Source organism: Rhizobacter sp. P2_H2, assembly GCF_056403375.1.
Window position 1 is genome coordinate 1 of record NZ_JBFUFP010000004.1, and the last position, 48,959, is coordinate 48,959.

Here is a 48,959-nt window from a genome sequence, read left to right on the forward strand (position 1 = left end):
ACCGGAACTTCTCGAACTCGGCCCTGGAGATCCGCTCCCACGTGCGCGCACTGGTGCCCGCGACCACGACCGAGTGGTAGCCGGAGCCCAGGCGCAACGTCGTTGCGCCATCGCCCCGGATGTCCACCACCAGGGCGCGATCCTCCGTCGACGTGATCGACGCGGAGAAGCAATTGCCGTAGGTGATCACMCGGCCCGGGTCGACCGAGGCGTCCCCGACCTGCCGGGCCGGGGCCCACGACACCGAAAAGTCCTGGGTCAGCGGGTAGGCCGGCGGGCCATGCTGCACGGTGCCGACGATGCCCGTCTCGGCGCGGTCGGGCGGCGTCTTCGGGCAGCCGCGCTCGTCGTTGCATGACGTGTCGGCACGCGAGAAGTGCGCCTTGCCTTCGGCATCGACGATCACGATCTCCTCGGGCAGCCGCACCTGGTAGCGCTGGAATCCGAACAGCTTGTCGACGAGGCCGTTCTCGATCTGCCAGTTCCAGCTGCCCCAGTAGCGCACCTGCGGCTGGAAGCCGTTGTAGTCGGCCTGCAGCGCGCGCAGGTCGGCGTAGATGCCGGGGTAGGCGTGGCGGATCGCCGCGTCGACGATCTCCCGCTCGGGCACATAGGCCAGGCGCTTCCATGAGAAGCCGGTGAGGTTGCCCGCCTCGAACAGCGCGAGGCAGACGGCGAGCATGAGAAGCAGCGGGTGGCGCATGGGTCGTGTCGAGGGCCGGTCAGCTGCGAATCATGGCTTCGATGCGATCGGTGCGGTCCTTGGTCAGTCCCTCCATGCACGACAGCTCGTACAACCCCAGCGCCGTGCCGCCGCCGGCACCCATCTCGCCCTCGTTGGCGCAGACCGCATCGCGGTAGGCCACCCAGGCCCGCTGCGCCTTGACGAGCGAGGCCTCGTAGCCCATTTCGCGGGCCTTGCCCAGGGCTCGTTTGTAGACGGCGTTCAGGCGCGCGTCCTGCACCCGCCAGCGGTAGCTGGCGCAGATCTTCATGCTCAGCGTGATGCCGCTGTCGCAGGCATCGTGATCGCGCCGGATGTCTTCGGCAGGGATGTGGGTCTGGTGGGCCATCTCGCGGACGACGGCCTCGTCCGGGGCCGCGGAGGCACGGGCCGTGGTGGTGAGCAGCAACGCGACGGCGAGCGCCTTGAGCCGGGACGATGAAGGTTTCATGGTGCGATGAAGCGGAAGTCAGGCATTCTCATGGCCGCCGCGAACATGCGAGTAGCGGTGGATATCCGTGCGCCGGTGCCATCCCTGGCTTTCCCACCAGGCCTGCCCCGTGTCGTTGGTGCGAAACACGTCGATGTGCGATTTCAGGATGCCGAGCTGTTCCAGCGCCGCCAGGCAGCGCTCGACCAGCGCGCTCGCAATCCCTTGCCGGCGGTGCTCGGGGAGAACGGCCAGGTGCTGCAGGTAGCCGCGCCGACCGTCGTGCCCGCACATGACGCAGCCCACCAATCGGTCGTTCTTCTCGGCGACGAAGCTCAGGCCGGGATTGCGCTCGAGGTAGCGCGCCGTGGCGTCGCGCGAATCGGCCTCGCGGAACGAGACGCCTGGCGTGGCCTTCATCAGCTCGATCACCGCGTCGTAGTCGTCCATCGTCATGGGCCGCAGCGAGGCCTGCTCAGGTGCGGTCATTTCGACGCGTCCGGCATGTACGACTGCATGAACCGCTTCGTCGTGTTGAGCAGCAAGCCGTCCAGGATCCTCATCACCGGTTGGGCGATGGCCGGCGGAACCCCGCCGTAGAAGGCCTCGGCGATGCCGCCGGTGATGCAGGCGATGGTGTCGCTGTCGCCGCCGATCGAGATCGCATTGCGGATCGCATCCTCGAAGTCGGTCGACTCCAGGAAGGCGATGATCGCCTCGGGCACCGTGCCCTGGCACGAGCTGTCGTAGCGGTAGACGAGGCGGATGTCGTCGAGCCGGCGCGACAGGTCGTAGCCGAAGGTGGTCTCGACGTAGCGCTTGATGTCGTCGCGGCTGCTGCCGGTGCGGGCCAGGAAGATGCTGGCCGCGACGGCCTGCGCGCCCTTGATGCCTTCCGGGTGGTCGTGCGTGACGCGGGTGTAGTGGTCGGCCTTGGCCAGCACTTCATCAAGCGAGCCGAACGCGAAGCCGACCGGGCTGATGCGCATCGCGGCGCCGTTGCCCCAGCTGTAGTACGCCGTGGGGTCGTCGGAACGCACCCATTGCTTGAACCGGCTGCCGTAGCCGGCCCGCGGGTAGCGGTTGGCGTAGGCCTTCAGTACGGGCACGTAGTCGCTGTCATCGAGGATGGCCTCGGCCAGCGCGACGGTCAGCACGGTGTCGTCGGTGAAGGTGCAGCGGGGTCCGATCAGATCGAACGCCTTGGTCTTGATGTTGTTCCACTCGTAGATCGATCCGATCACGTCGCCGGCGATGGCTCCAAGCATGGCGTGCCCTCCTTGGGGGCTACTCTACCGGTTGGCGTCAATGCATGGCGGAGGTGTCGCTCAACAGATTCTCCGCGGGATGTCGGGTGATGCGATGCCGGCTGCGCCTGGGTGCGATCTCCACACGGGTCGTGATCACGCCGTCAGCAAAGAAGCAACCCACACCCGACTCGAAATCGGTGCGCGGGTAGATCACGCGATTTCCGCGACGCACTTCGGCCCAGGCCGAGATCCAGGCGCCGCAGCGGCCCACGGTGTTCCTGTTTCCGGGCACCGGGCCAAGCTCGACGGCATAGACGCCGTCGCTCAGGACGCAACTGCCTTGCACCGTCGTCGTCGACTGGATGATGGCCTCGTCGTCCATGTGGATGAGATCCCATGGATCCCATTGCTGAGCCGTCTTCGATTCCAGCATCAGCTGACCCGCACCGTTGGCGGCCGCGTCGTAGGTCAGGATCAGCCGATCTGCCTTCGTGTTGCATTGGTAGCCGACGAGCTTGAAGAAGGCATCGGCATGGGCAGATCCGAAGCAGAGGCTCAACAGCAGAGCGAATGCATGGCGAGCGAGGCGTTTCATGAGGTGAGAGACGTCACTTCCGACGTGTCCCAGTCGCGGGCCGGATCTGGTCAAACAGGTCGAAGACCGTCATCCCCAACGCATTGGCAATGACCTCGATGGCGTTGAGCGTCGGGTTCGCATGGCCGTTCTCGATCCGGCTCAGGTAGGTCTGATAGAACCCGCAGCGCTCGCCGAACTCGACCTGGCTCAGGCCGGCCTCGGTTCGCAGGGTTCGTACACACTCGCCGAATTGCTGGGACAAACTGGGTTTCACGCCCGGAACTGTCGATGCTATGCTCTCATTCGCATAAACACTAATTCGCATACGGCGCTTTGCCTGACCGCACGGCGCGATGGAAGGCCGACGCCATGCCCCTCCGCTCAAGGCAGCCGATGACGGCCCGGCGAATGAGACGCCTGCTCGCCCAGGTGATCGACGTCACCGATGGCACACGGCACCTGCTCGAACTCGCGGAGCAGGACGTCTGGGCGCTGGCGGACGATCAGGAGCCGCTGCTCGACCGCAGGCAGCATGACGCGCTGCGACGCATGGCGATCACCGCATTGCTGCTCGTTTCAGAAGAGGCTGAGCGCCTGGGCGAGCGGTTCGACGGAGCACCGTGAGGGCGCTGCATGGCCTGATGACGTCGGCGCGCTTCGGCACCAACCCTTCGACACGGGCCCTCGGCAGGCTCGGCCCCTGCTCAGGGCGAACGGGGTTGCTGCGATGGGACGAAGGCGGCGCGACGGGCTGGCATGTCACGCATCCGCATACGCCCGCAGCACCATCTCCTCATCCCCCACATCGCTGATCTCGATCAGCACCGTGTGCTGCAGCGCCACCACCGGATGGTTCGCGCAGTTCTTGCAGAACCACAGCACCTCGCCCAGCGACTCGACCTCGTGCGACACCGTGACGACCTGCGCCTCCTTCGGGATCGGCCCGAAGCCGCACTGCTCCAGGTTGGCCATCGCGACCGAGTGATCCCACAGGCTCGCGTCCTTGCCCCAGGGCATCACGTGCAGGCAGCCGCTGTCGACCAGCCAGTCGCTGACCTCGATCTGCCAGGTCAGCGTCAGCTTGGCATCGATCATCACGACCGCGCGGAACGGCGCGAGCGCCGACAGGTCGGGCAGCGCACCGCCGGGCTTCAGGTGCAGGTAGCGCGCCGGCGGCCCCGGGATCGTCGGCCCGCCCGACAGCACGCGCAGCGATTCGCGGATCGCCGCCAGCACGTCGAAGAAGCTGCCGTAGACATCCTCGTCGGCGTCGTAGCGCGCCTGGTTCTCGGCGAGGTACTCGACGGCCGGCAACAGCTCCGGCATCAACGGCTCGATGACCTGCGGCTCGTCCTCGAGCCGCCGCATGATCAGGTTCAGGAACGCATCGGCCGCCGTCGATGCGTAGAGGCCCTGGTTGAGCTCGAAGATGCGCGGCGAGACGACGAAGTCGCGGAACACCGGCATGTAGTAGCGGAACGGCCCGGCCGGCATCGCGCCCAGGTCTTCGGCGCGCGACAGCACGTCGCTCTGCTCGAACAGCAGCAAGGCCTCGTCGCGCGATTTGCCTGCGAACTGGCGGTACGCGTAGGCGATGTCCAGGTCGGCCGCGAAGTCGCCCCATTCGGCAGCGTCCGGCGGGGTCGCGGCGTTCGACCCGCTCACGCTAGCGCCGCCGCCCTTCGTCATTGCGCGGACCGCGGCCCCGCGGGCCTTGCGGCGGGCCGTCGCGGCGCGGTCCCGGCGGCCGGCCCGGCGTKCGCGCATCGGGCGACGGGCGCCGTGGCTGCTGCTGGGCCTGCTGCGCCGCTTCGGCGCGGGCGATCTCGAGCAGGCCATCGAGTTCTTCCTCGGCCACCTGCTTCAGCACGCAGAAGTTCGCGCGCGTCAGTGTCGTGCGTTCGTAGTCGAACAGCAGCCCGGCCCGGTTGCGGCGCTGCTGGTCTTCGAGCTCGCGGCGCGACTGCAGGCTGACACCGCGCCGCGTCAGCTCGTCGACCGCGATCTGGCGGTGCTCGTCGCTGATCTCGCCGCCGGGTTTGCCGTCCAGGTCGAAGCGCTGGCGGCCGCGGGCCACCGACAGCAGGTACGAGGTGCTGCCGGTGTAGCGGCGGAAGAACGCCGTCAGCACCTGCTTGCTGAACACGCCCGGCGCGCGCGCCTCGATGTCGACGTGGGTGCGCAGCTTCAGCGGCTTCGGCGGGCCGTCGAACAGCGCCGGGAAGCGCTGGCGCAGCTCCTGCGCGCAGGCCGCGGGGCTCATGCCCGGCGCCTTGGCAGGCGCCTTCGAGGAGGCGTCGGCGGCCCCATCGGCCGCAGCCTCGGTCGTCGCTGCAGGGGCCGACTCGACCGGCGTCTCGTCGACAGGCAGTTCGGTGGCGGGCGTGGCCGGTGAAGGAGGCGTTGAACTCATGGGGAAGCGACAAGCAGGAAAGGAGGGGATTGTGCCGCTGCGCGGCAAAGTCGGTGTGTCAGGGTGCGAACGCTCAGCGCCGCGTGCGGTGGCGCACCTGCGCGAGCGGCCGCTTGCCCTTCAGCTGGCGCTCGATGCCGTCGTTCAGCTGGCTGCGCAGCGCGGTCACCTCGTCGACCTTGCCGTAGACACCGGGGAAGCGCAGGTCCAGCCACAGCCACAGCGTGCACGAGCGCAGCGCCTGCTCCATGCGGTCGAGCCGGCTGTGGCCGTCCACGTCCTGCAGGAACCACGGCGAGCCGGCGCGGCCGGTCAGCGCATGGCTGCTGCTCCAGTCGAGGAACTCCTGTACCTGCGAGACGGTGCGCGTGTCCACCGGCGCCTGCGCATAGATGAAGCGCTCCTTCAGCGTGAGCTTGGCGGCACTGCGGTCGAGCTGCTCGGCCAGCTCCAGCATCTGCTCCAGCTCGGCCACCGCGAAGTGCGCGTCGTCGAGCTTCAGCTGGTCCATGAAGACGCCCAGCACCTCGCGCAGCTGCGTCTTGCGCAGGCGCGAGGCGATGGTGTCGACATGCCAGCCGTTCGGCGCCACCGGTGCCTTGAAGTCGCGCGGCGCGCGCGGCGTGCGCGGCAGGCGCTCCTTCAGCATGCGCAAGGCCTGCGGCTCGGCCTCTTTCAGCACGCCGACGAAGCCCTCTTCATGCATGCCGAAACGGCCGGCGCGGCCGCCGATCTGGTGCACCTCGGATTCGTCGAGCGGCCGGTCTCCCTGGCCGTCGAACTTGCTCATCGTGCTGAACAGCACGCGCCGGATCGGCAGGTTCAGCCCCATGCCGATCGCGTCGGTGGCGACCAGCACATGCGATTCGCCCAGCGCGAAGCGCTCGGCCTCGCGCCGGCGCACCTCGGGCGGCAGCGCGCCGTAGATCACCGACACCGGGTGGCCGCCGGCGGCGATCTGGTCGCGCAGCGTCAGCACGTCGCGCCGGCTGAACGCCACCACCGCGTCACCCTTCGTCAGCGCGCCGATCGGCACCGGTGCCTCGAGCAGCTGCACATGCTGCTTGCGCTCGAAATGCCGCACGCTGCAGCGCTCGCCGCACAGGCCCAGCAGGTTCTCGATCGCCGGCACCGCGTAGGCCGAGCAGATGATGATCACCTCGCTGGCCGGTACCGCGACGATCGCCTGCGTCCACGCCCAGCCGCGGTACGGGTCGAAGATCATCTGGGCTTCGTCGATCACCGCGACGTCGACCACCTTGTTGGTGTTGACCATCTCGATGGTGCTCGACACCAGCCCGGAGCCCTCGGCCGGCACGTTCTCTTCACCGGTGAGCAGCGAGCAGGCCACGCCGCGGCCGACCAGCCGGTCGCGGCCTTCGAGCGCCAGCAGGCGCAGCGGGGCCAGGTACGCGCCGTCCGTCGCCTGCGCCAGCTGCTCGAACGCGGCGTAGGTCTTGCCGCTGTTGGGCGGGCCGACGTAGAGCGTCACGTTGCGCTGCAGGCGGCGCGCCTTCACGAAGGTGTCGGGGTAGCCCTGGAACGCCAGCTCGCTGTTCAGCCCGGCCAGCGTGTCGAGTTCGGACACCTGGTGCTCCCAGCGCTCCTGCGCCCGCACGCAGGCGGCGCGCAGGTCGGCCACCGGCTGCGGGGTGGCGCATTCGGCGAGCAGGCGCGGCAGCAGCATGTCGAGGTGGCGCGGGTTGTGGGCGCGGCTGCGCTGCACCAGCGCCTCGAGCGCGGCCTGCACCTCGCCGGCGTGTGGCCAGGCTTCGATCGGCCCGAGCGCGGCCAGCAGCGCCGCCTTGTCGCCCTCGCGGAAGAACGCCCACACCGGCTCGGAAGCGATCGGGATGCGGAACATCACCGGCACGCGCCAGTTCACGCCGGCCAGCTGCAGCGGCTGGCTGATCAGGCGCGTCCAGCGGCCAGCCTCGCGCACGATGCCCAGCGCATCGAGCGCGGCCGTGCGGTCCAGCATCACGGTGCGCACCTCGGGGCCGTTGCCGACCGCATCGAGGTGCTGCAGCGCCGAGTCCATCACGTCGGGCGCGATCCAGCGGCTCGGCCGGGCGCCGGCCACTGCCTTCTGCAGCAGCACGAGGCCGAGCTTGTCGAGGCGCTCGTCGAGCCCCGAGGCGTGCTCGTCGAAATAGTCGGCAGGCTTGACCACCTGCGGCAGCGCATAGGCGGCCTGGCGGATGCGAGCGAGCTGCTCGGGCGAGACGTGCGCAGGCACGCGCGCCGCATGGCGCGGGTTGGGGAGATTCACGGTGGGGGAGGCACTCACGGACAGGAAATACAGCAGGGATACAGCAGGGACAGCCCTGGGACTCTAACCGGTTCGTGCCGGCATGCCCTTGCGCCGGACGGGGCCGATGCCGCTGTTCAACAATCCGGCGATGAATCACAGACTCTCGGTCCCGAAGGACAAGCTCAAGTTCGTGCTGCTCGAAGGCATCCATGCCTCGGCGGTGGACGTGCTGCGGCGCGACGGCTACTCGCAGGTCGCCACGCACGCGAAGGCGCTCGCGGGCGCCGCGTTGCACGATGCGATCGCCGATGCGCACTTCCTCGGCATCCGCTCGCGCACCCAGCTGACGGCCGAGGTGCTGAAGGCCGCACCCAAGCTCGCCGCGGTCGGCTGCTTCTGCATCGGCACCAACCAGGTCGACCTGCGCGCCGCGATGGACCTGGGCGTGCCGGTCTTCAACGCGCCGTTCTCGAACACCCGCAGCGTGGCCGAGCTGGTGCTGGCCGAGGTCATCATGCTGATGCGCGGCATCCCGGCGAAGAACGCGATCCTGCACCGCAACGGCTGGACCAAGAGCGCCGAGAACTCGTTCGAGGTGCGCGGCAAGACGCTGGGCATCGTCGGCTACGGCCACATCGGCACGCAGATCGGCGTGCTGGCCGAGCAGCTCGGCATGGCCGTCGTGTTCCACGACATCGAGGCCAAGCTGCCGCTCGGCAATGCACGTGCGATGGACAGCCTCGACGAGGTGCTCGCCGCCTCCGACGTGGTCACGCTGCACCTGCCGGAGCTGCCGTCGACCAAGGGCCTGATCGGGCGCGCGCAGATCCGCGCGATGAAGCGCGGGGCGCACCTGATCAATGCCTCGCGCGGCACGGTGGTCGACATCGATGCGCTGGCCGAGGCGCTGAAGGACGGCCACCTGCTCGGCGCGGCGATCGATGTGTTCCCCGAGGAGCCGCAGGGCAACGATGCACGCTTCGAATCGCCGCTGGTCGGCATGGACAATGTGATCCTGACGCCGCACATCGGCGGCTCGACGCTGGAGGCGCAGGCCAACATCGGCAAGGAAGTGGCCGCGAAGCTGGTGCGCTACAGCAACAACGGGTCGACGACCTCGGCGGTCAATTTCCCCGAGGTGGCGCTTCCCGAGCACACCGGGCGCAGCCGGTTGCTGCACATCCACCGCAACGTGCCGGGCGTGATCGCGCGCGTGAACGAGCGGCTGTCGAAGGCCGGCATCAACGTCGCGGCGCAGTACCTGAGCACGCGCGACGAGGTGGGCTATGTCGTGATCGACGTCGACACCGCGGCGCCGGAGGCGGCGCTGGCCGACCTGGCGTCGCTGCCGGACACGATCCGGTGCCGGTTGCTGTATTGAGCTGAGCCCGGGCTCACGCCGGGCTCGCGAGCTTCAGCCCGACGATGCCGGCCACGATCAGCGCGAGGCTCGCCAGCCGCGCGGTGGACGCCGGCTCGCCGAACAGCACGATGCCGAGGATCGCGGTGCCGACCGCGCCGACGCCGACCCACACCGCGTAGGCCGTGCCGACCGGCAGCGACTTCATCGCGTAGCCGAGCAGGCACACGCTGATGACCATCGCCGCCACGGTGCCGACGCTCGGCCACAGGCGTGTGAAGCCATCGGTGTACTTCAGGCCGATCGCCCAGCCGATCTCGAACAGGCCGGCGGCCACCAGGATCACCCAGTTCATCGCGAAGTCCTCGTCAGTGGGGAAGTCCCCGGTTGTATCAGCCCGGAGGTGGTAAAACCTCGGCTCTTTCAACCCATTGGAGATTGGCATGAGCGCCGACAAGGACCGCGGAATCCGCCGTGTGAAGCAAAAGCGTGCGAAGGACGCGAAGAAACAGGCGCGGCTGGCGCGTGAGGCCGTCGTGCAAGCGGCAGCCACCGCGAAGCCGGCCGGCAAGAAGGCAGCCGCCTGATCGCGTTCTGAACGGCGTGGGGGCGACGACGGCCGTGCCAACAGACCCTAGGCGGCTTCGTCCACGTCGCCCTTCACCACGCGGCGGATCACCTCGGCCGAGAAACCCCGGCTTGCGAGAAACCGCTGCTGCTTCGCGCGGCCGGCCGGATCGATGGCCGCGGCTCCGAACTTGCGCACCCACACCTCGTGGGCACGTGYCAGCTCGGTTTCTTTCAGGCGCTGCGCCTGGTCGGCGTCCAGCGTGACGCCGTGCTGCGCCAGCTCCTGGCGGATGCGCAGGTTGCCGTAGCGCGATTCGCGCACATGCACCCGGCTCTCGACGAAGCGCTGCTCGCTGAAGTAGCCCTTGTCCTGCAGCCAGGCCAGCACGTCATCGACCTGCTGGTCGGCATCGTCCGGCAGCGGCGCATCGTCGGCACGCAGGTGCTGCAGCAGCTTGCGCCGCAGTTCCTGCCGGCTGTGCTCGCGCTGCGACAGCAACTGCACGCCGCGCCCGCGCAGCGAGAGCCGCTGCCGCATCGCCAACCCGCCTGCCGAACTTGTTCGCCGACTTACTCGCTGCGGGCTTCCTTCGGCTCCTTGGGCGCCTTCTTGGCCGGCTTGGCTTCATCGGCGGCAGCCGCCTGCGTGGCACCCCCAGCGGTCGGCAGCAGCGGAATGCCCATCGCCTCGCGCACCTTGTTCTCGATCGCGACCGAGAGGTCGGGGTTCTCGCGCAGGAACTCGCGGGCGTTGTCCTTGCCCTGGCCGATCTTCTCGCCGTTGTAGGCGTACCAGGCACCGGACTTCTCGAGCACCTTGGCCTCGACGCCCATGTCGATCACCTCGCCTTCGCGGCTGATGCCCTGGCCGTAGAGGATGTCGAACTCGGCGGTCTTGAACGGCGGCGACACCTTGTTCTTGACGACCTTGACCTTGGTCTCGTTGCCGATGACCTCTTCGCCCTTCTTGATGCTGCCGATGCGGCGGATGTCGAGCCGCACCGAGGCGTAGAACTTCAGCGCATTGCCGCCGGTGGTGGTTTCGGGGCTGCCGAACATCACGCCGATCTTCATGCGGATCTGGTTGATGAAGATGACCATCGTGTTGGTCTTCTTGATGGTGCCGGTGAGCTTGCGCAGCGCCTGGCTCATCAGGCGGGCCTGCAGGCCGGGCAGCGAATCGCCCATCTCGCCTTCGATTTCGGCCTTCGGCGTGAGCGCCGCGACCGAGTCGATCACCACCAGGTCGACCGAGCCGGAGCGCACCAGCGCGTCGACGATCTCGAGCGCCTGCTCGCCGGTGTCGGGCTGGCTGATCAGCAGCTCCTGCAGGTTGACGCCCAGCTTCTGCGCGTAGGCGGTGTCGAGCGCGTGCTCGGCGTCGATGAAGGCGCAGGTGCCGCCGAGCTTCTGCATTTCAGAAATGACCTGCAGCGTCAGCGTGGTCTTGCCCGACGATTCCGGGCCGTAGATCTCGACCACCCGGCCGCGCGGCAGGCCGCCGACGCCCAGCGCGGCATCGAGGCCGAGCGAACCGGTGGAGACGACCTCGATGTCTTCGATCACCTCGCCTTCGCCGAGCCGCATGATCGAGCCCTTGCCGAACTGCTTTTCGATCTGCGCCAGCGCAGCTTGCAGGGCCTTGGCCTTTTCGGTGTTGAGGGTGGCGGCTTTGACGGGGGCATCCATGGGGCGATCTCCTAGAGTTGCGCGGATTATGGCAAAGGCTGGATGTTTGTACAGTCTTTTCTGACGCCGATCTCCGATCCCTGCCGGGCCACTCCCTACAATCCCGCAGCGGCCGGGTCTCGAGCCGCACAGGAGGCAGCCATGCGCGTGTTGATCGCCGAAGACGACCAGGTGTTGGCCGACGGGCTGCTGCGCTCGCTGCGCAACGGCGGCTATGCGGTCGACCATGTCGCGAGCGGCACCGAGGCCGATGCGGCCTTGTCGGCCCATGAATTCGACCTGCTGATCCTCGACCTCGGCCTGCCGAAGCTGCACGGCCTGGAGGTGCTGCGCAAGCTGCGCGCCCGCGGCTCGGCGGTGCCGGTGCTGATCCTGACCGCGGCCGACAGCGTCGAGCAGCGCGTGCAGGGGCTCGACCTCGGGGCCGACGACTACATGGCCAAGCCGTTCTCGCTGCAGGAACTCGAGGCCCGCGTGCGCGCGCTGACGCGGCGCGGCCTGGGCACCGCGTCGAGCGTGATCCGCCACGGCCCGCTGACCTTCGACGCGACCRGCCGCGTCGCCTACCTGAACGACCAGATGGTCGAGCTGTCGGCGCGCGAGCTGAGCCTGCTCGAGGTGCTGCTGCAGCGCGCCGGCCGGCTGGTCAGCAAGGACCAGCTGGTCGAGCGGCTGTGCGAATGGGGCGAGGAGGTCAGCAACAACGCGATCGAGGTCTACATCCACCGGCTGCGCAAGAAGATCGAGCAGGGCCCGGTGCGCATCGCCACCGTGCGCGGTCTCGGCTACTGCCTGGAGAAGATCGCGGCTTGAAAGAGCAACGGTCCCTGTTCGGCGAGATCCTCGACTGGATGCTCGCGCCGCTGCTGCTGCTGTGGCCGATGAGCGTCGTGCTGACCTGGCTGGTCGCGCAGGGCATCGCCAACAAGCCGTTCGACCGCCAGCTCGGCGAGATGGCCCGCGTGCTGTCGCAGCAGGTCACGGTGCAGGATGCCGGCGGCGGCACGCTGCCGTCGGCCAGCTTCGCGCTGCCGGCGAGCGCTGCCGAGCTGCTGCACACCGACGAGACCGACACGCTGTATTACCAGGTGCTCGGCCTCGACGGCCAGTACCTGAGCGGCGATCGTGCCCTGCCGATGCCCAACGACGAGGAGCGTGCCGCCGCCGGCGTGGTGCGCTTCCGCGACGACGAGATCAACCGCGAGCCGGTGCGCATCGCCTATGTGCGCATCGGCCTGCCGGGCGGCACGGCGGGCGGCATCGAGCCGCCGATCGTGCAGGTGGCCGAGACGCTGGGCAAGCGCTCGCGCCTGGCCACCGAGATCATCAAGGGCGTGATGCTGCCGCAGTTCGTGATCCTGCCGCTCGCGGTGCTGCTGGTGTGGCTGGCGCTCGCGCGCGGCATCGCACCGCTGAACGAGCTGCAGCAGCGCATCCGCCGCCGCGAGAGCCACGACCTGAGCCCGATCGACGAGCGCGATGCGCCCGAGGAGGTGTCGCCGCTGGTGCGCGCCATCAACGACCTGCTGACCCGGCTCGACCGCAGCATCGGCACGCAGAAGCATTTCCTGGCCGACGCGGCGCACCAGCTGAAGACGCCGCTGGCCGGGCTGCGCACGCAGGCCGAGCTGGCGCAGCGCGAGATCGACGCCGGCGAGCGCGATCCGCAGGCGCTGAAGAAGTCGCTGCAGCAGATCGCCCGCGCCAGCCAGCGCGCGGCGCGCATGGTCAACCAGCTGCTGGCGATGGCGCGTGCCGAGGACGCCTCGCAGGCGCTGCAGCGCCAGCCGGTCAACCTGGCGCGGCTCGCGGCCGAGACGGTGCGCGATTTCGTGCCGCGTGCGCTGGAGAAGCGCATCGACCTGGGCTACGAGGGCGCGGACAGCGTGGCGGCCAAGGGGCCGGCCGGCCTGTCGATCTCCGGCCAGCCGGTGCTGCTGCGCGAACTGATCCGCAACCTGGTCGACAACGCGCTGCAGTACACGCCCGAAGGCGGCACGGTCACGGTGCGGGTGGTCGACGACCCGTTCGGCCAGGTGGTGGTGGTGCAGGTGGAGGATTCCGGCCCCGGCATCCCGGCGGCCGAGCGCGACAAGGTGTTCCAGCCGTTCTACCGCTCGCTCGGCACCAATGTCGACGGCTCCGGCCTGGGCCTCGCGATCGTGCGCGAGATCGCGCAGCAGCACGATGCCGAGATCACGCTGGAAGACGCCAACCTGCGGCACCGCCCGGGCTTGAGCGACCAGGGCGGCGTGGCGTTCGGACCGGGGGCGCGCTTCACGGTGCGTTTTCCGGTGCAGTTCCCGGTGGGCACCGGCACGGTGACCGACGGAAACACCGGCGGAAACACGGGCCCATCCCATCCGACTTAGACTGCCCCGGGTTAACCCGAGGTACCTCCCGATGGCAGTCCATGAAACACACGCTCCCGCTTCGCTCGGCCTCGACCTGGCGCTGCAGGGCGGCGGCTCGCACGGCGCGTTCACCTGGGGCGTGCTCGACCGGCTGCTCGAGGACGACGGGCTGCACTTCAGCGGCGTCTCGGGCACCAGCGCCGGCGCGCTGAACGCCGCGGTGATGGCGAGCGGCTTCCGCAAGGGCGGCCGCGAGGGCGCGCGCGAGGCGCTCACCGAGTTCTGGCGCGACGTGAGCCGCTCCGGCTCGATCTTCTCGCCGTTCTCGGCCGGCCAGGCGCACACGCTGAACGACAACTTCAAGCTCGACAAGCTGCCCGGCTACCAGTGGATGAGCTCGTTCTTCCGCTCGTTCAGCCCGTATGAATTCAACCCGCTGAACCTGAACCCGCTGCGCGACGTGCTGCGCCGCCATGTCGACGAGGACGCGGTGCATGCGAGCGGGCTGCGGCTGTTCATCACCGCCACCAGCGTGACGACCGGCCAGGCGCGGGTGTTCACCGGCCGCGACATCACGGTCGACGTGCTGCTCGCATCGGCCTGCCTGCCGTTCCTGTTCCAGGCGGTGCAGATCGACGGCGAGCCCTACTGGGACGGCGGCTACACCGGCAACCCGGCGATCTACCCGCTGATCTACCAGACGGCGGCGCTCGACATCCTGCTGGTGCGCATCAACCCGCTGGTGCGCGAAGGCACGCCGACGCGCAGCGAGGAGATCATGGACCGGCTCAGCGAGATCACGTTCAACGCGAGCCTGATGTCGGAGATGCGCGCGATCTCGTTCGTCTCGCGGCTGGTGCGCGAGGGCAAGCTGGACCCGGGGCGCTACAAGGACCTGCGGCTGCACATGGTGGCCGACGACGACGGGCTCGGGCCCTATGGCGCGAACAGCAAGTTCAACACCGACCGGGCGTTCCTCGAGGACCTGTTCGCGCTCGGGCGCGCGGCGGCGACGAACTGGCTGAAGAAGCACCGGGCCGACATCGGCATCAAGTCGACGCTCGACGTCGACCGCGAGTTCCTGCACGGGCCGAAGAAGCACAAGCGAGCCTGAGAGCAAGATCGGACAGTCGCCGCAACCGATTGCGGCGATCATTGCGGTTTCGCGCCGATCRCTCCATGTCCGCCTCCACGCACGATGCTCCCCTGCCCCGCCCGAGCCTGGTCGCGCTCACCTGGCCGCTGCTGGCCGAGCTGGTGCTCGGGCTGCTGGTCGGCCTGACGGGGCTGTGGCTGGCGTCGCGCCAATCGGACACCGCGTCCGGCGCCTTCGCGCTCGCGAACAACGTGCAGGCCTCGTTCTTCCTGCTGTTCCGCATCATCAGCATGGGCGTCAGCGTGGTGATCACGCAGAACCTGGGCGCGGGCAACCGGCTCGGTGCCGACGAGACCGCGCGCGCCTCGCTCGGCGCGAGCACCTGGCTGGGCCTGGGCGCCGGGCTGGTGGTGGCGACCTGCGCGAACCCGCTGCTCGACCTGCTGAACGCGCCGGCCGACGTGCTGCCGATCGCCGGCCCCTACCTGCGCGTGCTGGCCGTCGCGCTGGTGCTGGATGCGTTCAATGCCAGCATGTCGTCGGTGATGCGGGCGCACCTGCATGCGCGCGACACGCTGATGAACATGCTCGCGATGCACAGCCTGCACCTGCTGATCTGCACGCCGCTGATGACCGGCTTCGGGCCGGTGCCGGGGCTCGGGCTGCCGGGCTTCGCGCTCGCGATGGCGCTGAGCCGCGCGTTCGGCATCGCCTTCCACCTGTGGCTGTGGCAGCGCCGGCTCGACCTGGTGCCGACCGCGCGCGACTGGTGGGTGATGCGCTGGCGCCGGCTCGGTCCGGTGCTGCACATCGGCCTGCCGGGCGCGGCCGAGAACGTCGCCTACCGGCTCGCGCTGCTGGTGACGATCGCGCTGGTGGCGCGCATGGGCGCGGCCGAGCTCGCGACGCACAGCTACACGATGCAGATCATGTACTTCATCCTGGTGTTCGGCCTCGCGATCGGCTTCGCCAGCGAGATCCTGGTCGGCCACCTGATCGGTGCCGGCCAGCTGCATGCCGCGCACCGGCTGGTGCGCAAGAGCCTGCGCTGGGGGCTGGTGGTGTCGACCAGCCTCGCGCTGGTCGGCGCGCTGACGGCGCGCTGGACGATGCAGCTCTTCACCCACGACCCGCACATCATCCAGGCGGCGACGACGCTGCTGTGGATCACGGTGCTGCTGGAGCCGGGGCGCACCTTCAACCTGGTCGTGATCAACGCGCTGCGCGCGACCGGCGACGCGAAGTTCCCGGTGATGGCCGGCGCGGCTTCCATGGTGTTCGTGATGGCCGGCGGCGCCTGGCTGCTGGGCGTGTACTTCGGGCTCGGGCTGGTCGGCGTGTGGATCGCGTACGCGGCCGACGAGTGGCTGCGCGGCCTGACGATGGCGGCGCGCTGGTACCGGCACGGCTGGGTGCCGTCGGCACGCGCGACGCACCGGCGCGTCGTGCGACAGCGCCACGGTCTGGCGGCTGCCTGAAGGGCCGGGCCGAGGGGTCAACGTGCGACGGGCATGCACAGCTCGCAGATGACGGGCCCCTGGGCGGGCAGAAGCTGCTCCACCGGATAGACCTCGAAGAACGGCGTGTCGCCGACCAGCAGCCCCGAAGTCGGCAGCCAGTCGTTGAGCAACTGCCGCCAGGCATGCTGCATCAGCGGGCCGGGGCCGTCGTAGCCCAGGCACGCATGCAGCCCGCCGGCCACCCGCTTGCGCGACACCGGCCCGCTGATCGGCTCGTGCCAGTTCGGCGGCAGCACCACGCAGGCATCGAAGCGGCAGCGCGACACCGGCGCGATGTCCGGGTCGTCCAGCCCCATGCCCAACCGCAGCTGCCCGGCCAGGCCCAGCGCCACGATGCGCGGCGCGAACGCGGTCCAGGCCTGCGACACCATCGTGTCGTAGCGGCCCTGCACGCGCCAGTACAGCACCTCGCGCTCGGGCAGCTGTTTCAGCACCACCGGGTAGTGGGAGGCGGGCGGCTCGGGCCGTGTGCGCACCATGCGCTGGCGCCGCTCCCACAGCAGCTGCCCGCCGCGCCGCCAGGCGGTCGGCGTCATGCCGAAATGCCGCTTGAACGCGCGCGAGAAGGCCTCGCCCGATTCGAAGCCGACCGCGAACGCGATGGCCGTGATGCTGTCGCGCGGCGCATGCCGCAGGCGCCCGCCGGCGGCCTCGAGCCGGCGCCGGCGCACGAAGTCGAGCAGCGTCTCGCCGGTCCAGGCGCGGAACACGCGGTGGAAGTGGAACGGCGAGAACGCCGCCACGTCGGCGAGCGTCTCCAGCCGCAGGTCGTCGGCCAGGTGCGCATCGATGTGGTCGAGCACGCGGTTCATGCGCCGCAGGTGCGCCTCGGGCGCATCAGGCGAAGGCTGGCGTCGGTTGGTCAACGGGCTTGCCGCAGCAGTTCGAACACGCTGGCGTCGTCCAGCCCGGCGAAGCCGCGCTCGCAGGCCCGCGCGAACAGCGCGGCCGCCGCCTCGCCGAGCGCGGTGGCCGCGCCGGCCTGGCGCGCCACGCCGAGTGCGAGGTGCGTGTCCTTGTTCAGCAATCGGGTGTGCGCCCGCGGCAGGTAGTCGCCGCGCAGCGCGCGGTGCAGCCGGTCGCTGCCGATCCAGCTCTGGCCGCTCGACTGCTCGACCACGTCGAGCGTGCGCCCCACGTCCAGCCCCATGCGCTCGGCCAGCGCCATCGCCTCGGCCGCGCCGGCCAGGTTGATGCCGGCCAGCAGGTTGTTGACGAGCTTGGTGCGCGCGCCGTCGCCCGGCCGCTCGCTGATGCGGAACACGCGCGACGACAGTGCGCCGAGCAGCCCGCCGAGCCGTTCGATCGCGTCGCCGGGCCCGGCCAGCATCAGGCTCATGCTGCCGTCGCGGGCGCGGTCGGGGCCGCCGGACATCGGCGCGTCGATGCAGGCGATGCCCTGCCGGTGCAGCCCGGCGGCGAAGCGCTCGACATCGGCCGGCGAGATGGTGGGGCACAGCAGCACGGTGCTGCCGCGGGCCAGGCCGCGCGCCGCGCCGTGGGCGCCGAACAGCACCGCCTCGGTCTGCACCGCATCGACGACGGCGACGATCAGGACTTCGCACGAGGCCGCCACGCCGGACGGCGTCGCGCAGGCCATCGCGCCGAAGCCCACCGCCAGCGCCTCGCAGCGGTCGTCGATGTCGTGCACCGCGACCGGCCAGCCGAGCGACAGCAGCCGGGCCGCCATCGCGCCGCCCATGTTGCCGACGCCGACGATGCCGACGCGGGAAGTGGCTGAAGAAGAAGCTCCGACTGCGTCTGCGGGGTGTTGCAGGCTCATGGAAGTCGTCCGTGGGGGTGTCGGCGAGGCGCACAGCTTAGCGCCTGCAGACGCCTCCAACGCCGTCTCAGCGCTGCATCATCCGCCGGCTCTTCGAGATCGACATCAGGATGCCCAGCCCGAGCCCGAGCGTCAGCATCGCGGTGCCGCCGTAGCTGATGAACGGCAGCGGCACGCCCACCACCGGCAGGATGCCGCTGACCATGCCCATGTTGACGAACGCGTAGGTGAACCAGCTCAGCGTGATCGCGCCGGCCAGCAGCCGCGTGAACACCGTCGGCGCATCGGCCGCGATGATCAGCCCGCGGAAGATCAGGAACAGGAAGCCGAGGATCAGCGACACACAGCCGACCAGCCCGAACTCCTCGGAGAAGGCGGCGAAGATGAAGTCGGTGGTGCGCTCCGGGATGAACTCGAGGTGCGTCTGCGTGCCCTTCATGAAGCCCTTGCCTTCGACRCCGCCGGAGCCGATCGCGATCATCCCCTGGATGATGTGGAAGCCCTTGCCGAGCGGGTCGGTGGTCGGGTCGAGCAGCGTGCAGACGCGGTTCTTCTGGTAGTCGTGCATCATCGGCCACACCACCTCGGGCTGGCAGATGCGGTCTTCCGACACCACCACCGCGGTGATCGCCGCGCCGCCGATCACCAGCACCGGGATGATCAGCTTCCACGACAGCCCGGCGAAGAAGATCACGTACAGCCCGGCCGACAGCACCAGGATCGCGGTGCCCAGGTCGGGCTGCTTGACGATCATGCCGACCGGCGCCGCCAGCAGCCCGAGCGCGACGACGAAGTCGAGCACGCGCAGCTGGCCCTCGCGGCGCTGGAACCACCAGGCGAGCATCAGCGGCATCGCGATCTTCATGATCTCGCTCGGCTGGATCACGATGCCGACGTTCAGCCAGCGCGTCGCCCCCTTCTTCGTGACGCCGATCACCGCGGTGGCGATCAGCAGCATCACGCCCACCGTGTAGAGCGGCACCGCCAGCTGCATCAGCCGCTGCGGTGGCACCTGCGCGACGACGAACAGGATGATCAGCGCGAGGATCATGTTGCGGCCGTGGTCGGCGAAGCGCGAGCCGTTGTCGAAGCCGGCCGAATACATCGTGACCAGCCCGGCCGCGCCGAGCAGCAGCACGCCGATCACGAGCGGCGCGTCGAAGCCGGTGAAGACGGGCTTCAGCCGCTGCCAGTACGACGGTTTCTCGAAGACGATGCTCATGGTGCGCGGCGCGTCGCCCGGGCGGATGAGGCAGGGGCGGAAGCTGCGGCCGCCACGGCGGACGCAGGCGCCGCGATCAGCAGCGAGGGTGCCGACGCGGCCACCGGCACCACCAGCGCCGGCGGCACGCCGGTGGCGGCCGCCGCGATGTTGTTGATCGACACGCCCTGCAGCGGCACGCTCGTGGCCGGCCGCGGCTTGCCGATCGGCGCGTAGGTCTGGCCGCCGCGCGTCGCGAGGATGTCCTCCTCGCTCGGGTACTGGCCTTCGAGCGCGAAGTCGAACACCCGGCGCGCGATCGGCGCCGCGGCGCCGGCGCCGAAGCCGGCGTTCTCGACCACCAGCGCGATCGCGATGTGCGGTTCCTCGAGCGGGGCGAACGCGGTGTACAGCGCATGGTCGCGGTGCCGCTCGTCGAGCTTGCTGGCGTCGTACTTCTCGTTCTGCTTGATCTGGATGACCTGCGCCGTGCCCGTCTTGCCGCCGGAGCGGTACTGAGCGCCCTGGAACGCGCGTGCCGCCGTGCCCTCCTGCGTGACGCCGTACAGCGCCTGGTGGATCACCGCGACATGGTCGGGGCTCCAGGCGAGCGGCTCCAGCCGGTCGCCCGACAGCGTCTGCTGGCTGCGCGTCTCGACGTTCTCGATCGCGCGCACCAGGTGCGGCTTGAAGCGCTTGCCGCCGGCCGCGAGCGTCGCCTCGGCCTGCGCGAGCTGCAGCATCGTGAAGGTGTTGTAGCCCTGGCCGATGCCCAGCGAGATGGTCTCGCCGGGGTACCACTTCTGCATTTCCTTGCGCTTGTAGTTGGTGCGCTTCCACTCGGTGGACGGCAGCGTGCCGCGCAACTCGCCCTGCATGTCGATGCCGGTCATCTGGCCGAGCCCGAGCGGCGCCATGAAGTCGTGGATCGCATCGACGCCCATGTCGTTGGCGAGGATGTAGTAGTAGGTGTCGCACGACTGCACGATCGAGCGGTACATGTCGACGACGCCGTGGCCGCCTTCCTTGTCGTCGCGGAACTTGTGGTTGCCGAACCAGAAGAAGCCCGGGTCGCTGATCGACTGCTGCGGCGTGCGCTTGCCCAGCGTCAGCGCGGCCAGCGCCATCAGCGGCTTGTAGGTGGAGCCGGGCGGGTAGGCGCCGCGCAGCGCGCGGTTCAAGAGCGGCTTGTCCTCCGACTCGTTGAGCGCCTTCCAGTTCTCGGCGTCGATGCCGTCGACGAACAGGTTGGGGTCGAAATTGGGCTTGCTGACGAAGGCCAGCACCTCGCCGTTGCGCGGGTCGATCGCCACCAGCGCGCCGCGGCGGTCGCCGAACAGCTGCTCGACCAGCGCCTGCAGCCGGATGTCGACCGACAGCACCAGCGTGTTGCCGGGGGTCGCCGGGTTGCTCTTGAGCTGGCGCACCGCGCGCCCGCCGGCGCTGGTCTCGACCTCCTCGAAGCCGGTTGCGCCGTGCAGCTGCGCCTCGTAGGCCTGCTCGATGCCGAGCTTGCCGATGTACTCGGTGCCGCGGTAGTTCGATTCGTCTTCCGACTCCTCGATCTTCTCCTTCTCGGACTGGTTGATGCGGCCGATGTAGCCGATCAGGTGGCTGCCGACCTCGCCGAGCGGGTAGTTGCGGAACAGCCGGGCCTTGATGTCGACGCCGGGGAAGCGGAAGCGCTGCGCGGTGAAGCGGGCCACTTCCTCATCGGTCAGCTTGGTGCGGATCGGCAGCGACTCGAAGCTGCTCTTGGTTTCCTCCATCAGCCGCTTGAAGCGCTTGCGGTCGCGTGGCTGGACTTCGACCACCTGCGACAGCTGGTCGATGACGGCGTCGAGATCCTCGACCTTGGTCGGGGTGATCTCCAGCGTGTAGGCCGAGTAGTTGTTGGCCAGCACGACGCCGTTGCGGTCGACGATCAGCCCGCGGTTCGGCACGATCGGCACGACGGCGATGCGGTTGTTCTCGGCCTGCGTCGCCAGTTCGTCGTGGCGCATCACCTGCAGCACGACGAGGCGGAACACCAGCAGCCCGAACGCGAACAGCACGAACAGTGCGGCCGCGACCAGCCGGGTGCGAAACCGCCCCAGTTCCTGCTCGACGTTCTTCAACTCTGTCATGTCAGAGGATGGAGCCCCACGCCGGCCGAGTACGGCCGCCGGCCCCCCGAGGGGACTGCGGGCCGGCTTGGGGCGGCCCGGCGCTCGGCCCGCGCGGTGTTGACGGTGTGGCGGACTTCATAGCGGTCTGTTTTGATCAGGATCCGGCGGCCGACGCTGCGGCGCGAGCAGCACCCACGACGCCACTGGCCACAGCAGGCTTTCGAACACCGGCGCGAGCAACAGTTCCCAGCCCGGCAGCATGCCGCCCACCAGCATCCGCACGACCAGCGACACCGCGTGCGCGGCGACGAACAGCGGCAGGATCTGCAGCGCCTGCTGCGGCAGCCCGAACCACAGCAGCCGCCGGTGGATCGTGATCGCGAAGAAGCTGAGCAGCGTGTAGGCGAGCGCGTGCTGGCCGAGCACCGCGCTGTCGTGCACGTCCATCAGCAGCCCGAACATGAACGCGATGCCGACGCCGATGCGCCGCGGCTGGTGCACGTTCCAGAACGCGAGCGCCAGCGCCAGCAGGTCGGGAATCGCCGGCAGGCGGCCGAACGGCACCAGGTTGAACAGGAAGGCGAGCAGCAGCGAACCCCAGATGAACCACGGGTTCGCCGGCAGCAGCAGCTGGTCGGAGCCGCGCGGCATCATCGGCGGGTCCCCCTGCGGCTGCCCGTGCCGGGCTTGGTGCTGGCGTCGGGCGCCGGCTCGGGCTTGGGCTGCATCTGCACGCCCAGCGGCTCCAGCACCAGCACATGGCGCACCGCGTCGGGCTGCGCGATCGGCGCGAGCGCGATGCGGGCAAAGCCGGTGTCGACGCGCCGGTCGACGCTGACCACCTTCGCGACCGGAATGCCTGACGGATAGACGCCGTCGACGCCCGAGGTCGCGAGCACGTCGCCGACCTGCACGTCGGCATTGCCGGCCATGAAGCGCAGCTCCAGCCCGGCGCCGGCCGAGTTGCCGAAGGCGGCGCTGCGCACCTGGGTGCGCATGTTCAGTACCGGGATCGCGGCGTCCTTGTCGGTCAGCAGCGTGACCTCGGCGCTGTACGGGAAGGCCCGCGTCACCTGGCCGAGCACGCCGGCCTCGTTGATGACGGGCGACGCGACCGCGATGCCCTGCTGCGTGCCGCGGTCGATGATGACCTTGCGCGAGTACGGATCGGGCGCGTCGTACAGCACCTCGGCCGTCTGCGAACGCACCGACAGCCCCGGCCGCAGGTCGAGCAGCGCGCGCAGCCGCAGGTTCTCCTGCTCCAGCTGCTCGACGCGGGCCGAGCGCGCCGCCTGCTGGGCCAGCTCGCGCCGCGCGCGGGCCTCGGCCGACAGCGCATCCTGCAGGCCCATCGCGTAGTCGCCGGCGGCGCTCACCGCGTCGACCGGCGCCCGCAGCGCCCGCTCGACCGGGTTCAGCGCCGTCGCGAGCACCGCGCGCACCGGCTGGGTCAGCTTGAAGCGGGTGTCGGCCACCATCAGGAACAGCGCGAGCGCCGAGAAGAACATCAGCCGCGTCAGCGCCGAGGGGCCCTGTCGGAAGAAGGGGGGTGGGGTTCTGTCGAGGGTCCCGAGCGGCATGGCGTTTGGGCGGGCTTTGAAGTGAAAAGGCCGGCCGCGTCAGCGACGCGCCGGCCGTGTGACAAGGTTCACGTTCACTCGGAGGTGAAGATGGATCCGAGGCGCTCCATCCGCTCCAGCGCCATCCCGCAGCCGCGCACGACGCAGGTCAGCGGGTCTTCGGCGACCAGCACCGGCAGGCCGGTTTCCTCGGCGAGCAGGCGGTCGAGGTCGCGCAGCAGCGCGCCGCCGCCGGTCAGCATCATGCCGCGCTCGGCGATGTCGGCGCCCAGTTCGGGCGGCGTCTGCTCGAGCGCGTTCTTGACGCTGGAGACGATCTGGTTGAGCGGGTCGGTCAGCGCCTCGAGGATCTCGTTGCTGCTGATCGTGAAGCTGCGCGGCACGCCTTCGGAGAGGTTGCGGCCCTTGACTTCCATCTCCTTGACCTCGGAGCCGGGGAAGGCCGAGCCGATGTTCTTCTTGATGGACTCGGCGGTGGGCTCGCCGATCAGCATGCCGTAGTTGCGTCGGATGTAGTTGATGATCGCTTCGTCGAACTTGTCGCCGCCGACGCGCACGCTGCCTTTGTAGACCATGCCGCCCAGCGAGATCACGCCGACCTCGGTGGTGCCGCCGCCGATGTCGACCACCATCGAGCCGCTCGCCTCGCTGACCGGCAGCCCGGCGCCGATCGCCGCGGCCATCGGTTCCTCGATCAGGTAGACCTCGCTCGCGCCGGCGCCGAGCGCCGATTCGCGGATCGCGCGCCGCTCGACCTGCGTGGAGCCGCAGGGCACGCAGATGATGATGCGCGGACTCGGCTTGAACATCTTCGAGTCGTGGACCATCCGGATGAACTGCTTGAGCATCTGCTCGGTGACGGTGAAGTCGGCGATCACGCCGTCCTTCATCGGCCGGATGGCCTCGATGTTGCCCGGCACCTTGCCGAGCATCGCCTTGGCCTCGGCGCCGACCGCCTGGATCGTCTTCTTGCCGTTGGGGCCGCCTTCGTGGCGGATCGCGACGACCGAGGGCTCGTCCAGCACGATGCCCTTGCCGCGCACGTAGATCAGCGTGTTGGCGGTGCCGAGGTCGATGGCCAGGTCGGTGGAGAAGTAGCGGCGCAGGGATGCAAACATGTGCGGGGTTCTTGTTGGCGTCGACCAGGCGGGTGGGCGGATCGGCGCAATCGCGAATGGGGGTTCCGGGCTGGATTCCAGGCAGGGGGTCCGCGAGCCGCTCGAAAGTCCTGCAAACCCTTGAATTTGCACGCCGAAAGAGGCTTGTGGATAACCGGGGATAATACCCCAAGCCCCCTGAATTCCAGCCCCGTCGGCACCCTCATCACCCCTCAAATTCCAATGGCCCTGGACTCCAAAGACGTGAGCCGCATCGCGAACCTCGCGCGCCTCGAACTGAAGCCCGCCGAAGAGGCGGCGATGCTGCAGCAACTGAACGGTTTCTTCTCGATCGTCGAACAGATGAGCGCGGTCGACACCAGCGGCATCGAGCCGCTGTACACGCCGCTGTCGGCGGTGCAGGAGGTGGCGCTGCGCCTGCGTGACGACGTCGTCACCGAGACCGACGGCCGCGCAGCCAACCAGCGCAGCGCGCCCGCCGTCGAGGACGGCCTGTTCCTCGTGCCGAAGGTGATCGAAGGATGAAGGACCTGCATCAACTGGGCGCGGCCGAACTGGCCCGCGCACTCGCCGCGCGGCAGGTCTCCAGCGTCGAAGCGACGAAACATCTCCTTGCACGCGTTGCAGCGCATCAGCACCTGGGTGCCTTCCTGAGCGTCGACGCCGATGGGGCGCTGCGCCAGGCCGCGCAGGCCGACGCGCGCCGCGCCGCCGGCGAGAGCGGCCCGCTGCTCGGCGTGCCGCTCGCGCACAAGGACATCTTCGTCACCGAAGCGCTGGCCACCACCGCCGGCTCGAAGATGCTGGCCGGCTACCGCAGCCCGTTCGACGCCACCGTCGTGACCCGGCTGGCCGCGGCCGGCACCGTGACGCTCGGCAAGCTGAACTGCGACGAGTTCGCGATGGGCTCGAGCAACGAGAACTCGGCCTTCGGCCCGGTCAAGAACCCGTGGGATGCCTCGCGCGTGCCGGGCGGCTCGTCGGGCGGCTCGGCCGCCGCGGTGGCGGCGCGGCTGGTGCCGGTGGCCACCGGCACCGACACCGGCGGCTCGATCCGGCAGCCGGCCAGCTTCACCGGCATCACCGGCATCAAGCCGACCTACGGCGTGTGCTCGCGCTACGGGATGATCGCGTTCGCGTCCAGCCTGGACCAGGCCGGCCCGTTCGCCCGCAGCGCCGAGGATTGCGCGCTGATGCTGTCGGCGATGAGCGGCTTCGACGAGCGCGACGCGACCAGCGCGCAGCGCCCGCCGCAGGACTACGCCGCGGCGCTCACGGCGGCCCGCCCCGGCGCCACGGCCGCGCAGCCGCTGAAGGGCCTGCGCATCGGCCTGCCGAAGGAGTTCTTCCCGGCGGCGCTCGCCGCCGACGTCGACGGCGCGGTGCGCGCGGCGCTGGCCGAGCTGCAGAAGCTCGGCGCGACGCTGGTCGACGTGAGCCTGCCGCGCACCGAGTTGTCGATCCCGGTGTACTACATCATCGCGCCGGCCGAGGCCAGCTCGAACCTGAGCCGCTTCGACGGCGTGCGCTTCGGGCACCGCGCCGCCAAGTACACCGACCTGCTCGACATGTACAAGAAGAGCCGCGCCGAGGGCTTCGGCGCCGAGGTCAAGCGCCGCATCATGATCGGCACCTACGTGCTGAGCCACGGCTACTACGATGCGTACTACCTGCAGGCGCAGAAGCTGCGGCGCATGATCGCCGACGACTTCCAGCACTGTTTCACGCAGTGCGACGTGATCGCCGGACCGGTCGCGCCGACGGTGGCCTGGAAGCTCGGCGACAAGAGCGACGACCCGGTCGCCAACTACCTGGCCGACATCTTCACGCTGCCTGCGAGCCTGGCCGGCCTGCCGGGCATGAGCCTGCCGGCCGGCACCGGCGAAGGCGGCATGCCGGTCGGCCTGCAGCTGATCGGCAACTATTTCCAGGAGGGCACGCTGCTGCACGCGGCCCATGCCTTCCAGCAGGCGACCGACTGGCACGCCCAAGCCCCCTCCCCCTGACCATGGCAAGCACCCCCCAACTGATCCGCGGCTACGAGGTCGTCATCGGCCTCGAGACGCACGCCCAGCTGTCCACGCGCAGCAAGATCTTCAGCGGCTCGAGCACGCAGTTCGGTGCCGCGCCGAACACGCAGGCCTCGCCGGTCGACCTGGCGCTGCCGGGCACGCTGCCGGTGATGAACCGCGGCGCGGTGGAGCGGGCGATCCGCTTCGGGCTGGCGGTCGGCGCGACGGTGGCGCCGCTGTCGATCTTCGCGCGCAAGAACTACTTCTACCCGGACCTGCCGAAGGGCTACCAGATCAGCCAGTACGAGACGCCGGTGGTGCAGGGCGGCTCGCTGGAGTTCTTCGTCGGCGACGTGAAGCACAGGGTGCAGCTGACGCGCGCCCACCTGGAAGAAGACGCCGGCAAGTCGCTGCACGAGGACTACGCCGGCCAGACCGGCATCGACCTGAACCGTGCCGGCACGCCGCTGCTGGAGATCGTCACCGAGCCCGACATGCGCGCGAGCACCGAGGCGGTGGAGTACGCGAAGGCGCTGCATTCGCTGGTGGTGTGGCTCGACATCTGCGACGGCAACATGCAGGAAGGCAGCTTCCGCTGCGATGCCAACGTGTCGGTGCGCCGGCCCGGGGCCGAGTTCGGCACGCGCCGCGAGATCAAGAACCTGAACAGCTTCAAGTACCTGCAGCAGGCGATCGACTACGAGATCCAGTGGCAGATCGACCTGATCGAGGACGGCGGCAAGGTGCAGCAGGCGACCGTGCTGTTCAACCCCGACACCGGCGAGACGCGGGCGATGCGCACGAAGGAAGACGCGCACGACTACCGCTATTTCCCCGACCCGGACCTGCCGCCGCTGGTGATCGCGCCCGAGTGGATCGAGCAGGTGCGCGCCGCGATGCCGGAGCWGCCGCGCCTGATGGCCGAGCGCTTCCAGAAGGAGTACGGGCTACCGGCCTACGACGCGTCGATGATGACGCAGGGCAAGGCGTTCGGCGCGTTCTTCGAGGACACGGCGAAGGCCTGCGGCCAGCCGAAGCTGGCGGCCAACTGGCTGATGGGCGAGGTGTCGCGGCGGCTGAATGCCGAGGAGAAGGACATCGCGCAGAGCCCGGTGAGCGCGGCGACGCTGGCCGCGCTGATCGGGCGCATTGCCGACGGCACGGTCTCGAACAGCGGCGCACGCCAGGTGTTCGATCAGCTGTGGACAGCGGGAGGCGCGGTCGACGCCATCATCGAGGCCAAGGGCCTGAAGCAGATGAGCGACAGCGGCGAGCTGGAGCGCATCCTCGACGAGGTGCTGGCGGCGAACGCGAAGTCGGTGGAGGAGTTCCGTGCCGGCAAGGACAAGGCGTTCAACGCGCTGGTCGGCCAGGCGATGAAGGCCACCAAGGGCAAGGCGAACCCGTCGCAGGTGAACGAGCTTCTCAAGAAGAAACTCGGAGCGAGCTGACCTGCGAAGCTCGATCGCGCCAGACGCCGCGAAGCCAGGCACGCGCGGGCGCGGAAGGTCGTTCGGCGAGTCTTACTTCCCCGCTGCCTTGCGGGGTGCCGGCGCGGAAGCGGCCGGCAGCGCCCCCATCGACCCCGGCGACGCGCCGGCCCACAGCTTCTTCAGCCGTTCGAGCTCGACGTCGTAGAGGTTGTTGATGCGCACGATCTCGTCTTCCTGGTTCTGCACCAGCGATTTCTGCGCCGCCACCGCGGCGTCGTTCGCGTCGAGCTGCTGGCGCAGCTTGGCCGGCGGCTTCTTGCCCTTGTAGAACTCCTGCTCGTCGATCAGCGGCTTGCGCTCGCGTTCGAGTTCGGCCAGCCGCCCCTGCGAGAACGCGACGCCCTTGCGCACATCGTCGAGCGCGGCCTCGCGCGCCTTCATGTGGGCAGCGTCGTTGGGAAAGCGGTTCACCAGGTTGCGGTCGCGGCGGATCGCATCCTGCTGCGCCACGCGGTCGGCGGCGGCTTGCCGCTCCTTCGCCTCGGCCTCGGCGCGCTCGTCGGCGGTCATCGTCGGCGGCACGATCTGGCGCACCGAACCGTCGGTGTTGAGCATGCGCTGCTCGCGGGTCGCGCATTCGACGATCGGGCGGTCGGAGGTCAGGCGCCGGCCGTTGCCGTCGACGCAGCTGTAGATCGCGGCGTGGGCCGAGGAGGCGGCCACCAACCCCGCCAGCACGGCAAGGCATCGCCAGGTTCGCATCGGTCGATTCACCACAAGCAGGCTCGTCATTTACACCCCGTAACGGTCCCGGTAGGCGGTCACGCGCGCCAGGTGGCTGCGCAGGGCCGGATCGTCATTCGTCTGCAGATACTGCAGCAAGTCCGCCAGCGTCGCAATGGCAAGCACCGGCATGCCGTACGCCGCTTCGAACTCCTCAACGGACGAGCGGGCGCTCAGGTTGTCATCGGAACCCTTGCGTTCCATGCGGTCCATCGCGATCAGCACCGACACCGGTTCCGCCCCGGCCGCACGGATCATGTCGACCGATTCGCGCTTGGAAGCGCCGTCGGTGATCACGTCGTCGATGATGACGACGCGGCCCTTCAACGGCGCGCCGACCATCAGCCCGCCTTCGCCGTGGTCCTTGGCTTCCTTGCGGTTGTGGCAGAACGGCACGTTGCGGCCCAGGCCGGCCAGCGCCACCGCAGTGGCCGACGCCAGCGTGATGCCCTTGTAGGCGGGGCCGAACAGCATGTCGAACTCGACGCCCGAGGCGAGCAGGCGGCGCGCATAGAATTCCGCGAGGCGGCCCAGCTTGGCGCCGTCGTCGAACAGGCCGGAATTGAAGAAATAGGGCGACAGCCGCCCGGCCTTGGTCTTGAACTCCCCGAACCGCAACACGCCGGCTTCCACCGAGAAGCTGACGAAGTCTTTGGCCAGGGTGTCAGCGGTGGGGCTCATCGGAGGTCTTTCGTGTTCCGTCTGGTGTCTTTGAATCTGAACGGCATCCGCTCGGCTGCCACGAAGGGGCTGGTGCCGTGGGCGGAAAGCATCGGCGCCGATTGTATGGGGGTGCAGGAGGTCAAGGCCCAGGCGGCCGACATCGCCGGCCGCTTCGAGCGGGTGCACGACATGCACGGCCATTTCCATTTCGCCGAGAAGAAGGGCTACTCGGGCGTCGGCCTGTACAGCCGCAAGACGCCGAGCGACGTGGTGGTGGGCTTCGGATCGCCAGAGTTCGACGCCGAGGGCCGTTACATCGAGCTTCGCTTCGATACACCGAAGCGCAAGCTCAGCATCATCAGCTGCTACTTCCCGAGCGGCTCCAGCGGCGAGGAGCGGCAGCTCGCGAAGTTCCGCTTCCTGGCGCTGATGACGCCGTACCTGCAGCAGCTGAAGGCCGAGCGCGAGTTCATCCTGGTGGGCGACGTGAACATCGCGCACAAGGAGATCGACCTGAAGAACTGGCGCAGCAACCAGAAGAACAGCGGCTTCCTGCCCGAGGAGCGGGCCTGGATGACGCACACGCTGGACGAGCTGGGCCTGGTCGACGTGTTCCGCACGCTGAACCCGAAGGCCGAGCAATACACCTGGTGGAGCAACCGCGGTCAGGCCTGGGCGAAGAACGTCGGCTGGCGGCTCGACTACCACCTGGCCACGCCGGCACTGGCCGCCACGGCGCTGCGCGAGCACATCTACATCGAGCAGCGCTTCTCGGACCACGCGCCGCTGATCATCGACTACGACTTCACGCTCTGATCCGGCGCCCGAAGCGCTGAACAGCACGGCCCGGCCCGCGCTGTTCGGCGTTTGGTCCGGCCCCGTCCCGCTGAAGAATGAGCGCTCACCCGCAGCCGCGGGCAGGCTTTCATTCGAGACGCAGTACGAGGAGCTTCCCATGATCAAGACGCTGACCACCCTGGCCGCCACGCTGGCACTGGCCGCCGGCGCCCACGCCGGCGAGGTCTACACCGGCATCGGCACGCACGGCCTGATGCTCGGCTATGCACAACCGGTCGCGCCGTCGGTGACGCTGCGCGGCGATGTCGCGTCGCTCGGCAAGCACAGCACCACGAAGACCGAGAACAGCATCCACTACGACGCCGAGCTGAAGTTGAGCCGCGGCGGCGTGTTCGCCGACTGGTTCTTCACCGGCGGCTGGCGCCTGACTGGCGGGGTGACCTTCAACGCGATGAAGCTCGACCTGGCCGGCAAGCCGACCAACAACCAGATCGTGATCGGCAACACCACCTACGCGACGCAGGACGGCGACCGCTTCGACGCACACGTGAAGTTCCCGAAGACGACGCCGTTCCTCGGCATCGGCTACGGCCACCAGGCCGGTACCGAAGGCGCCTGGGGCTTCCACTTCGACCTCGGCGCGAGCATCGGCCGCGCGAAGGTCGAGTCGGCCGCGAGCGGCCCCACCTTCGACAGCATGGATGCGACCCAGCGCGCCCAGCTGAACGCCGATGTCGACAAGGAAACGCAGGAGCTGCGCGACGGCGTCGGCAAGATCCGCGCGATCCCGCAACTCAGCCTGGGCGTGAACTACCGCTTCTGAAGGATCGAGGGGCCGCGCCGGGCTAGCATCGCGGCATGCAGCTCCTCGACACCATCGAAACCGACACCGGCCCGAACCCGACGGCCACCATCATCTTCCTGCACGGGCTCGGCGACAGCGGGCACGGCTTCGCGCCCTTCGCGCAGGAGCTGGACCTGTCGGCTGCCGGCCCGGTGCGGTTCATCTTCCCCCACGCACCGACGCGGCCGGTCACGATCAACGGCGGCTACGTGATGCGCGCCTGGTACGACATCCTCGGCGCCGACCTGGTGCGGCGCGAGGACGAGACCGGCCTGCGCGAATCGCAGGCGCTGGTGCAGGCGCTGATCGCGCGCGAGAACGAGCGCGGCATCCCCAGCGCGCGCATCGTGCTCGGCGGCTTCTCGCAGGGCTGCGCGATGACGCTGCTGACCGGGCTGCGCCACGGCGAGCGGCTGGCCGGCCTGGTCGGGCTGTCGGGCTACCTGCCGCTGGCGGCCCAGACCGCGGCCGAGCGCCATGCCGCGAACCACGGCGTGCCGGTCTTCCTCGCGCACGGCCGGCAGGACCCGGTGATCCCGATCGCCCGCGCACTCGCCTCGCGCGACGCGCTGCTGGCGCTCGGCCACCCGGTCGAGTGGCACGAGTACCCGATGCCGCATTCGGTGTGCGGCCCGGAGGTCGAGCACCTGACGCGCTGGCTGACCACGCTGCTGGGTGCCCCGCCCGGCCGAGGTGAATAAATCACAAACCCGCCCGGCGGTTTTCACCACCTGCCGGCATCCGACGCCCCTACGCTGTAACAAGGTGCACAGCGTTGCTGCTGCGCCTGCCATCAGAAGGACAGCGCCATGTTGGATGAACTGCTCTCACCCCCGGACACCCGTCCGACCGCCCACCTGAACCTGCGGCCCACCCCGGCCGCGATCCACCCCGTCGCCGACCCCGTCACGCCGCCGTACCCCGGGCCGGAGCGCCGCCACGGCCACTCCGCGATGGCGCGCTGGCTGACGATGATGCTCGACGAGATGGACCACGGCCTGCTGCTGATCGATGCGAACTGCAGCCTGCGCCATGCCAACCAGCTCGGCTGGCAGCTGCTGCAGGCCGGCGACGGCCTGCGCCTCATCAAGGACCAGGTGCTGCCGCGCCATGCGGAGGAGCTGTCCGGCTTCCTCGGCGCGCTGCTCGGCGCCTGCGGCGGGCGGCGCCGCATGCTGAACCTGAGCCGCGACGACGGCGCGATGCCGGTGGCCTTCGTGCCGATGTCCTCGCCCGAGGACGGCGCGCTGGCCATGCTGGTGCTCGGCAAGCGCCACCGCTGCGAATCGCTGACCCTCGAGTTCTTCGCCCGCACCCACGGCCTGACGGCCGCCGAGACCAAGGTGCTGCGCGCGCTGTGCGACGGCCAGCGGCCGAAGGAAGTGGCGCGCGCCTTCAGCGTCGCCGTCTCGACGGTGCGCTCGCAGATCAGCAGCATCCGCATCAAGACGCAGACCGCCAGCATCGGCGACCTGCTGAACCGCGTGGCGGTGCTGCCGCCGATCGCGTCGGCCATGAAGATGCCGCTGTCGCACTGATCGGCGCCGACTTCCGTCACGCGCAGCGCGTCCACCGTCACGGACGCGCCAGGGGCGGCGTGCTAGATTGGATGGGCTCCTGGGCTACCCGCCCGGGCTTTCCCCATTCGCCGCCGCTTCTCCATGGACGCCGTCACCGGCCCAGCATCCTCCCCCCTGCTGTCCGAATCCCTGGGCCTGCTCTCGGCCCGGGGCGAGCAGCGACGCTATCGCAAGGGCGTGCTGCTGATCCAGGAAGGCGATCACGGCGACACCTTGTTCATCCTGCTGTCGGGCCGCGTGAAGGCGTTCTCGATCGACGAGCGCGACCGCGAGATCGTCTACGGCGTCTACGGCCCGGGCGAGTACCTCGGCGAGATGTCGCTCGACGGCGGGCCGCGCTCGGCCTCGGTCATCACGCTCGAACCCACGGTGTGCTCGGTCGTCACGCGGCACACGCTGCGCCAGCACATCGCCGAGCGGCCGGAGTTCGCGTTCGAGCTGATCTCGCGCGTGATCCACCGCGCGCGCCTGGCGACCCACAGTGCGCGCAGCCTGGCCCTGCTCGACGTCTACGGCCGCGTCGCGCAGCTGCTGACCGACCTGGCGGAGGTGCAGCCCGACGGCACGCACGTGATCCGCGAACGGCTGACGCACCAGGAGATCGCGAGCCGCGTCGGCTGCTCGCGCGAGATGGTGAGCCGCCTGCTGAAGGACCTGGACGCCGGCGGGCACATCGCGGTCAGCCGCACGCAGATCGTGCTGAAGCGGCCGCTGCCCGCGCGCTGGTAGCCGGCAGGCCCGCGCGCCGCTGGCAGAATCGGCGCATGCCGCGTCCGATCGAAGCGCTGATCCACAGCGATGCCCTGAGCCACAACCTGCAGCGCGCCCGTGCCTGCGCGCCCGATGCGCGCGTCTGGGCGATCGTCAAGGCGAACGCCTACGGGCACGGCGTCGAGCGGGTGTACGGCGCGCTGCAGGCCGCCGACGGCTTCGCGCTGCTCGACCTGGCCGAGGCCGAGCGGGTGCGCGCGATGGGCTGGCGCGGGCCGATCCTGCTGCTCGAGGGCTGTTTCGAAGCGCGCGACCTGGAGCTGTGCTCGCGCCTGAACCTGTGGCACACGGTGCACCACGAGGCGCAGATCGACTGGCTCGCGATGCACAAGACGACCTGGCCGCACCATGTCTTCCTGAAGATGAACACCGGCATGAACCGGCTCGGCTTCACGCCTGCGGCGTTCCGCACCGCGTGGCTGCGGCTGTCGAACCTGCCGCAGGTCGACGCGATCACGCTGATGACGCACTTCTCCGATGCCGACGGGCCGCGCGGCATCGAGGCGCAGGTGGCGGTGTTCAACGCCGCCACCGCCGACCTCGATGGCGAACGTTCGCTGAGCAACAGTGCGGCCACGCTGCGCTTCGCGGCGACGCAGCCGGGCGTGCGGGCCGACTGGGTGCGCCCCGGCATCATGGTGTACGGCTCGTCGCCCGACCACCCCGAGAAGACGATCGCCGACTGGGACTTGCGCCCGGCGATGACGCTGCGCTCGCGGCTGATCGGCGTGCAGGCGCTGAAGCCCGGCGACACCGTCGGCTACGGCAGCGCGTTCACCGCCGAGCGCGAGATGCGCATCGGCGTGGCCGCCTGCGGCTATGCCGACGGCTACCCGCGCGTCGCGCCGGCCGGCACGCCGGTGCTGGTCGATGGCGTGCGCTGCGCGCTGGTCGGCCGGGTGTCGATGGACATGCTGACGATCGACCTGACGCCGCTGCCGCAAGCGGGCGTCGGCAGCGAGGTCACGCTGTGGGGGCGCGGCCCGCATGGCAGCGTGCTGTCGATCGACGAGGTCGCGCGGCCGGCCGGCACGATCGGCTACGAGCTGATGTGCGCGCTCGCGCAGCGGGTGCCGACGCACGCCGTGCCCTGATGCCGTGACGCCCCAGGTCGATCCCGCCGAGGTCGAGTTCAGCGCGATCCGCGCCCAGGGGGCGGGCGGGCAGAACGTCAACAAGGTGTCGAGCGCGGTGCACCTGCGCTTCGACATCCGTGCGTCGTCGCTGCCCGAGCCGCTGAAGGAGCGGCTGCTCGCGCTGTCCGACCAGCGCATCACCGGCGACGGCGTCGTCGTGATCAAGGCGCAGACCTCGCGCAGCCAGGACATGAACCGCCAGGATGCACTGCAGCGCCTGCAGCAGCTGGTCGACAGCGTGGCCGTGGTGGCGCCGCCGCGGCGAGCGACCAAGCCGACGCGCGGGTCGCAGAAGCGGCGGCTCGAGGGGAAGTCTCAGCGCGGCGACTTGAAAAGCTCGCGGGGGAAAGTGCGCGATGTCTGACGACATGTCCGCATCACGGCACGCGCACGCCGGGCAGCTTGCGCATGCCGCGGTCGAAGGTGGCCGTGAAGTCACAGCCGTGATGCGCATGCCTGGCGACCACCAGGCAATCCGCAAAGCCGCAGGGTGCGCTCTCGAACAGCGTCACCGCGCGCCCGATCGTGTCGCGGTCTTCGAATGCGAAAGCCGGTTCGTCCAGCAAGCTGCGCACGGCCGTCAATTGCGCCGCCTTGTCCTGCGAATACGCTGTTCGCAACGTCCACACCGCTTCGGCCAGCACGACGTCGGTCACCAGCAGCGAACCCGGAACGCTGCCGTGCTCGGCCAGCAGCGCGTCGATCCGCTCGCCCTGCACCGGATCGTCGTTGAGCCACAGCCGCAAGAGGATGTTCGTGTCGATGCCGATCATCAACGAGGCGTCTTGGGGCGACCCACTGCAGGCGCGTGCTTGTCGCGCAGGTGCTTCGCAATGCCGTCGTCCATCTCCTCGACGGTCAGGGGTCCGGCATGCGGCGACTTCAGGATGCCGCGGACCCGACGGGCGTCGGCCGTTACGTGCCGAGCGGTGATCGTGTTGTCCGGCAGCACCTGGAAATCCAGGGTCGAGCCGGCATCGAGGCCGAGCCGGTCACGAATCTCCTTCGGGACCGTGACCTGACCTTTGCTGGTGAGCGTGGCATACATGACGGAGAACCTCGGTCGTCKATGATTCCTTACATTCTAATGCCGTAAGGAATGCGACGGGAATCCAATCAGGCACGCCGGGTCTTGTAGATCCCGCACCCCAGCACCAGGTCCTGCGCCACCGGCACGATGTACGAGGTCTTCGGCAGCACTTGCCCGTTGGCCGGGTTCAGGAAGTCGTAGTCGACCCAGCCGCCGCCGGCCGCGGCAGCGGCCCACACGTCCTGCGTCAGCTTCGTCACGTCGGTGCCGATGATCTGCTTGGCGCTCTTGCCGACGTTGGCCGGCTTGCCGCCGAACGCGTGGTACACGAGCTGCCGGTCCCACGCGAAGACGTACATGTCGCGGTCCGAGAACCCGTTGCCCGGTTCGGTGATGCCGGGCAGCGCCGCCGCACCGCCGCGTTCGTTGTAGTACGCGATCGCCCGCTGCACCAGCGCCTGCGCCTCGTCCGCCGTGCCCTGGCGCAGCTGGAAACCGCCCGCCGCCGCCGACAGCTGGCGCGCCCGCTCGACCAGGCTGGCGCAGGCGCGCGAGGTCTGCCCGACCATCTGCGCGTTCTGGTGCGTCAGCGTGTCGAGCTGCGTCATCGCCTGCGAGACCTGCGCGAGGCCGTCGCTCTGCTCGCCGACGGCCGACGTGATGCGCCCCATCCGCCCGGTGAGTTCGGCGATGCCGCCGACGATCTCCGAAAGCACGCCGCTCACCCGGTCGATGTGGCCGACGCCGCTCGCGGTCTCGGCGCCCGACTGCTCGATCAGCGCCTTGATCTCGCGCGCCGCCTCGCCGCTGCGCTGTGCGAGCGCGCGCACCTCGGCCGCGACGACCGCGAAGCCGCGGCCCTGCTCGCCGGCGCGTGCCGCCTCGACGGCGGCATTCAGCGCGAGGATGTTGGTCTGGAACGCGATCGAGTCGATCACGCCGATGATGTCGCCGACCTTCTCGGAGCCGGCCTTGATGGCATGCATCGAGTCGACCGCCTCGCGCATCGCGCCGCCGCCCGAGCCGGCCAGGCCGTGCACGCGCGCGGCCAGCGCCTCGGCCTCGCGGGCATCGCTCGCGTTCTGGCGCACCGTGGCATCGAGCTGCTGCACGCTGGCCGAGGTCTGCTCCAGGTTGGCCGACTGCTGCTCGGTGCGGCTCGACAGGTCGGCCGTGTCGGTCGTCAGCTCGGTGGTGGCCGCCGTGACCAGCAGCGAGCTGCTGCGGATGTCGGCCACCAGCCCGGAGATCGTCTCGTTGACGGCATCGAGCGCGGCGCCGATGCGGGCGAATTCATCCTCGCCGCGGATCTCGATCCGGCGCGACAGGTCGCCCTGCTTCATGCGCGACACGGCGGATTCGAGCGCGCCCAGCGCACCGGCCATCTGCAGGTACAGCGCCATCAGCACGTAGGCCAGCAGCAGCGCCACGGTGATCAGCGCGAGGCTGCCCCAGTGCGTCYAGCCGTGCTGCTGCACCCAGGCGCCGAGTGCGGCGGCCCCCAGCAGCGCACAGCCGACGGCCAGCAGCGAGAGCTTCGCGCCGAGCCCCAGCCTGCCGAATGCGGCGATCCCCAGGCCCATCGGCCCCCCACTGCGATGCACGTCCATCCGCCCCCCGTGGTGTTCGTGGTGTTGCCACCCGGTCGGCCCGGGCGGTCGGGCGATCGTACAGGCCGCGCCGCGCCGCGTGCAAACCGCGGGGGATCAGGCGCGCTTGAAGAGTGCCAACAACGCCGCAGCGGCGACGAACAGGCTGCCGAACAGGCGGTTCAGCGCGCGGATCTGCGTCGGCGACTTCAGCAGCCGCAGCAGCCGTGCGGCCAGCGCCGTGTAGCCGGCCATCACGACCAGGTCGGTGAACATCAGCGTCGCGCCGATCACGGCATATTGCAGGGTGAGCGGCCGGGTGATGTCGAGGAACGACGGCACCACGGCCAGCAGGAACACCGTGCCCTTCGGGTTCACCGCGTTGACCATCCAGCCGCGCAGCACCAGGGTGCGCCGCGTCACCTGCGCCTCGCCGGTGGCCGCGACCATCGGCTGCGCCGGCGCGCGCCATTGCTTGATGCCCAGCCACAGCAGGTAGCCGACGCCGAGCCACTTCACCGCCGCGAAGGCGAGGCTCGAGGCCGCGATCAGCGCGCCGAGCCCGAGGCCCACCACCAGCACCTGGGTCCAGATGCCCATCACGAGGCCGAAGGTCATGAAGTAGCCGCGCGCAAAGCCGTGGTTGACGCCGGCGCTCATCGCGGCGACGGCGCCGGCCCCCGGCGACAGGCTGATGGCCCAGGCGGCGGCGAAGAAGGCGAGCCAGAGGGAGAAGTCCATGTCGTGTGTCTCGGGGGAAAAGCGCGAAAGAGGCGTCAGAGTTGTTCGATGATGATCTGCCCGAGCCGTTTCAGGCGTGTCTCGAGCAGCGGCGTCCACGGGTCGCCGTAGTGCAGCCGGATGAAATGGTTGAAGCGCGCGCTGCAGGTGAAGGTGGCCCCCGGCGCCACGCCGATCAGTTCGCGGCACGCCAGCTCGAAGACCTTGCGCGAATCCACCTGCGGCGGCAGCTCGATCCACAGGGCGAGCCCGCCGCGCGGCCGGCTCAGCCGGCAGCCGGGCGGGAAGTATCGCGCGATCGCATCGGCCATCGCCTGCGCCTGGGTTTTCAGCGACGCGCGCAGCCGGCGCATGTGGTGGTCGTAGCCGCCGTCGGCGAGGAACTCGGCGATCACCTCCTGCTGCAGTTGCACGCCGGGCGACGAGGTGCGGAACTTGATCGACTGGCATTCGCGCAGGTGCCGGCCCGGCGCCATCCAGCCGACGCGGTAGCCGGGCGCCACCGCCTTCGTGAAGGCCGAGCACAGGATCACGTCGTCGCGTGTGTCGAAGCTCTTCAGCACCGGCGGGCGTTCGTCGCCGAAGTGCAGCTCGCCGTAGATGTCGCTCTCGATCACCGGAAAGCCGCGCTCGGCGGCCAGCGCGACCAGGCGGCGCTTGTTCTCGGTCGGCATCAGGCTGCCGACCGGGTTCTGGAAGTTCGGGATCACGACGCAGGCGCGCACCGCACCGGGCGTGCGCGTGGCGAGGTCCAGCGCCTCGATCGACAGGCCGTCGCGCGGGTGCGACGGGATCTCGATCGAACGCATGCCCAGGCTCTCGATCACGTCGAGCAGCATGAAATAGGTCGGCGACTCGATCGCGATCGTGTCGCCGGCCTTCGCCACCGCGCGCAGCGCGAGGTGCATCGCTTCCATGCCGCCGTTGGTCAGCAGGATCTCGTCGGGGTGCAGGCGCACGCCGCTGTGGATCGCGCGGCGGGCGATCTCGCGGCGCAGCGCCGGGCTGCCGCTGCTTTCGACGCGCGAGGCGTATTCGGGGTGGCGGCGGTTGATGCTGGCCGTCAGCTGGCGCAGCTTGGCTTCGGGCAGCAGGCTGCGGCCGGCCTGCACGCGGAACGACGGCATCGCGCCGGGCTCGTTCGCGACGAGCAGGAACTGGCGCGTCAGCCCGTCGGGCGTGACGAAATCGGCCTTGCTCATGCGGGCGTCGAGTTCGGGTTCGGGCAGCGGCTGCGGGCGCGGCGCGACGAAGTAGCCCGACTTGGGCCGGGCCTCGACCAGCCCGCGGTTCTCGAGCCAGCGGTAGGCGAGCGTCGCGGTGGAGGCGCTGACGCCGTGCTGCTGGCACAGCTGCCGCACCGACGGCAGCCGGTCGCCGCTGCGCAGGCTGCCGCAGGTGATGGCCTTCTCCAGCCCGCCGGCCACTGCCTGGTACAGCGGTGACTGTGGCAACAGCGTCAGCAGCGCGTCGGCGTCGAGCAGGGCCTCTTCCATGGGAGACGATTGTCGCCGTGGCCGGTGGGACGGCACAGGTACAGATCCGGGCAGTTGTCACCAGCACAGTCGACGCAGCGGGCATCTGTGACGGTGCAGTTCACGCTGTTCTGGATGTGGTGGGCGACGGGGCTTGCCGGAACACTGGTGCCCTGAGGAATTCACGGCAGGACCCCCATGACCACCCCACTCCACACCCTCGATCTGCAACTCGCCGCCGGCGAACTGCACCGCTGGCGCTCGGCCCGCACGGTCGAGTTGCAGGTGCTGGCCGGCCGCGTGTGGGTCACGCAGAGCGGCGACGCGGACGACCACTTCCTGGCGGCCGGCGACACGCTCGCGCTGCGCCGTGGGGCGCTGGCGCTGATCGAGGCGGAGTCGGGCGCGAACCTGCGCCTGTTCGCGCCCGCGGCGGCGCTGCCGTCGGCTCCGTGGTGGCAGCGCCTCGCGGGCCGCCGCCGGCCCCCCGCTACAGTCGCGGGGTGAGCAAACCCAAATCCGTCTACACCTGCAGCGAGTGCGGTGGCACCAGCCCCAAGTGGCTGGGCAAGTGCCCGCACTGCAACGCCTGGAACACGCTGGTCGAAGGCGTCGCCGAGGCGCCGTCGAAGCACCGCTACCAATCGCTGGCCGGCGCGCAGCCGGTCGCCACGCTGTCCGAGATCGAGGCCTCCGATGTCGATCGCCAGCCCACCGGCATCGATGAACTCGACCGCGTGCTCGGCGGCGGCATCGTCGCCGGCGGCGTCGTGCTGATCGGCGGCGACCCCGGCATCGGCAAGTCCACGCTGCTGCTGCAGGCGCTCGATGCGCTGTCGCGCAACATGCGGGCGCTGTACGTCACCGGCGAAGAATCCGGCGCGCAGGTCGCGCTGCGCTCGCGCCGGCTCGGGCTCGACGGCTCGCAGGTGCGCGTGGTCGCCGAGATCCAGCTCGAGAAGATCACCGCCACCATCGATGCCGAGCAGCCGGCGATCTGCGTGATCGACTCGATCCAGACCGTCTACAGCGAGCAGCTCACCTCGGCGCCCGGCTCGGTGGCCCAGGTGCGCGAATGCGCCGCGCAGCTGACCCGCGTGGCCAAGAGCAGCGGCACCACGATCATCCTGGTCGGCCACGTGACGAAGGAAGGCGCGCTCGCCGGCCCGCGCGTGCTGGAGCACATCGTCGACACGGTGCTGTATTTCGAGGGCGACACCCACAGCAGCTTCCGGCTGGTGCGCGCGATCAAGAACCGCTTCGGCGCGGTCAACGAGATCGGCGTGTTCGCGATGACCGAGAAGGGGCTGAAGGGCGTCGCGAACCCGAGCGCGATCTTCCTGTCGACGCACGGCGAGCCGGTGGCCGGCTCCTGCGTGCTGGTCACGCTGGAGGGCACGCGGCCGCTGCTGGTCGAGATCCAGGCGCTGGTCGACTCCGGCGGCCCGAGCCCGCGGCGCCTGAGCGTCGGCCTCGACCGCGACCGCCTCGCGATGATGCTGGCGGTGCTGCACCGCCACGCCGGCATCGCCTGCCTCGACCAGGACGTGTTCGTCAATGCGGTGGGCGGCGTGCGCATCAGCGAGCCGGCCGCCGACCTGGCGGTGATGCTCGCGATCCAGAGCAGCCTGCGCGGGCGGCCGCTGCCGCGCGGCTTCATCGCGTTCGGCGAGGTCGGGCTGGCCGGCGAGGTGCGGCCGGCGCCGCGCGGCCAGGAGCGCCTGAAGGAGGCGGCGAAGCTCGGCTTCAGCGTGGCCGTCGTGCCGAAGGCCAATGCGCCGAAGAAGGCGATCGAGGGGTTGACCATCCACCCGGTCGAGCGCATCGAGGAGGCGATCGACCTGCTGCGCAGCTTGAGCTGACGCTGCGCAAGGCCTCTCACGGGGCTCGGCCGCCGTGGGGCCAAACAAGAGCTATTATCATTTGCATCGGGCGGCTGTCGCCCTGCCGTGATCGTCCTCTGGTTTGTCCGCCCCCGCCCGTATGACCGCTCCCCGACTTTCCGACCTGCCCGCCGGTGCCCGTGGCACCGTCATCGGCCTGCGCGCCGAGGGCTCGCCCGATCCGCAGATGCTGCACCGCCTGAGCGAGCTGGGCTTCCTGCCCGGTGAGCCGGTGCAACTGCTGCGCCGCGGTCCCGGCGGGCGCGAGCCGCTCGCGGTGCAGATCGGCGAGACCTTCTTCGCGCTGCGCAAGATCGAGGCGCAGTGCGTCGAGGTGAACGTCGAAGGGCTGCCGACATGAGCGCCGAGGCCCTTCGCATCGCCCTCGTCGGCAACCCGAACTGCGGCAAGACGGCCCTCTTCAACCTGCTGACCGGCGCGCGCCAGAAGGTCGCGAACTACGCCGGCGTCACCGTCGAGCGCAAGGTCGGCAGCGCGACGCTGCGCAACGGCCGCACGGTGTCGGTGATCGACCTGCCCGGGGCGTACAGCCTGACGCCGGCCACGCCCGACGAAGAGGTCACCCGCGAGATGGTGATGGGCCTGCGCGCCGGCGAGGCCGCGCCCGATGCGCTGGTCGCGGTGGTCGACGCCACCAACCTGCCGATGAACCTGCGCCTGGTGCTCGAGCTGCGCCGCCTCGGCCGGCCGATGATCGTCTCGCTGAACATGGCCGACGTGGCGCGCGCGCGCGGGCTGCAGATCGACGTGGCGAAGCTGTCGGCCGAGCTCGGCGTGCCGGTCGTCGAGACCGTCGCGGTGCAGAGCCGCGGCCACGAGGCGCTGCTGGCCCAGCTCGAGAAACAGGCCGAATGGCCGACGCCGCCGGCCGTCGCCGACACGCCGACGCTGCCCGAGCTGCAGCGCGAGGTGCGCCGCATCCTGGCGGTCGCGGTGCCCGGCGCGATGCAGTTCAAGCGCTTCAACCACCGCATCGACGCGGTGGTGATGCACCCGGTGTGGGGCCTGGTGCTGCTGGCGGCGCTGCTGTTCCTGATGTTCCAGGCGGTGTTCTCGTGGGCCAACGTGCCGATGGACGCCATCAAGGACGGCATGGCCGCGGCCGGCGAGTTCCTGAGCGCGCACATGGCCGACGGCCCGTTGCGCAGCCTGCTGGTCGACGGCGTGATCGCGGGCGCCGGCAGCGTGCTGGTGTTCCTGCCGCAGATCCTGATCCTGTTCCTGTTCATCCTGGTGCTGGAAGACTCGGGCTACCTGCCGCGCGCCGCGTTCCTGCTCGACACCGTGATGGGCAAGGTCGGCCTGTCGGGCCGCGCCTTCATCCCGCTGCTGTCGAGCTTCGCCTGCGCGATCCCCGGCATCATGGCCACGCGCACCATTCCGAACTGGCGCGACCGGCTCGCCACCATCATGGTCGCGCCGCTGATGACCTGCTCGGCCCGGCTGCCGGTCTACGCGCTGCTGATCGGCGCCTTCGTGCCGAAGCGCAGCGTCGGCTGGTTCAACCTGCAGGGCGTGACGCTGTTCGTGCTGTACGTGGCCGGCGTGCTGTCGGCGATGGCGGTGGCCTGGGTGCTCAAGCGCACCTGGATGAAGAGCAGCTACCAGCCGCTGATGCTGGAACTGCCGCCGTACCGGGTGCCGAACGTCCGCAACCTCGCGATCGGCCTGTGGGAGCGGGCGCGCATCTTCCTGCGCCGCGTCGGCACGATCATCTTCGCGCTGACGGTGGTGCTGTGGTTCCTGTCGAGCTTCCCCGGGCCGCCCGATGGCGCCACCGGCCCGGCCATCCAGTACAGCCTGGCGGGTTACCTCGGTCGCGCGCTCGAAGTGATCTTCGCGCCGATCGGCTTCAACTGGCAGATCTCGATCGCGCTGGTGCCGGGACTGGCCGCACGCGAAGTGGCGGTCGGTGCGCTCGGCACGGTGTATGCGATGTCGGCGGCCGGCGAGGTGGCCGATTCGCTGGCGCCGGTCATCGCGCAGAGCTGGTCGATCGCGACCGCCTACTCGCTGCTCGCCTGGTACGTGTTCGCGCCGCAGTGCATGTCGACGCTCGCGGTGGTGCGCCGCGAGACCAACTCGTGGCGCTACCCGCTGATCATGGCGGGCTACCTGTTCGCGCTCGCCTACGTCGCATCGTTCATCACCTACCGCGCCACCTTGTGGCTCGGTGCCTGAACCGGGAGGTCCGCCATGCAAGACCTGATCGTCGGATTGATCGTCCTCGGCTGCTTCGGCTACGCGGTCAACGCGCTGATGCCGGCGGCGCTGCGCCGCACGGTCGCCGGGCGCCTCGCCCGCTGGCCGTCGTGGCCGGCGCCGATCGCGCAACGCCTGCAGCGCGCCGCGCAGGTGCCGGCCGGTTGCGGCTGCGACGGCTGCGACGTGCCCGCGAAGACGGCCGCGGCGGCGCAGGCCGGCAAGGCGCAGACGATCCGCATCCACCGGCGTTCCTGAGCGGTTCGTAGTCCAATGGCGGCATGCGACTGGCCGCCCTCTCCGACATCCACGGCAACCTGCCCGCGCTCGATGCGGTGCTGGCCGACATCGCCACCACCGGCGCCGACCTGGCGGTCAACCTCGGCGACATCCTGTCCGGCCCGCTGTGGATCACCGAGACCGCCGAGCGGCTGATGGCGCTCGGCCTGCCGACGATCCGCGGCAACCATGAGCGCCAGGTGCTGGTGCCGGATGTCGCGGCGATGGGGGCTTCCGATGCGTTCGCCGCCGAACGCCTGCTGCCGCAGCACCGGGCGTGGCTCGCCGGGTTGCCGGCCACGCTGCAGCTGTCGGACGAGGTGTTCTGCTGCCACGGCACGCCCGGCAGCGACCTCGTCTACTTCCTCGAATCGGTCGATCCCGGCGGCCTGCGGCCGGCCACGCTCGCCGAGGCGACAGCGCGCGCCGGCGCTGCCCAGCAAGGCGTGGCGCACGGTGTGATCCTGTGCGGCCACACCCATGTGCCGCGTGGGCTGCGGCTGGCGGATGGGCGGCTCGTCGTCAACCCCGGCAGCGTCGGCCTGCAGGCCTACGACGACGACCATCCGCACCCGCACGTCGTCGAGAACGGCACGCCGCACGCCCGCTATGCGCTGCTGACGCGCCGCCCCGCCGGCTGGCAGGTCGAATGGCGCGCCGTGCCCTACGACGCCGAACCGGCCGCGCAGCGGGCCGATCGACACGGCCGCCCGGACTGGGCCGCCGCGCTGCGAACCGGCTTCGTTGTGGAAACTGCACAGGCGAGTGCCCCGATCCGCCCCGTAACATCGCGCGCATGAATCCAATCGTCGGGTGGGGCCTCGCGGTGATCGCGGTGGCGGCAGCGTGGCAGGCCTATGGCTGGCAGGGCGTCGTGATGGCTGCGTCGGTCATCGTGTTCTGGCTGCTGATCCAGTTCAGCCGCGCGCTGCGCGTGATGAAGAACGCCGGCGAGGCGCCGGTCGGCCACGTCGGCAGCACCGTGATGCTGAACTCGAAGCTGAGTGCGGGCCTGACGATGATGCAGGTGGTGACGATGACGCGCAGCCTCGGCCGCAGGATCGATCCCGACGGCGACACCTGGGCCTGGGCCGACGACGGCGGCAGCGAGGTCACGCTGGAGTTCAAGGGCGGCAAGCTCGCGAAGTGGACGCTGGTGCGGCCCGCTCCCGAGGCTGCGGCGGACCCCGCGGACCCGGTCGATCCGGCCAATCCGTAAAATCGCCTGCTTTCAGTCTGATTTCCTCAGCCTCATTCCCCACACAGGAGCCTGCCATGTCGATGGCCGATCGCGACGGAAAAATCTGGATGGACGGGCAACTGGTGGACTGGCGCGACGCCAAGATCCACGTGCTCAGCCACACGCTGCACTACGGGTGCGGTGCCTTCGAGGGCGTGCGCGCCTACAAGACGGCCAACGGCACGGCGATCTTCCGGCTGCGCGAGCACACCGAGCGGCTCTTCAACAGCGCGAAGATCCTGCGCATGAAGATCCCGTTCTCGCTGCAGGAGGTGATGGACGCGCAGCGCACCGTGGTGCGTGAGAACCAGCTCGAGAGCTGCTACCTGCGCCCGCTGACCTGGATCGGCTCCGAGAAGCTGGGCGTGAGCCCGAAGGGCAACCAGATCCACCTGATGGTCGCCGCCTGGTCCTGGGGCGCCTACCTGGGCGAAGAAGGCCTGAAGCGCGGCATCCGCGTGAAGACCAGCAGCTACACCCGCCACCACGTCAACATCACGATGACGCAGGCCAAGGCGGTCAGCAACTACACGAACTCGATCCTCGCGAACATGGAAGCCACCGAGGACGGCTACGACGAGGCGCTGCTGCTCGATGCCTCCGGCTTCGTCAGCGAAGGCGCCGGCGAGAACATCTTCGTGATCAAGAACGGCGTGGTCTACACGCCCGACCTGTCGGCCGGGGCGCTGAACGGCATCACCCGCAACACGATCTTCGCGATCTGCAACGACCTGGGCCTGAAGCTGGTCGAGAAGCGCATCACCCGCGACGAGGTCTACATCAGCGACGAGGCCTTCTTCACCGGCACCGCCGCCGAGGTGACGCCGATCCGCGAGCTCGACCGCATCGAGCTCGGCAGCGGCTCGCGCGGGCCCATCACCGAGAAGATCCAGAGCGCGTTCTTCGACATCGTGAACGGCCGCAACCCCAAGTACGCCGAATGGCTGACCGCCGTCTGAGGACCCCATGAGCACAAGCAAACAACAGGAAGTGGTCGAGGTCACCGCGCACGACGTGCAGGGCCCCGGCGTGGTGTTCTGCCCGAACCCGAAGATGGCGCTGTGGAGCACCCACCCGAAGGTGTTCATCGACGTCGCGACGACCGGCGAAGGCAAGTGCCCGTACTGCGGCACCGTGTATCGCCTGAAGGCCGGCGAAAAACTCCACTCGCACTGACCCGACGCGATGAACCGCGCCTTGCTGATCGCCCCGCAGTGGATCGGCGACGCGGTGATGTCGCAGCCGCTGGTCGGCCGGCTGGCGGCGCGCGGTGACGAGGTGACGGTCGCCGCGCTGCCGTGGGTCGCGCCGGTGTACCGGGCGATGGCCGGCGTGCGCGAGGTGATCGAGCTGCCGTTCGCGCACGGGCGGCTCGACTGGTCGGCGCGGCGCCGTGTCGCGGCCACGCTGCGCGGCCGCTTCGACACCGCCTACGTGCTGCCGAACTCGATCAAGTCGGCGCTGATTCCGTTCTTCGCCGGCATTGCGCAGCGCATCGGCTACCAGGGCGAAGGCCGGCCGCTGCTGCTGAACAAGCGGCTGCCGAACCCCGGCGGGCGCCCGCCGATGGTGGCGTTCTACAGCGCGCTGGCGGGCGGCCCCGCCGAGAGTGAACGGCCCCGCCTGCAGTTCGATGCGGCAACGCTCGAGCGCGTGACCCGCGCGGCCGACCTGGCGCCGCAGCAGTACTGGGCTTTCGCGCCCGGCGCCGAATACGGTCCCGCCAAATGCTGGCCGGCCTCGCACTACGCCGAACTCGCACGCTCGCTGCAGGCCGCCCACGGGCTGCCGATCGTGCTGCTCGGCTCGGGCAAGGAAGTCGCGCTGTGCGACGAGATCGCCGCGGCCGCGCCCGGCGCCTGCCACGTGCTGGCTGGCAAGACCACGCTGATCGACGCGATGGTGCTGATCGCCGGCGCCCGCGGTGTCGTCAGCAACGATTCCGGGCTGATGCACGTCGCGGCGGCGTTCGGCATCCCGCAGGTCGCCGTGTTCGGCTCGACCAGCCCGGAGCACACGCCGCCGTTGAACCCGCGCGCGCAGGTGATCTGGCTGAAGGAGGAGCTGCAGCTCGACTGCGCCCCCTGCTTCGACCGCACCTGCCGCTTCGGCCACACCCGCTGCCTGACCGGCGTCAGTGCGCAGCGGGTGGAAGCCGCGCTCGCCGAGCGGTTACGCGCCGCCTGACACCGGCCGCAACGCCACATCGCACGATGCCCACCGACCTGCAGCAGGATCGCTTGATGCGCGAGGCGCTGGTCGGCGCCGGCACCTCGGTCTGGGCCTGGGACATGGAGGCCGACGCGCTCAGCGGCATGGACGGCAGCGTCGCGCTGCTCGGCTACGCGGTCGGCGAGATGCTGCCGACCCAGGCCGGCTGGGACAGCGTGATCCACCCCGACGACCGGCCGCTGAACCACGCCGCGTACCTGCGCCATGCGCGCGGCGAGATCCCGGCCTACGAGAGCGAGTACCGCGCGCGCCACAAGGACGGCAGCTGGCGCTGGCTGTCCGAGCGCGGCCGCATCGTCGAGTGGTGGCCCGACGGCCGGCCGCGCCGCATGGTCGGCACGCTGAGCGACGTGACGCTGCGCCGCCAGGCGCAGGGCGAGGCCGCCGAGCGCGACGAGCGGCTGCAGCAGATCATGCGCCACGTGCCCGGCGTGCTGTACCAGTACCGGCTGTGGCCGGACGGGCGGGCCGAGATCCCTTTCGTCAGCGACCGCTGCACCGAGGTGCTGGGGCTGACGCCGCAGCAGCTGATGGCCGATGCGCTGGAGATGTTCCGCCGCATCGCGCGCAGCGACCGCGAGGAACTGATGGCCGCAGTGTCGAACTGGGCCCGCAGCAAGGCGACGCAGCGCACCGAATACCGCTACCACCACCCCGACGGCAGCCTGCGCTGGATGCAGGCGGTGTCGTCGCCGCGGCGTGCGCCCGACGGCTCGATCCTGTGGCACGGCTACCTGGAGGACATCACCGAGTACCGCGAGCTCGAGAAGGCGCGCGCCGCCGCCGCGACGGCCGATGCGGCGAACCGCGCGAAGACCGAGTTCCTGTCGCGCATGAGCCACGAGCTGCGCACGCCGCTGAACGCGGTGCTCGGCTTCGCGCAGCTGCTGGAGCTCGACGAAGAGCCGCTCAGCGTGGCGCAGCACCGCCGCGTCGCGCTGATCCGCGAATCGGGTGAGCACCTGCTGCGCATGATCGGCGACCTGCTCGACCACAGCCGCATCGAGGCCGGCCAGCTCTCGGTGGAGTCGGCCGACATCGCGCTCGGCCCGCTGCTCGGCGAATGCCTCGACATGCTGGCGCCACAGGCCGGCGAGGCGGGCGTGACGCTGCGGCCGATCGAAGRCGCGCGGGCGCTGCAGGTGCGCGCCGACCCGACGCGGCTGCGCCAGGTGGTGCTGAACCTGCTGAGCAATGCGGTGAAGTACAACCGCGCCGGCGGCTCGGTGCGGGTGCGTGCCGAGGCCCGCGACGGCGCGGTGCTGCTGCAGGTGATCGACGACGGCATCGGCATCGCGCAGAAGGACCTGCCGCAGCTGTTCGAGCCGTTCAACCGGCTCGCGCAGGCGCGCAGCGGCATCCAGGGCACCGGCATCGGCCTCGCGATCACGCGCGCGCTGATCGTGCTGATGGGCGGGCGCATCGAGGTCGAGAGCACGCCGGGCGCGGGCTCGACGTTCAGCGTGATGCTGCCGCGCAGCGCCGATCAGAGCGTCAATTTGCCGGCGTAGAGCACCGGGCCGGTCGGCGCGCCCGACGGCGATCCGCCCGGCGGTTCCAGCGTGACGGCCAGTGCCGCGGTGCCCTGCAGCACCTGGCCGCGGCGCACCACCGTCGACCCGCTGGCCGAGATCACGCCCAGCGAGCGTGGCGCGCCGCTCGGCGGCAGCGCCCACAGTTCGAGCGAGCGGTCGGGCCGCACGCTGACGGGGGTCAGCGGCCGCGTCACCATCGCGCGGCCATCGGCGCTGATGCTCGCGACGAAGCTGGCCGGCGTCACCGCATTCGGCTGGTCGGCCGGCGCAGCGGCCGACAGCACCACGACGATCGGCGCTTGGGCCGGCGGCGGGCTCGCGACGATGAACGCGAGCGCCAGCGTTGCGGCGGTGGCGACACCGCTCAACACGCGCCAGAACGCGAGGCGCGCCCACCAGGCCTGCGACGGTGCCTCAGTGGGTCGCAGTCCGAGCCGGGTCTCGATGCGCCGCCACACGCGCGCCGGCGGCTTCACCGGGGCGAGCGTGATGGTCAGCGGCATCAGGCGGTCCTGCCAGCGCTGCACCGCACCGCGCAGCGCTGGGTGGCCGGGCAACAGCGATTCGAAGCGGCGCCGCGCCGGGCCGCGCAGCGTGCCGGCGACGTATTCGGCGCCGAGGCGATCGGCCAGTTCAGGCCGGCTGTAGTCCATCAGGCACCCCGCGCACGGCCATCGCGCAGCAC

55 protein-coding genes are annotated in these 48,959 nt (G+C 69.9%); 28 read left to right on the forward strand and 27 right to left on the reverse strand.

The features are described from left to right. The 6 genes from AC1D15_RS00900 to AC1D15_RS00925 form a co-directional block, all read right to left on the reverse strand. On the reverse strand, positions 1 to 703 hold a 703-nt coding region (locus AC1D15_RS00900; RefSeq protein ID WP_477824556.1), incomplete at its 3' end, for a hypothetical protein. A gap of 19 nt (positions 704 to 722) precedes the next feature. Next, positions 723 to 1,133 (reverse strand): lysozyme inhibitor LprI family protein, encoded by a 411-nt coding sequence (locus AC1D15_RS00905; RefSeq protein ID WP_477824557.1) that lies wholly within the window; start codon positions 1,131 to 1,133, stop codon positions 723 to 725. A 60-nt stretch (positions 1,134 to 1,193) separates the two neighbouring features. Then, positions 1,194 to 1,643, reverse strand: coding sequence for a GNAT family N-acetyltransferase (locus AC1D15_RS00910; RefSeq protein WP_477824558.1), 450 nt, complete (start codon positions 1,641 to 1,643; stop codon positions 1,194 to 1,196). Continuing rightward, positions 1,640 to 2,422 (reverse strand): ADP-ribosylglycohydrolase family protein, encoded by a 783-nt coding sequence (locus tag AC1D15_RS00915; protein ID WP_477824559.1) that lies wholly within the window; start codon positions 2,420 to 2,422, stop codon positions 1,640 to 1,642. Before AC1D15_RS00915 ends, AC1D15_RS00910 begins: the two co-directional genes overlap by 4 nt. 37 nt (positions 2,423 to 2,459) lie before the next feature. Beyond that, complete coding sequence (locus AC1D15_RS00920) at positions 2,460 to 2,999, reverse strand: hypothetical protein (RefSeq protein WP_477824560.1); 540 nt, start codon at positions 2,997 to 2,999, stop codon at positions 2,460 to 2,462. 13 nt (positions 3,000 to 3,012) lie between these two features. Further along, positions 3,013 to 3,243, reverse strand: a complete 231-nt coding sequence (locus AC1D15_RS00925) for a helix-turn-helix domain-containing protein (protein ID WP_477824561.1) — start codon at positions 3,241 to 3,243, stop codon at positions 3,013 to 3,015. 146 nt (positions 3,244 to 3,389) lie between these two features. Between AC1D15_RS00925 and AC1D15_RS00930 the strand changes: the two genes are divergently transcribed. Next, the gene (locus AC1D15_RS00930; RefSeq protein WP_477824562.1) at positions 3,390 to 3,605 is read left to right on the forward strand and encodes a hypothetical protein; all 216 of its coding nucleotides are present in this window, start codon (positions 3,390 to 3,392) and stop codon (positions 3,603 to 3,605) included. Between the two features lie 135 nt (positions 3,606 to 3,740). Here the strand turns inward: AC1D15_RS00930 and AC1D15_RS00935 are convergent, their stop codons facing one another. The 3 genes from AC1D15_RS00935 to AC1D15_RS00945 all read right to left on the reverse strand — a co-directional run bounded on the left by AC1D15_RS00935 (position 3,741) and on the right by AC1D15_RS00945 (position 7,666). Then, positions 3,741 to 4,646: a DUF7684 family protein gene (locus AC1D15_RS00935; protein WP_477824563.1), complete on the reverse strand. Its 906-nt coding sequence runs from the start codon at positions 4,644 to 4,646 to the stop codon at positions 3,741 to 3,743. A 1-nt stretch (position 4,647) separates the two neighbouring features. Continuing rightward, the gene (locus AC1D15_RS00940) at positions 4,648 to 5,394 is read right to left on the reverse strand and encodes a ProQ/FINO family protein (RefSeq protein ID WP_477824564.1); all 747 of its coding nucleotides are present in this window, start codon (positions 5,392 to 5,394) and stop codon (positions 4,648 to 4,650) included. Between the two features lie 73 nt (positions 5,395 to 5,467). Beyond that, positions 5,468 to 7,666, reverse strand: a complete 2,199-nt coding sequence (locus AC1D15_RS00945) for a helicase-related protein (RefSeq protein WP_477824565.1) — start codon at positions 7,664 to 7,666, stop codon at positions 5,468 to 5,470. A gap of 130 nt (positions 7,667 to 7,796) precedes the next feature. Between AC1D15_RS00945 and serA the strand changes: the two genes are divergently transcribed. Beyond that, a complete protein-coding gene (gene serA, locus AC1D15_RS00950; protein ID WP_477824566.1) occupies positions 7,797 to 9,029 on the forward strand; it encodes a phosphoglycerate dehydrogenase in 1,233 nt (410 codons plus the stop codon). Between the two features lie 13 nt (positions 9,030 to 9,042). Here the strand turns inward: serA and sugE are convergent, their stop codons facing one another. Further along, positions 9,043 to 9,363 (reverse strand): quaternary ammonium compound efflux SMR transporter SugE, encoded by a 321-nt coding sequence (gene sugE / locus AC1D15_RS00955; RefSeq protein WP_169667977.1) that lies wholly within the window; start codon positions 9,361 to 9,363, stop codon positions 9,043 to 9,045. A gap of 88 nt (positions 9,364 to 9,451) precedes the next feature. Between sugE and AC1D15_RS00960 the strand changes: the two genes are divergently transcribed. Further along, entirely contained in the window at positions 9,452 to 9,595 is a 144-nt protein-coding gene (locus tag AC1D15_RS00960; protein WP_156151822.1) for a hypothetical protein, read from the forward strand. Positions 9,596 to 9,642: 47 nt separating this feature from the next. Here AC1D15_RS00960 and recX read toward each other — a convergent pair whose 3' ends face one another. Further along, positions 9,643 to 10,116, reverse strand: a complete 474-nt coding sequence (gene recX / locus AC1D15_RS00965; protein ID WP_477824567.1) for a recombination regulator RecX — start codon at positions 10,114 to 10,116, stop codon at positions 9,643 to 9,645. Between the two features lie 32 nt (positions 10,117 to 10,148). Further along, positions 10,149 to 11,267: a recombinase RecA gene (gene recA, locus AC1D15_RS00970; RefSeq protein ID WP_477824568.1), complete on the reverse strand. Its 1,119-nt coding sequence runs from the start codon at positions 11,265 to 11,267 to the stop codon at positions 10,149 to 10,151. Between the two features lie 141 nt (positions 11,268 to 11,408). On the opposite strand from recA, the gene AC1D15_RS00975 reads away from it, so the two are divergent. The 4 genes from AC1D15_RS00975 to AC1D15_RS00990 all read left to right on the forward strand — a co-directional run bounded on the left by AC1D15_RS00975 (position 11,409) and on the right by AC1D15_RS00990 (position 16,195). Beyond that, positions 11,409 to 12,080 carry a response regulator gene (locus AC1D15_RS00975; protein ID WP_477824569.1) on the forward strand — a complete coding sequence of 224 codons (672 nt, stop codon included), beginning with the start codon at positions 11,409 to 11,411 and terminating at the stop codon, positions 12,078 to 12,080. 38 nt (positions 12,081 to 12,118) lie between these two features. Continuing rightward, positions 12,119 to 13,639 carry a sensor histidine kinase gene (locus tag AC1D15_RS00980; protein ID WP_477824594.1) on the forward strand — a complete coding sequence of 507 codons (1,521 nt, stop codon included), beginning with the start codon at positions 12,119 to 12,121 and terminating at the stop codon, positions 13,637 to 13,639. A gap of 31 nt (positions 13,640 to 13,670) precedes the next feature. Continuing rightward, positions 13,671 to 14,735, forward strand: coding sequence for a patatin-like phospholipase family protein (locus AC1D15_RS00985; protein ID WP_477824570.1), 1,065 nt, complete (start codon positions 13,671 to 13,673; stop codon positions 14,733 to 14,735). Positions 14,736 to 14,800: 65 nt separating this feature from the next. Next, positions 14,801 to 16,195: an MATE family efflux transporter gene (locus tag AC1D15_RS00990; protein WP_477824571.1), complete on the forward strand. Its 1,395-nt coding sequence runs from the start codon at positions 14,801 to 14,803 to the stop codon at positions 16,193 to 16,195. 17 nt (positions 16,196 to 16,212) lie between these two features. Here AC1D15_RS00990 and AC1D15_RS00995 read toward each other — a convergent pair whose 3' ends face one another. The 7 genes from AC1D15_RS00995 to AC1D15_RS01025 form a co-directional block, all read right to left on the reverse strand. Next, the gene (locus AC1D15_RS00995; protein WP_477824572.1) at positions 16,213 to 17,103 is read right to left on the reverse strand and encodes an AraC family transcriptional regulator; all 891 of its coding nucleotides are present in this window, start codon (positions 17,101 to 17,103) and stop codon (positions 16,213 to 16,215) included. Further along, positions 17,100 to 18,020 (reverse strand): NAD(P)-dependent oxidoreductase, encoded by a 921-nt coding sequence (locus AC1D15_RS01000; RefSeq protein WP_477824573.1) that lies wholly within the window; start codon positions 18,018 to 18,020, stop codon positions 17,100 to 17,102. Before AC1D15_RS01000 ends, AC1D15_RS00995 begins: the two co-directional genes overlap by 4 nt. A gap of 67 nt (positions 18,021 to 18,087) precedes the next feature. Then, the gene (rodA, locus tag AC1D15_RS01005; RefSeq protein ID WP_047508472.1) at positions 18,088 to 19,242 is read right to left on the reverse strand and encodes a rod shape-determining protein RodA; all 1,155 of its coding nucleotides are present in this window, start codon (positions 19,240 to 19,242) and stop codon (positions 18,088 to 18,090) included. Next, the gene (gene mrdA / locus AC1D15_RS01010) at positions 19,239 to 21,347 is read right to left on the reverse strand and encodes a penicillin-binding protein 2 (protein ID WP_465110241.1); all 2,109 of its coding nucleotides are present in this window, start codon (positions 21,345 to 21,347) and stop codon (positions 19,239 to 19,241) included. The genes rodA and mrdA overlap by 4 nt, the downstream gene beginning before the upstream one ends. A 117-nt stretch (positions 21,348 to 21,464) precedes the next feature. Next, positions 21,465 to 21,983 (reverse strand): rod shape-determining protein MreD, encoded by a 519-nt coding sequence (gene mreD, locus AC1D15_RS01015; RefSeq protein ID WP_047508468.1) that lies wholly within the window; start codon positions 21,981 to 21,983, stop codon positions 21,465 to 21,467. Then, a complete protein-coding gene (gene mreC, locus AC1D15_RS01020) occupies positions 21,980 to 22,909 on the reverse strand; it encodes a rod shape-determining protein MreC (RefSeq protein ID WP_047508467.1) in 930 nt (309 codons plus the stop codon). Before mreC ends, mreD begins: the two co-directional genes overlap by 4 nt. 74 nt (positions 22,910 to 22,983) lie before the next feature. After that, positions 22,984 to 24,027, reverse strand: coding sequence for a rod shape-determining protein (locus tag AC1D15_RS01025; protein WP_047508465.1), 1,044 nt, complete (start codon positions 24,025 to 24,027; stop codon positions 22,984 to 22,986). A 222-nt stretch (positions 24,028 to 24,249) separates the two neighbouring features. Here AC1D15_RS01025 and gatC point away from each other — a divergent pair, with 222 nt between their 5' ends. The 3 genes from gatC to gatB are packed head-to-tail and all read left to right on the forward strand — an operon-like array spanning position 24,250 to position 27,490. After that, positions 24,250 to 24,552, forward strand: coding sequence for an Asp-tRNA(Asn)/Glu-tRNA(Gln) amidotransferase subunit GatC (gatC, locus tag AC1D15_RS01030; RefSeq protein WP_477824574.1), 303 nt, complete (start codon positions 24,250 to 24,252; stop codon positions 24,550 to 24,552). Then, on the forward strand, positions 24,549 to 26,033 hold the full coding sequence (gene gatA, locus AC1D15_RS01035) for an Asp-tRNA(Asn)/Glu-tRNA(Gln) amidotransferase subunit GatA (protein WP_477824575.1): 1,485 nt from the start codon (positions 24,549 to 24,551) through the stop codon (positions 26,031 to 26,033). Before gatC ends, gatA begins: the two co-directional genes overlap by 4 nt. 2 nt (positions 26,034 to 26,035) lie before the next feature. Beyond that, a complete protein-coding gene (gene gatB, locus AC1D15_RS01040) occupies positions 26,036 to 27,490 on the forward strand; it encodes an Asp-tRNA(Asn)/Glu-tRNA(Gln) amidotransferase subunit GatB (protein ID WP_477824576.1) in 1,455 nt (484 codons plus the stop codon). A gap of 72 nt (positions 27,491 to 27,562) precedes the next feature. Here gatB and AC1D15_RS01045 read toward each other — a convergent pair whose 3' ends face one another. Together AC1D15_RS01045 and pyrE are read right to left on the reverse strand one after the other, a co-directional pair. After that, positions 27,563 to 28,234, reverse strand: a complete 672-nt coding sequence (locus AC1D15_RS01045) for a DUF4124 domain-containing protein (RefSeq protein WP_047508460.1) — start codon at positions 28,232 to 28,234, stop codon at positions 27,563 to 27,565. 30 nt (positions 28,235 to 28,264) lie between these two features. Beyond that, a complete protein-coding gene (gene pyrE / locus AC1D15_RS01050) occupies positions 28,265 to 28,936 on the reverse strand; it encodes an orotate phosphoribosyltransferase (RefSeq protein WP_477824577.1) in 672 nt (223 codons plus the stop codon). A 12-nt stretch (positions 28,937 to 28,948) separates the two neighbouring features. On the opposite strand from pyrE, the gene AC1D15_RS01055 reads away from it, so the two are divergent. The 7 genes from AC1D15_RS01055 (at position 28,949) to arfB (ending at position 34,411) form a co-directional block, all read left to right on the forward strand. Continuing rightward, complete coding sequence (locus AC1D15_RS01055) at positions 28,949 to 29,734, forward strand: exodeoxyribonuclease III (protein ID WP_477824578.1); 786 nt, start codon at positions 28,949 to 28,951, stop codon at positions 29,732 to 29,734. Positions 29,735 to 29,873: 139 nt separating this feature from the next. Then, on the forward strand, positions 29,874 to 30,539 hold the full coding sequence (locus AC1D15_RS01060; protein WP_047508454.1) for a hypothetical protein: 666 nt from the start codon (positions 29,874 to 29,876) through the stop codon (positions 30,537 to 30,539). 35 nt (positions 30,540 to 30,574) lie between these two features. Then, positions 30,575 to 31,261: an alpha/beta hydrolase gene (locus AC1D15_RS01065; protein WP_477824579.1), complete on the forward strand. Its 687-nt coding sequence runs from the start codon at positions 30,575 to 30,577 to the stop codon at positions 31,259 to 31,261. A gap of 108 nt (positions 31,262 to 31,369) precedes the next feature. After that, positions 31,370 to 32,098: a helix-turn-helix transcriptional regulator gene (locus AC1D15_RS01070; RefSeq protein ID WP_052212621.1), complete on the forward strand. Its 729-nt coding sequence runs from the start codon at positions 31,370 to 31,372 to the stop codon at positions 32,096 to 32,098. Between the two features lie 123 nt (positions 32,099 to 32,221). Then, complete coding sequence (locus AC1D15_RS01075; protein WP_477824580.1) at positions 32,222 to 32,869, forward strand: Crp/Fnr family transcriptional regulator; 648 nt, start codon at positions 32,222 to 32,224, stop codon at positions 32,867 to 32,869. A 35-nt stretch (positions 32,870 to 32,904) separates the two neighbouring features. Continuing rightward, entirely contained in the window at positions 32,905 to 34,005 is a 1,101-nt protein-coding gene (gene alr / locus AC1D15_RS01080; protein ID WP_477824581.1) for an alanine racemase, read from the forward strand. Between the two features lie 4 nt (positions 34,006 to 34,009). Continuing rightward, positions 34,010 to 34,411: an alternative ribosome rescue aminoacyl-tRNA hydrolase ArfB gene (gene arfB, locus AC1D15_RS01085; protein ID WP_477824582.1), complete on the forward strand. Its 402-nt coding sequence runs from the start codon at positions 34,010 to 34,012 to the stop codon at positions 34,409 to 34,411. 13 nt (positions 34,412 to 34,424) lie between these two features. Here the strand turns inward: arfB and AC1D15_RS01090 are convergent, their stop codons facing one another. The 5 genes from AC1D15_RS01090 to AC1D15_RS01110 form a co-directional block, all read right to left on the reverse strand. Further along, on the reverse strand, positions 34,425 to 34,820 hold the full coding sequence (locus tag AC1D15_RS01090; protein ID WP_477824583.1) for a type II toxin-antitoxin system VapC family toxin: 396 nt from the start codon (positions 34,818 to 34,820) through the stop codon (positions 34,425 to 34,427). Then, on the reverse strand, positions 34,820 to 35,095 hold the full coding sequence (locus tag AC1D15_RS01095; protein ID WP_477824584.1) for an AbrB/MazE/SpoVT family DNA-binding domain-containing protein: 276 nt from the start codon (positions 35,093 to 35,095) through the stop codon (positions 34,820 to 34,822). Before AC1D15_RS01095 ends, AC1D15_RS01090 begins: the two co-directional genes overlap by 1 nt. 68 nt (positions 35,096 to 35,163) lie before the next feature. After that, positions 35,164 to 36,660 carry a methyl-accepting chemotaxis protein gene (locus AC1D15_RS01100; RefSeq protein WP_477824585.1) on the reverse strand — a complete coding sequence of 499 codons (1,497 nt, stop codon included), beginning with the start codon at positions 36,658 to 36,660 and terminating at the stop codon, positions 35,164 to 35,166. Between the two features lie 123 nt (positions 36,661 to 36,783). Then, entirely contained in the window at positions 36,784 to 37,407 is a 624-nt protein-coding gene (locus tag AC1D15_RS01105) for a LysE family transporter (protein WP_477824586.1), read from the reverse strand. 35 nt (positions 37,408 to 37,442) lie between these two features. Then, the gene (locus AC1D15_RS01110; protein ID WP_477824587.1) at positions 37,443 to 38,903 is read right to left on the reverse strand and encodes an aminotransferase-like domain-containing protein; all 1,461 of its coding nucleotides are present in this window, start codon (positions 38,901 to 38,903) and stop codon (positions 37,443 to 37,445) included. 177 nt (positions 38,904 to 39,080) lie between these two features. Between AC1D15_RS01110 and AC1D15_RS01115 the strand changes: the two genes are divergently transcribed. From AC1D15_RS01115 to AC1D15_RS01165, 11 genes are all read left to right on the forward strand, one after another. Further along, positions 39,081 to 39,389, forward strand: a complete 309-nt coding sequence (locus tag AC1D15_RS01115) for a DUF2917 domain-containing protein (protein ID WP_477824588.1) — start codon at positions 39,081 to 39,083, stop codon at positions 39,387 to 39,389. Continuing rightward, positions 39,386 to 40,744, forward strand: coding sequence for a DNA repair protein RadA (gene radA, locus AC1D15_RS01120; protein WP_047508433.1), 1,359 nt, complete (start codon positions 39,386 to 39,388; stop codon positions 40,742 to 40,744). The genes AC1D15_RS01115 and radA overlap by 4 nt, the downstream gene beginning before the upstream one ends. A gap of 121 nt (positions 40,745 to 40,865) precedes the next feature. Beyond that, entirely contained in the window at positions 40,866 to 41,126 is a 261-nt protein-coding gene (locus AC1D15_RS01125) for a FeoA family protein (protein ID WP_047508431.1), read from the forward strand. Further along, a complete protein-coding gene (gene feoB, locus AC1D15_RS01130; protein WP_052212607.1) occupies positions 41,123 to 42,967 on the forward strand; it encodes a ferrous iron transporter B in 1,845 nt (614 codons plus the stop codon). Before AC1D15_RS01125 ends, feoB begins: the two co-directional genes overlap by 4 nt. 15 nt (positions 42,968 to 42,982) lie before the next feature. Continuing rightward, positions 42,983 to 43,246, forward strand: a complete 264-nt coding sequence (locus tag AC1D15_RS01135; RefSeq protein WP_465110252.1) for a DUF6587 family protein — start codon at positions 42,983 to 42,985, stop codon at positions 43,244 to 43,246. Between the two features lie 23 nt (positions 43,247 to 43,269). Continuing rightward, entirely contained in the window at positions 43,270 to 44,067 is a 798-nt protein-coding gene (locus AC1D15_RS01140) for a metallophosphoesterase family protein (RefSeq protein ID WP_477824589.1), read from the forward strand. Next, positions 44,064 to 44,486 (forward strand): hypothetical protein, encoded by a 423-nt coding sequence (locus AC1D15_RS01145; RefSeq protein ID WP_477824590.1) that lies wholly within the window; start codon positions 44,064 to 44,066, stop codon positions 44,484 to 44,486. Before AC1D15_RS01140 ends, AC1D15_RS01145 begins: the two co-directional genes overlap by 4 nt. Positions 44,487 to 44,542: 56 nt before the next feature. After that, positions 44,543 to 45,466, forward strand: a complete 924-nt coding sequence (locus AC1D15_RS01150) for a branched-chain amino acid transaminase (protein WP_047508415.1) — start codon at positions 44,543 to 44,545, stop codon at positions 45,464 to 45,466. 7 nt (positions 45,467 to 45,473) lie between these two features. After that, positions 45,474 to 45,683: a zinc-finger domain-containing protein gene (locus AC1D15_RS01155; protein WP_465110256.1), complete on the forward strand. Its 210-nt coding sequence runs from the start codon at positions 45,474 to 45,476 to the stop codon at positions 45,681 to 45,683. Between the two features lie 9 nt (positions 45,684 to 45,692). Next, positions 45,693 to 46,694, forward strand: coding sequence for a lipopolysaccharide heptosyltransferase II (gene waaF / locus AC1D15_RS01160; RefSeq protein WP_477824591.1), 1,002 nt, complete (start codon positions 45,693 to 45,695; stop codon positions 46,692 to 46,694). 26 nt (positions 46,695 to 46,720) lie between these two features. Further along, positions 46,721 to 48,250, forward strand: a complete 1,530-nt coding sequence (locus AC1D15_RS01165; protein WP_477824592.1) for a sensor histidine kinase — start codon at positions 46,721 to 46,723, stop codon at positions 48,248 to 48,250. On the opposite strand, the gene AC1D15_RS01170 is transcribed toward AC1D15_RS01165, so the two are convergent. Then, on the reverse strand, positions 48,226 to 48,959 hold a 734-nt coding region (locus AC1D15_RS01170; RefSeq protein ID WP_477824593.1), incomplete at its 5' end, for an anti-sigma factor. The two genes, AC1D15_RS01165 and AC1D15_RS01170, sit on opposite strands and share 25 nt — an antisense overlap.

Bases quoted from the DNA above. Each gene is read 5' to 3' on its own strand.
- gatA (WP_477824575.1), top strand. From the start codon at position 24,549: ATGAAGGACCTGCATCAACTGGGCGCGGCCGAACTGGCCCGCGCACTC.
- recA (WP_477824568.1), bottom strand. From the start codon at position 11,267: ATGGATGCCCCCGTCAAAGCCGCCACCCTCAACACCGAAAAGGCCAAG.
- AC1D15_RS01135 (WP_465110252.1), top strand. From the start codon at position 42,983: ATGCAAGACCTGATCGTCGGATTGATCGTCCTCGGCTGCTTCGGCTAC.
- feoB (WP_052212607.1), top strand. From the start codon at position 41,123: ATGAGCGCCGAGGCCCTTCGCATCGCCCTCGTCGGCAACCCGAACTGC.
- AC1D15_RS00930 (WP_477824562.1), top strand. From the start codon at position 3,390: ATGAGACGCCTGCTCGCCCAGGTGATCGACGTCACCGATGGCACACGG.
- pyrE (WP_477824577.1), bottom strand. From the start codon at position 28,936: ATGAGCCCCACCGCTGACACCCTGGCCAAAGACTTCGTCAGCTTCTCG.
- AC1D15_RS00985 (WP_477824570.1), top strand. From the start codon at position 13,671: ATGGCAGTCCATGAAACACACGCTCCCGCTTCGCTCGGCCTCGACCTG.
- AC1D15_RS01060 (WP_047508454.1), top strand. From the start codon at position 29,874: ATGATCAAGACGCTGACCACCCTGGCCGCCACGCTGGCACTGGCCGCC.
- sugE (WP_169667977.1), bottom strand. From the start codon at position 9,363: ATGAACTGGGTGATCCTGGTGGCCGCCGGCCTGTTCGAGATCGGCTGG.
- waaF (WP_477824591.1), top strand. From the start codon at position 45,693: ATGAACCGCGCCTTGCTGATCGCCCCGCAGTGGATCGGCGACGCGGTG.
- mreD (WP_047508468.1), bottom strand. From the start codon at position 21,983: ATGATGCCGCGCGGCTCCGACCAGCTGCTGCTGCCGGCGAACCCGTGG.
- AC1D15_RS01025 (WP_047508465.1), bottom strand. From the start codon at position 24,027: ATGTTTGCATCCCTGCGCCGCTACTTCTCCACCGACCTGGCCATCGAC.
- AC1D15_RS01105 (WP_477824586.1), bottom strand. From the start codon at position 37,407: ATGGACTTCTCCCTCTGGCTCGCCTTCTTCGCCGCCGCCTGGGCCATC.
- AC1D15_RS01150 (WP_047508415.1), top strand. From the start codon at position 44,543: ATGTCGATGGCCGATCGCGACGGAAAAATCTGGATGGACGGGCAACTG.
- AC1D15_RS01075 (WP_477824580.1), top strand. From the start codon at position 32,222: ATGGACGCCGTCACCGGCCCAGCATCCTCCCCCCTGCTGTCCGAATCC.
- AC1D15_RS01145 (WP_477824590.1), top strand. From the start codon at position 44,064: ATGAATCCAATCGTCGGGTGGGGCCTCGCGGTGATCGCGGTGGCGGCA.
- mrdA (WP_465110241.1), bottom strand. From the start codon at position 21,347: ATGACAGAGTTGAAGAACGTCGAGCAGGAACTGGGGCGGTTTCGCACC.
- AC1D15_RS00910 (WP_477824558.1), bottom strand. From the start codon at position 1,643: ATGACCGCACCTGAGCAGGCCTCGCTGCGGCCCATGACGATGGACGAC.
- AC1D15_RS00920 (WP_477824560.1), bottom strand. From the start codon at position 2,999: ATGAAACGCCTCGCTCGCCATGCATTCGCTCTGCTGTTGAGCCTCTGC.
- gatC (WP_477824574.1), top strand. From the start codon at position 24,250: ATGGCCCTGGACTCCAAAGACGTGAGCCGCATCGCGAACCTCGCGCGC.
- serA (WP_477824566.1), top strand. From the start codon at position 7,797: ATGAATCACAGACTCTCGGTCCCGAAGGACAAGCTCAAGTTCGTGCTG.
- AC1D15_RS01110 (WP_477824587.1), bottom strand. From the start codon at position 38,903: ATGGAAGAGGCCCTGCTCGACGCCGACGCGCTGCTGACGCTGTTGCCA.
- AC1D15_RS01045 (WP_047508460.1), bottom strand. From the start codon at position 28,234: ATGCGAACCTGGCGATGCCTTGCCGTGCTGGCGGGGTTGGTGGCCGCC.
- AC1D15_RS00990 (WP_477824571.1), top strand. From the start codon at position 14,801: ATGTCCGCCTCCACGCACGATGCTCCCCTGCCCCGCCCGAGCCTGGTC.
- AC1D15_RS01090 (WP_477824583.1), bottom strand. From the start codon at position 34,820: ATGATCGGCATCGACACGAACATCCTCTTGCGGCTGTGGCTCAACGAC.
- mreC (WP_047508467.1), bottom strand. From the start codon at position 22,909: ATGCCGCTCGGGACCCTCGACAGAACCCCACCCCCCTTCTTCCGACAG.
- AC1D15_RS01065 (WP_477824579.1), top strand. From the start codon at position 30,575: ATGCAGCTCCTCGACACCATCGAAACCGACACCGGCCCGAACCCGACG.
- AC1D15_RS00915 (WP_477824559.1), bottom strand. From the start codon at position 2,422: ATGCTTGGAGCCATCGCCGGCGACGTGATCGGATCGATCTACGAGTGG.
- AC1D15_RS00960 (WP_156151822.1), top strand. From the start codon at position 9,452: ATGAGCGCCGACAAGGACCGCGGAATCCGCCGTGTGAAGCAAAAGCGT.
- AC1D15_RS01000 (WP_477824573.1), bottom strand. From the start codon at position 18,020: ATGAGCCTGCAACACCCCGCAGACGCAGTCGGAGCTTCTTCTTCAGCC.
- AC1D15_RS01115 (WP_477824588.1), top strand. From the start codon at position 39,081: ATGACCACCCCACTCCACACCCTCGATCTGCAACTCGCCGCCGGCGAA.
- AC1D15_RS01070 (WP_052212621.1), top strand. From the start codon at position 31,370: ATGTTGGATGAACTGCTCTCACCCCCGGACACCCGTCCGACCGCCCAC.
- AC1D15_RS01125 (WP_047508431.1), top strand. From the start codon at position 40,866: ATGACCGCTCCCCGACTTTCCGACCTGCCCGCCGGTGCCCGTGGCACC.
- AC1D15_RS01140 (WP_477824589.1), top strand. From the start codon at position 43,270: ATGCGACTGGCCGCCCTCTCCGACATCCACGGCAACCTGCCCGCGCTC.
- AC1D15_RS01155 (WP_465110256.1), top strand. From the start codon at position 45,474: ATGAGCACAAGCAAACAACAGGAAGTGGTCGAGGTCACCGCGCACGAC.
- alr (WP_477824581.1), top strand. From the start codon at position 32,905: ATGCCGCGTCCGATCGAAGCGCTGATCCACAGCGATGCCCTGAGCCAC.
- AC1D15_RS00980 (WP_477824594.1), top strand. From the start codon at position 12,119: ATGCTCGCGCCGCTGCTGCTGCTGTGGCCGATGAGCGTCGTGCTGACC.
- AC1D15_RS01095 (WP_477824584.1), bottom strand. From the start codon at position 35,095: ATGTATGCCACGCTCACCAGCAAAGGTCAGGTCACGGTCCCGAAGGAG.